48 protein-coding genes (2 of these 48 running past the window's edge) are annotated in these 57,494 nt (G+C 70.4%); 22 read left to right on the forward strand and 26 right to left on the reverse strand.

Features of this window, described 5'->3' with window-relative positions; translation table 11 throughout:
* The 7 genes from YWY_RS0111700 to YWY_RS21645 all read right to left on the reverse strand — a co-directional run.
* Positions 1–1,273: the 5' portion of an acetate--CoA ligase family protein gene (locus YWY_RS0111700; RefSeq protein WP_028847755.1), read on the reverse strand. It extends 851 nt beyond the left edge of the window; 1,273 of the gene's 2,124 nt are visible here — the first part of the coding sequence; the start codon lies at positions 1,271–1,273; its stop codon lies off the left edge, out of view.
* Positions 1,274–1,301: 28 nt separating this feature from the next.
* The gene (locus tag YWY_RS0111705; protein WP_028847756.1) at positions 1,302–2,060 is read right to left on the reverse strand and encodes an SDR family NAD(P)-dependent oxidoreductase; all 759 of its coding nucleotides are present in this window, start codon (positions 2,058–2,060) and stop codon (positions 1,302–1,304) included.
* A 45-nt stretch (positions 2,061–2,105) separates the two neighbouring features.
* Positions 2,106–2,888: an ABC transporter ATP-binding protein gene (locus YWY_RS0111710; RefSeq protein WP_245566646.1), complete on the reverse strand. Its 783-nt coding sequence runs from the start codon at positions 2,886–2,888 to the stop codon at positions 2,106–2,108.
* Between the two features lie 33 nt (positions 2,889–2,921).
* The gene (locus YWY_RS21635; protein WP_051310170.1) at positions 2,922–3,845 is read right to left on the reverse strand and encodes a cyclase family protein; all 924 of its coding nucleotides are present in this window, start codon (positions 3,843–3,845) and stop codon (positions 2,922–2,924) included.
* On the reverse strand, positions 3,832–5,763 hold the full coding sequence (locus YWY_RS21640) for a flavin-containing monooxygenase (protein ID WP_156899209.1): 1,932 nt from the start codon (positions 5,761–5,763) through the stop codon (positions 3,832–3,834). The genes YWY_RS21635 and YWY_RS21640 overlap by 14 nt, the downstream gene beginning before the upstream one ends.
* A gap of 52 nt (positions 5,764–5,815) precedes the next feature.
* Positions 5,816–6,901, reverse strand: a complete 1,086-nt coding sequence (locus tag YWY_RS0111725; RefSeq protein ID WP_156899210.1) for an ABC transporter substrate-binding protein — start codon at positions 6,899–6,901, stop codon at positions 5,816–5,818.
* 80 nt (positions 6,902–6,981) lie between these two features.
* Positions 6,982–7,854, reverse strand: coding sequence for an ABC transporter permease (locus tag YWY_RS21645; protein WP_038045031.1), 873 nt, complete (start codon positions 7,852–7,854; stop codon positions 6,982–6,984).
* 253 nt (positions 7,855–8,107) lie between these two features.
* Between YWY_RS21645 and YWY_RS21650 the strand changes: the two genes are divergently transcribed.
* From YWY_RS21650 to YWY_RS0111745, 3 genes are all read left to right on the forward strand, one after another.
* On the forward strand, positions 8,108–9,028 hold the full coding sequence (locus YWY_RS21650) for a LysR substrate-binding domain-containing protein (RefSeq protein ID WP_051310172.1): 921 nt from the start codon (positions 8,108–8,110) through the stop codon (positions 9,026–9,028).
* 82 nt (positions 9,029–9,110) lie between these two features.
* The gene (locus YWY_RS0111740; protein ID WP_028847759.1) at positions 9,111–10,262 is read left to right on the forward strand and encodes a CaiB/BaiF CoA transferase family protein; all 1,152 of its coding nucleotides are present in this window, start codon (positions 9,111–9,113) and stop codon (positions 10,260–10,262) included.
* Positions 10,262–11,458, forward strand: a complete 1,197-nt coding sequence (locus YWY_RS0111745) for an acyl-CoA dehydrogenase family protein (protein WP_028847760.1) — start codon at positions 10,262–10,264, stop codon at positions 11,456–11,458. Before YWY_RS0111740 ends, YWY_RS0111745 begins: the two co-directional genes overlap by 1 nt.
* Positions 11,459–11,951: 493 nt before the next feature.
* On the opposite strand, the gene YWY_RS0111750 is transcribed toward YWY_RS0111745, so the two are convergent.
* A complete protein-coding gene (locus YWY_RS0111750; protein ID WP_028847761.1) occupies positions 11,952–12,353 on the reverse strand; it encodes a VOC family protein in 402 nt (133 codons plus the stop codon).
* Between the two features lie 100 nt (positions 12,354–12,453).
* Positions 12,454–13,110, reverse strand: a complete 657-nt coding sequence (locus YWY_RS0111755; RefSeq protein ID WP_028847762.1) for a biliverdin-producing heme oxygenase — start codon at positions 13,108–13,110, stop codon at positions 12,454–12,456.
* A gap of 263 nt (positions 13,111–13,373) precedes the next feature.
* Here YWY_RS0111755 and YWY_RS0111760 point away from each other — a divergent pair, with 263 nt between their 5' ends.
* Positions 13,374–13,898 carry a hypothetical protein gene (locus tag YWY_RS0111760; RefSeq protein ID WP_028847763.1) on the forward strand — a complete coding sequence of 175 codons (525 nt, stop codon included), beginning with the start codon at positions 13,374–13,376 and terminating at the stop codon, positions 13,896–13,898.
* A 126-nt stretch (positions 13,899–14,024) separates the two neighbouring features.
* On the opposite strand, the gene YWY_RS0111765 is transcribed toward YWY_RS0111760, so the two are convergent.
* Positions 14,025–14,993 (reverse strand): glutamate ABC transporter substrate-binding protein, encoded by a 969-nt coding sequence (locus tag YWY_RS0111765; RefSeq protein ID WP_342665111.1) that lies wholly within the window; start codon positions 14,991–14,993, stop codon positions 14,025–14,027.
* Positions 14,990–16,210 carry a hypothetical protein gene (locus YWY_RS0111770; RefSeq protein WP_051310173.1) on the reverse strand — a complete coding sequence of 407 codons (1,221 nt, stop codon included), beginning with the start codon at positions 16,208–16,210 and terminating at the stop codon, positions 14,990–14,992. Before YWY_RS0111770 ends, YWY_RS0111765 begins: the two co-directional genes overlap by 4 nt.
* Before the next feature lie 443 nt (positions 16,211–16,653).
* Between YWY_RS0111770 and YWY_RS0111775 the strand changes: the two genes are divergently transcribed.
* Positions 16,654–18,087, forward strand: a complete 1,434-nt coding sequence (locus YWY_RS0111775; RefSeq protein WP_156899212.1) for a Gfo/Idh/MocA family protein — start codon at positions 16,654–16,656, stop codon at positions 18,085–18,087.
* An 867-nt stretch (positions 18,088–18,954) separates the two neighbouring features.
* Here YWY_RS0111775 and YWY_RS21660 read toward each other — a convergent pair.
* Positions 18,955–19,389, reverse strand: a complete 435-nt coding sequence (locus YWY_RS21660) for an ATP-binding protein (protein ID WP_051310174.1) — start codon at positions 19,387–19,389, stop codon at positions 18,955–18,957.
* A 218-nt stretch (positions 19,390–19,607) separates the two neighbouring features.
* Between YWY_RS21660 and YWY_RS21665 the strand changes: the two genes are divergently transcribed.
* Positions 19,608–19,985, forward strand: coding sequence for an STAS domain-containing protein (locus YWY_RS21665; protein ID WP_084609205.1), 378 nt, complete (start codon positions 19,608–19,610; stop codon positions 19,983–19,985).
* 26 nt (positions 19,986–20,011) lie between these two features.
* Here YWY_RS21665 and YWY_RS0111790 read toward each other — a convergent pair whose 3' ends face one another.
* Positions 20,012–20,398 carry an STAS domain-containing protein gene (locus tag YWY_RS0111790; protein ID WP_051310175.1) on the reverse strand — a complete coding sequence of 129 codons (387 nt, stop codon included), beginning with the start codon at positions 20,396–20,398 and terminating at the stop codon, positions 20,012–20,014.
* Between the two features lie 176 nt (positions 20,399–20,574).
* Here YWY_RS0111790 and YWY_RS23300 point away from each other — a divergent pair, with 176 nt between their 5' ends.
* Entirely contained in the window at positions 20,575–21,318 is a 744-nt protein-coding gene (locus tag YWY_RS23300) for an ATP-binding protein (RefSeq protein ID WP_051310176.1), read from the forward strand.
* A gap of 39 nt (positions 21,319–21,357) precedes the next feature.
* On the opposite strand, the gene paaK is transcribed toward YWY_RS23300, so the two are convergent.
* From paaK to YWY_RS0111815, 4 genes are all read right to left on the reverse strand, one after another.
* Positions 21,358–22,650 carry a phenylacetate--CoA ligase PaaK gene (gene paaK / locus YWY_RS0111800; RefSeq protein ID WP_028847768.1) on the reverse strand — a complete coding sequence of 431 codons (1,293 nt, stop codon included), beginning with the start codon at positions 22,648–22,650 and terminating at the stop codon, positions 21,358–21,360.
* Positions 22,651–22,742: 92 nt separating this feature from the next.
* A complete protein-coding gene (locus YWY_RS0111805) occupies positions 22,743–23,567 on the reverse strand; it encodes a SigB/SigF/SigG family RNA polymerase sigma factor (protein ID WP_051310256.1) in 825 nt (274 codons plus the stop codon).
* Between the two features lie 687 nt (positions 23,568–24,254).
* Positions 24,255–25,985, reverse strand: a complete 1,731-nt coding sequence (locus tag YWY_RS0111810; RefSeq protein WP_028847770.1) for a serine hydrolase domain-containing protein — start codon at positions 25,983–25,985, stop codon at positions 24,255–24,257.
* Positions 25,986–25,989: 4 nt separating this feature from the next.
* A complete protein-coding gene (locus YWY_RS0111815) occupies positions 25,990–27,279 on the reverse strand; it encodes an exo-beta-N-acetylmuramidase NamZ family protein (RefSeq protein WP_028847771.1) in 1,290 nt (429 codons plus the stop codon).
* Positions 27,280–27,463: 184 nt separating this feature from the next.
* Here YWY_RS0111815 and YWY_RS0111820 point away from each other — a divergent pair, with 184 nt between their 5' ends.
* Positions 27,464–28,639, forward strand: coding sequence for a winged helix DNA-binding domain-containing protein (locus YWY_RS0111820; RefSeq protein ID WP_038045035.1), 1,176 nt, complete (start codon positions 27,464–27,466; stop codon positions 28,637–28,639).
* A 192-nt stretch (positions 28,640–28,831) separates the two neighbouring features.
* Here the strand turns inward: YWY_RS0111820 and YWY_RS0111825 are convergent, their stop codons facing one another.
* Together YWY_RS0111825 and YWY_RS0111830 are read right to left on the reverse strand one after the other, a co-directional pair.
* Complete coding sequence (locus YWY_RS0111825; protein ID WP_156899213.1) at positions 28,832–29,818, reverse strand: 2-hydroxyacid dehydrogenase; 987 nt, start codon at positions 29,816–29,818, stop codon at positions 28,832–28,834.
* A gap of 32 nt (positions 29,819–29,850) precedes the next feature.
* Positions 29,851–31,191: an NCS2 family permease gene (locus tag YWY_RS0111830; protein WP_051310177.1), complete on the reverse strand. Its 1,341-nt coding sequence runs from the start codon at positions 31,189–31,191 to the stop codon at positions 29,851–29,853.
* Positions 31,192–31,510: 319 nt separating this feature from the next.
* On the opposite strand from YWY_RS0111830, the gene aceB reads away from it, so the two are divergent.
* A complete protein-coding gene (aceB, locus tag YWY_RS0111835; RefSeq protein ID WP_028847775.1) occupies positions 31,511–33,088 on the forward strand; it encodes a malate synthase A in 1,578 nt (525 codons plus the stop codon).
* A 6-nt stretch (positions 33,089–33,094) separates the two neighbouring features.
* On the opposite strand, the gene YWY_RS0111840 is transcribed toward aceB, so the two are convergent.
* The gene (locus YWY_RS0111840) at positions 33,095–33,502 is read right to left on the reverse strand and encodes a MarR family winged helix-turn-helix transcriptional regulator (protein ID WP_051310257.1); all 408 of its coding nucleotides are present in this window, start codon (positions 33,500–33,502) and stop codon (positions 33,095–33,097) included.
* 160 nt (positions 33,503–33,662) lie between these two features.
* Here YWY_RS0111840 and YWY_RS0111845 point away from each other — a divergent pair, with 160 nt between their 5' ends.
* Positions 33,663–34,223 (forward strand): YceI family protein, encoded by a 561-nt coding sequence (locus YWY_RS0111845; RefSeq protein WP_028847777.1) that lies wholly within the window; start codon positions 33,663–33,665, stop codon positions 34,221–34,223.
* A gap of 668 nt (positions 34,224–34,891) precedes the next feature.
* Here the strand turns inward: YWY_RS0111845 and YWY_RS0111855 are convergent.
* Positions 34,892–36,442, reverse strand: coding sequence for a fatty acyl-CoA synthetase (locus YWY_RS0111855; protein WP_028847778.1), 1,551 nt, complete (start codon positions 36,440–36,442; stop codon positions 34,892–34,894).
* 139 nt (positions 36,443–36,581) lie between these two features.
* On the opposite strand from YWY_RS0111855, the gene YWY_RS21675 reads away from it, so the two are divergent.
* Both YWY_RS21675 and YWY_RS0111865 read left to right on the forward strand, forming a co-directional pair.
* A complete protein-coding gene (locus tag YWY_RS21675; protein ID WP_084609207.1) occupies positions 36,582–37,409 on the forward strand; it encodes a DeoR/GlpR family DNA-binding transcription regulator in 828 nt (275 codons plus the stop codon).
* Positions 37,410–37,475: 66 nt separating this feature from the next.
* Entirely contained in the window at positions 37,476–39,971 is a 2,496-nt protein-coding gene (locus YWY_RS0111865; protein ID WP_051310178.1) for a LamG-like jellyroll fold domain-containing protein, read from the forward strand.
* Positions 39,972–40,054: 83 nt separating this feature from the next.
* On the opposite strand, the gene YWY_RS0111870 is transcribed toward YWY_RS0111865, so the two are convergent.
* On the reverse strand, positions 40,055–42,184 hold the full coding sequence (locus tag YWY_RS0111870; protein ID WP_028847780.1) for an MMPL family transporter: 2,130 nt from the start codon (positions 42,182–42,184) through the stop codon (positions 40,055–40,057).
* A gap of 149 nt (positions 42,185–42,333) precedes the next feature.
* Between YWY_RS0111870 and YWY_RS0111875 the strand changes: the two genes are divergently transcribed.
* Positions 42,334–42,852 carry a MarR family winged helix-turn-helix transcriptional regulator gene (locus YWY_RS0111875; protein WP_245566647.1) on the forward strand — a complete coding sequence of 173 codons (519 nt, stop codon included), beginning with the start codon at positions 42,334–42,336 and terminating at the stop codon, positions 42,850–42,852.
* 346 nt (positions 42,853–43,198) lie between these two features.
* On the opposite strand, the gene YWY_RS0111880 is transcribed toward YWY_RS0111875, so the two are convergent.
* On the reverse strand, positions 43,199–43,579 hold the full coding sequence (locus YWY_RS0111880) for a DUF5313 family protein (RefSeq protein ID WP_028847782.1): 381 nt from the start codon (positions 43,577–43,579) through the stop codon (positions 43,199–43,201).
* Positions 43,580–43,873: 294 nt separating this feature from the next.
* Between YWY_RS0111880 and YWY_RS0111885 the strand changes: the two genes are divergently transcribed.
* A complete protein-coding gene (locus YWY_RS0111885) occupies positions 43,874–44,977 on the forward strand; it encodes a S66 peptidase family protein (RefSeq protein WP_245566648.1) in 1,104 nt (367 codons plus the stop codon).
* Positions 44,978–45,087: 110 nt separating this feature from the next.
* Here the strand turns inward: YWY_RS0111885 and YWY_RS0111890 are convergent, their stop codons facing one another.
* On the reverse strand, positions 45,088–46,086 hold the full coding sequence (locus tag YWY_RS0111890) for a CobW family GTP-binding protein (protein ID WP_028847784.1): 999 nt from the start codon (positions 46,084–46,086) through the stop codon (positions 45,088–45,090).
* Positions 46,087–46,237: 151 nt separating this feature from the next.
* Here YWY_RS0111890 and YWY_RS0111895 point away from each other — a divergent pair, with 151 nt between their 5' ends.
* Positions 46,238–46,798: a dihydrofolate reductase family protein gene (locus YWY_RS0111895; protein ID WP_028847785.1), complete on the forward strand. Its 561-nt coding sequence runs from the start codon at positions 46,238–46,240 to the stop codon at positions 46,796–46,798.
* On the opposite strand, the gene YWY_RS0111900 is transcribed toward YWY_RS0111895, so the two are convergent.
* Positions 46,799–47,143: a GatB/YqeY domain-containing protein gene (locus YWY_RS0111900; RefSeq protein WP_028847786.1), complete on the reverse strand. Its 345-nt coding sequence runs from the start codon at positions 47,141–47,143 to the stop codon at positions 46,799–46,801. It lies immediately after the preceding gene.
* 149 nt (positions 47,144–47,292) lie between these two features.
* On the opposite strand from YWY_RS0111900, the gene YWY_RS0111905 reads away from it, so the two are divergent.
* The 7 genes from YWY_RS0111905 to YWY_RS0111935 all read left to right on the forward strand — a co-directional run bounded on the left by YWY_RS0111905 (position 47,293) and on the right by YWY_RS0111935 (position 56,423).
* The gene (locus YWY_RS0111905) at positions 47,293–47,835 is read left to right on the forward strand and encodes a dihydrofolate reductase family protein (protein WP_028847787.1); all 543 of its coding nucleotides are present in this window, start codon (positions 47,293–47,295) and stop codon (positions 47,833–47,835) included.
* A 108-nt stretch (positions 47,836–47,943) separates the two neighbouring features.
* Positions 47,944–49,086 carry a S66 peptidase family protein gene (locus tag YWY_RS0111910; RefSeq protein ID WP_245566649.1) on the forward strand — a complete coding sequence of 381 codons (1,143 nt, stop codon included), beginning with the start codon at positions 47,944–47,946 and terminating at the stop codon, positions 49,084–49,086.
* 103 nt (positions 49,087–49,189) lie between these two features.
* Positions 49,190–49,375 (forward strand): hypothetical protein, encoded by a 186-nt coding sequence (locus YWY_RS24125; protein ID WP_028847789.1) that lies wholly within the window; start codon positions 49,190–49,192, stop codon positions 49,373–49,375.
* A gap of 38 nt (positions 49,376–49,413) precedes the next feature.
* The gene (locus YWY_RS0111920; RefSeq protein ID WP_028847790.1) at positions 49,414–50,319 is read left to right on the forward strand and encodes a prenyltransferase/squalene oxidase repeat-containing protein; all 906 of its coding nucleotides are present in this window, start codon (positions 49,414–49,416) and stop codon (positions 50,317–50,319) included.
* A 61-nt stretch (positions 50,320–50,380) separates the two neighbouring features.
* Entirely contained in the window at positions 50,381–54,802 is a 4,422-nt protein-coding gene (locus YWY_RS21680; RefSeq protein ID WP_038045038.1) for an Lhr family helicase, read from the forward strand.
* Positions 54,789–55,604, forward strand: a complete 816-nt coding sequence (locus YWY_RS21685) for a DNA-formamidopyrimidine glycosylase family protein (protein WP_051310179.1) — start codon at positions 54,789–54,791, stop codon at positions 55,602–55,604. Before YWY_RS21680 ends, YWY_RS21685 begins: the two co-directional genes overlap by 14 nt.
* 237 nt (positions 55,605–55,841) lie before the next feature.
* Entirely contained in the window at positions 55,842–56,423 is a 582-nt protein-coding gene (locus YWY_RS0111935) for a DinB family protein (RefSeq protein ID WP_245566650.1), read from the forward strand.
* Between the two features lie 124 nt (positions 56,424–56,547).
* Here YWY_RS0111935 and YWY_RS0111940 read toward each other — a convergent pair whose 3' ends face one another.
* Positions 56,548–57,494, reverse strand: partial view of a DUF6454 family protein gene (locus tag YWY_RS0111940; RefSeq protein ID WP_028847792.1) — the 3' portion only. It continues 25 nt past the right edge of the window; the window shows 947 of its 972 coding nt (coding positions 26–972); its start codon lies beyond the right edge, outside the window — the gene reads right to left on this strand; the stop codon is at positions 56,548–56,550.

The raw sequence follows: 57,494 nt of genomic DNA on the forward strand, positions 1-57,494 counted from the left end.
TTCCGCCGACCCAGACCACCACGAGCGGCGTCTGCGATGCGGACGCCTTCTCCGCGATGATGTCGACGAGGGCGGCCTCGTTGTTCTCCAGGTTTCCGAGCATGAGCACGGCGACGTCGGTGTCCGGGTGCGTGAGCAGTGCGTCGAGCACCGGCGCGAGAACTTCCGGGCGGCCCCCGGCCCCCGTCATGTCGATCGGATTGCCCAGGGCCGAGTAGCTCGGCAGCGCCGCCGCGAGCTTGCTCCGCCATTCCGCGTCCCATTCGGCGAGCGTGAGCCCGAACCGCTCGCAGTAGTCCGCGGCCAGGATCCCGGCGCCTCCGGACGTCGTCGCGATGCTCAGGCGAGAGCCCCGGGTGACGTGCTCTACCGCCGCGAGCTCGACGTAGTCGGCCAGCTCGCGAATGGTGTCCAGCCGGTGCACGCCGTAGTGCTCGAAGACCGCGTCGTAGACCCGGTCGCTTCCGGCGAGCACCCCGGTGTGCGAGGCGATCGCGCGCTGACCCTTGTCGGAGCGCCCTGCCTTCATCATCGCGATGGGTTTGCCGGCGTCCTGCGCGCGCTCGAGCGTTTCGATGAAGCTCTTGCCGTCGCGGATGCCTTCGATGTACCCGACGATCGACGTGACCGCGGGGTCGTCGATGGACGCGTTGATCATGTCCGTCAGCGAGACGTCCATCTCGTTGCCGGTGCTGAGCATCGATCCGAGGCCGACGCCCTTCCCCTGGCACAGGTTGAAGATGAACGCACCCATCGCGCCGCTCTGCGAGATGAGGGCGACGCCGCTCTGCCGGAACCGGAACCGGTCCTGGTCGAGCCCGGTGTTGATGGTCGCGGCCAGGTTCACCCGCGTGGAGACGATCCCCACACAGTTGGGCCCGAGCACTCGCGTGCCGCTCCCCGCGACGCAGGCCCGCAGCTCGTCCTGCATGGCCCGCCCGGCTTCGCCCGTCTCCGCGAAGCCCGCCGAGACGATGATCACCGCGGGGATCTCGTGCTCCACGCAGTCCCGCAGGCCTTCCAGGACGTGGCGGGCGGGCGCCACGACGACGGCCAGGTCCACCCGTTCCGGCAGGTCCCGGACCGACGAGAACGACGGGAAACCCTGAACCTCCTGGTGAACCGGATTGACCGCGTACGCCCGCCCGTGGAACCCGTACTTGCGCAGGTACCTCAGCGTGCGGCCGGACGGCTTGCGCGGGTCGGTCGACGCGCCGATGACGGCGACCGACTCCGGCGCCATGAAAGCCGCGTACTCTCGCGCGTTCAGCATCTTGAGGCCATCTCCGCTCTCGTCGGGCTCAATAGACCGCCCGGCCACCGCTGAGGTCGAACACGGCGCCGGTGGAGAAGCTGCATCGGGACGAGACGAGGAACCCGATCATCTCCGCCGCTTCGTGCACCTCGCCGGGACGGCCGAGCGGGATCCGGGAGATGAGGAATTCGTGGTAGTCCGGGTTGACCTTCTTGTTGAGCGGTGTGGTGAACACCGTCGGGGCGACCGCGTTGACGAGTACCCCGGTGCGCGCGAGTTCCTTGCCGAGGCACTTCGTCATGCCGATGACGGCGGCCTTCGCCGACGAGTACGCGGACGAGCCGGCGTTGCCTTCCTTCCCGGCCATGCTCGCGATGTTGACGATGCGCCCGTACCCGTTCGAGGTCAGGTGAGGGATCACCGCCCGGCACATGAGGAAGGTGCCGTCGACGTTGATGCGATAGATCATCTTCCAGTAGTCGTACGACGTCTCCCACAGCGGCGCTTGCGGCCCGGTGGTGCCTGCGCTGTTGACGAGGATGCTCGGACTCCCGGCGGCGTCGACGATGCTCGACACCGTCCGCTCGACCTCGTCCTCGTTCGACACGTCGCAGCGCACCGCCTCGTAGCCGAACCCGTTTCCGGAGACGGGGACGACCTCGCCCGCGGGCGAGTCGTAGCTGAGGTCGACGCTGAACACCCGCCCACCGCGACGGGCGATGTGCTCGACGGTCGCGGCGCCGATGCCGCTCGCGCCGCCGGTCACGATCGCGGTCTGCCCACTGAAGATCTGCTCGGGCGTCATTACTGCTGCACTCTCCTCATTGCGTGGCACTGGCGACGGCTCGGCTCAGACGCGGTGGTCGGCGTGGTCCTTGAGGATCGTCCAGAGGCGTTCCTCCAGGTCGCGGAAGCCCGGCGAGGTGCGCAGCTCCGGATCGCGCGGGCGGGGGAAGGGGACGTCGACGGAGTCGACGATCCGTCCGGGACGTGCCGACATCACCAAGATCCGGTCGCCGAGGAGGATCGCCTCCTCCAAGCTGTGGGTCACGAACACGACCGTCCTGCCGGTGTTGCCGACGATCTCCAGCAGCTCCTCCTGCAGCCGGCGCCGCAGCTGGGCGTCGAGCGCAGCGAACGGCTCGTCCATGAGGAGGATCTCCGGCTCGGCGACGAGGGCGCGCGCGATGGCGACCCGCTGCAGCATGCCGCCGGACAGCTCCATCGGATAGGCCGACTCGAACTTGCCGAGATCCATCCGGTCGAGCCATTCCCGCACGCGCTCGGCCTTCTCCGCCTTGCTGAGCGTGCTGCGCGCGAGCCCGAGCGCGACGTTGTCGAAGACGCTCATCCACGGGTAGACGCTGTAGTCCTGGAACACCATGGACGTGAGCGGCCGATCGCTACTCGCCTTCGTGATCTCCACGGCGCCCTCGCTCGGCCGCTGGAGCCCGTCGAGCATCCGCAGCAGGGTGGACTTCCCGCAGCCGGAAGGCCCGACGATCGTCAGGAACTCACCCTCGTAGACGACGGCGTCGACGGTGTCGAGCGCGGGAACGTCGGTCCGTCCCCGGTAGACCTTGCTGACGTTGCGAATGACCGCCTTGACCGGCCTGGCTGCGTTCTCCACCACCTGGCTGTCCTCCGATCTCGGTGGGTTGGCTCGTCACTTGATCGCGATGGCGTTCGGGGGCGACCCGACACCTCCGACGATGCCGAGCGGGCTCGAGGTGACAAGGCAGTCGGCGAACCCGTCGGCCGAACACTCGGCGGCCAGGTCGTCCAGCCACCACAGCTCGCCCAGCGGCATCCCGAGGCGGGCCAGCAGACGGTGGTGGAGCGACCCCTCCCGCTTGCTGGGCAGCGCCTCGACGCCGGGAGCGTCCGAGGCGATCGCCAGGAATCCGTGGTCCCAGAGGTATTCGGCCACCGCCGCCGACGCTTCGAGCCCTGGCGCGACGCGCGCGTCGCGAACGGCCTGCCGCCGTTCGAGCGGTTGGCTGCGGTACCAGGAGATCCAGCCGGTACGCACCAGGAGGATGTCGCCGCGGCGGTACTCCACACCGGCTGCTTCGCGCGCCGCCTCCAGCGCGTCGATGCCGACGGCCGTCGACGCCGCGAATGCGTCCGTCCCGCCCGCTGCCCACAGGGCGTCGCTGATGTCCAGCACGACGCCGCGCCCCACGATGCCCCGAGCCGCCCAGTGATGCACCCCGTGCTCTTCTCGACCCAGGCCGTTGTAGAAGCCGAGCTCGGGATCCGGCACGTGCAGGAACCCGTCCCACTGGGACGAGGACTGCGGATAGAAGTTGTCCAGCACGTCGTCGAGGTTTCCCCTCGGCGTGGTGAACACGTCGTGCCGCGGCAGCTGGCGCTGGAACAGCGGCGGGGTCGGCTCGGTCAGCGGCAGGTTGAGGGAGAACACCTTGCCGCTGCGCACGGACCGCACCGCCCCGAGGACGGTTTCGGCCGACTGCCGGTTCAGCGTCCCGAACACGTCGTCGGCGCCGAAGACCCCGTGCGCGCTCCCGCCGGGGAGGTCGGCCCAGCGCTGCTCCCGCGTGCTCGGTGCACGGTCACGCGAAGACATGCGTGTCCTCCGACTTCCACAGGATCTGCGCGTAGTCGTGCAGGCGCCACGGCATGTTCACGTTCTGCCGACCGAACGAATTCACGTAGTAGTTGCGGTCCTTGGGCGCCTCACCTTCCCAGATGAGCCGCTCCATCTCGATGTCCATCAGCGCGTTGTACTTGTCGAACGCCTCGACGGTGACCTCGCACCGGCGGTGGCCGGACTCGATGGTCTGCACGATCAGGCCGGCTGCGAAGTCGATCCACAGCTCGAGCGCGGCCACGTAGCTGCCGCCGCGCGGCTGTCCGTTCGGCCCGTACATGATGAAGAAGTTGGGGAAGCCCGGCACCTCGACTCCGGCGTAGGCGCGCGGGCCGTCCTTGGCCCAGACGTCTTCCAGGGTCCGGCCGTCCGGCCCGTAGTACTTGGCAGGCAGCGTGTACTTCTCGACCTCGAATCCCGTGGCCAGCACGAGCGCGTCGCACTCGTAAGCGGTCCCGTCCGCCGCGATCACGCTGTTGCGTCCGAGCGCGGCCACTCCTCGGGGGATCAGGGTGACGTTCGGCTTGACGATCGCGTCGTACCAGCCGTTGTCGACCACCAGGCGCCGGGCCAGCGGCGCGTAGTCGGGTGTGCACGCCTCCCGCAGGTCCGGGCGGTCGGCGAGTTTCGTCGCGATGTAGGCCTTGAGGTTCTCCCGGAGGCCGTCGTTCCTGCGGCTCACCAGGCCCCCGGCCGCCTGCCATGCGCGGTCGTACTCCTGGGCGTCACCGAGCGAGCCGCGGATGAGGCGGGCGTTGAAGCACGACCACTTCCAGTAGAAGGGCACGTTGTCGTGCAGCCACTGAATCTGCTCGGAGACCTTCTCCTTGTATTTCTCCAGCGGCGAGATCCACTGCGGCGTGCGCTGGAAGACGGTCACGTGGTCCGCCTTGTTCGCCAGCCACGGCAGGATCTGCACGCCGGTCGACCCGTTGCCAGCGATCGCCACCCGCTTCCCGGTCGGATCGAAGCCCGGGTCCCACTGCGCGCTGTGCACGATCGGTCCCTCGAACTCCTCCAGGCCGGGGAACGCGGGGATCTTCGGCGTGGAGAACAGACCGGAACCGCTGACGACGAAGTTCGCCGTCTCCTTCCACTCCGCACCGGTCTTGTCGCGCAGCACGAGCTCCCACATCGAGGTCTCGGCGTTGAACCGGCCTTCGACCAGCTCGGTCTCGAGGCGAATGTGCGGCGTCACGCCGTACGAGCTCGCCACGTACTCGAGGTACTGCCGCACCTCCTCCTGCGACGCGTAGTGCTCCTTCCACGGGTACTTTTCGACGAAGCTGAACTGGTAGACGTAGCTCGTCGTGTCCACGCGCGCCTCGGGGAACTGGTTCCGCTCCCATGTCCCGCCGATGCGCGGCTGCTTGTCGACGACCAAGTAGGGGATGCCGAGCTCTTGCAGCCGCACCGCCATCCCGATGCCGCTGAAGCCGGCCCCGACGACGAGGACACGCCAGCCGGACGGGTCGACGTCGGTGGACCACCTCGCTCGCGTCGACACGCCGCACGCCTCCTCGAGGCCGAGCTCGCGGATCGCCAGCCGGAACTCCGCCTCCCGCGGTCGGGTTCCCAGCAGGAACCCGACCGCGTCGCGGATGCGGTCCTGGTCGAAGTCCGGAGCCATGGCCGACTCCGGACGCTGATCGAGGTCGGGCGAGGTCAGCAGCTCGAACGCCAACTCCCGCACCCTTTGCGCGTCGCTCTCGCTGAGCGTCTGCTCGATGAAGGCGCCGCCACGACGCTCCACTTCGATCGTGCGCATCACCAGCAGCTCGGGGTTGCCCGTCATCAGATACGTCACCGCTCGCAGCACGTTCGGATGGGCGTGCTGGAGGCTTTCCTTGACCTCGTGCGGGTCCAAGCGTCGGGTGTCTCCGATCGAGGGCACGGTGCATCCCGCCTCGTTCTTCACTGGATTTCGGTCCTCTCGTGCGCTCTGGTCAGTCGCGGGCGAGAAGCTTGTTGGCGAAGTCCATGAACCGCTGGTCGATGACCTTGTCCTCGGGCAGCGGCTCGTCGTACTGGAGCAGGTCGTCCCAGCTGCGCCAGGTCTGGTCGAAGGTCCGCGCGTAGTTCTCCGGGAACTCCATCGGCAGGCTGTAGATCGGCGTCGTCATCTTCTTCAGCGCGTCGACCGGCTGCCCGAGCAGTTCGGCGAAGTACTCCTCGCGGCCGCGCAGCCACTCGCCTTGCAGCTCGTCGCGGTAGAGCTCGGCCAGCGCAGCGACGAACGCGTACCCGCGCTCGGGGTGGTCGCGGAGGATCGACTTGCCGAAGGCGACCGATCCGTTGGGGAAGCCGAACTCCATCTGGCGCGCGACGAAGACGGCGTGGCCCGCCTCCTCCACCGTGGCCGTGATCGGCTCCTGGATGAGGCCGCAGAACAGGCCACCCTTTTCCAAGGCGGCGACCTGGTCGGCGGTGCTCATCTGCACCACCTCGACGTCGGTGACCGGGATGTCGTTCTCCTTGAGGTTCTTGACGATCTGGATCATCGACACGCCGCGGTTGGCCTGCGAGGAGCCGATCTTCTTGCCGCGGATCATGTCCCAGGAGAACGGCTTGCCGCCCATGTCGTCGACCCGGCAGTACAGGCCGTCCTTGGCGTCCTCGGCCTGGATCTGGGTCGGCGCGACGACGGCGAGGTCGGCGCCGTTGTGGATCGCGTTGAACATGCCGACGTCGGGTGCGCTGTAGTTCCCGTCGAGCTGCCCGGTGGACATGAGCGGATAGGAGTCCGTGCCGGGCATGTTCTCGATCTTCACGGTGAGGTTCCGGCGCTTGAACGCGTCGTGCCCGGCCGCGGCCATGTACAGCGGGATCGTGAAGGCGGTGGGAGCAGCCGTGGCGATGGTGATCGTCGCGGGCTCGGCGAGCACCCCTTCTTCGTCCATGACCCCGTCGGCGATCAGCTGCTCCGCCGAGCCGGCGGCGGAAGTGTCGTCGCCGTCACCCATCCCCGCGCATCCGGTGGTCAGCAGGAGCGCGCCGACGACGAGTCCTGCACTGAGTCTCTTGGCGTACACTCGCAGGTTCCTTTCTCTCCATTGAGACAAGGGATTCGCACGCTTGCGGCCTGGCCCGCTCGGCGGGAGCGGACGGGCGGCTAACGGCGGCGCTTCATCGACTTCGGACCCCAGGGCACGGCCACTCGCGCCGCGATCGTGACGAGCTTGGTCAGGACGTAACCCAGCAAGCCGACGCAGACGATCCCGGCGTACATCCGCTCAGTGGCGAAGATCTGCCACGACCGCCAGATCAGGCTGCCGATTCCTTCGCTGCTCATGACGAACTCGACGCCGACGATGAGCAGCACGGCGTTGCCGACCGCGATGCGCAGGCCGACGAAGTACTCGGGGAGCACCGCGGGAACGAGCACGCGGCGCAACCGCTGGCCTCGGGTGAGCTCGAGCGACTCGGCCGTCTCCAGGTAGCCGTGCGCGACGCCCATGGTCGCCTCGAGCATCGTGATCCACGCGATGAAGAAGGACCCGATCGCGACGACCACGATGCGCGGGGGTTCACCGAGGCCGAGCAGCAGCATGAACAGCGGCAGCACGGCAAGCTTCGGAACGGTGTAGAGCCCGGACAGCAGCGGGTCGAAGGCTGCGCGCAGCGGGCGGACCAGCCCCATGGCCATGCCGACGACCGTCCCGACGACATTGCCGACTACCAGGCCGATCAGCAGCGTCCGGATGGTGACCAGCAGCGCGGTCGGCAGCATGCCGTTCTCCACGAGCTCCCAGCCGGTGACGGCGATCGAGCTCGGCGGGGGGAAGAAGCGCACGTCGATGATCCCGCCCCGGGCCGCGAGCTCCCACAGCAGGATCAGCACAATGGGCGTCGCGACGGCCAGGATCGTGTTCTGCCTCTTCAGGCGCCGTTCGTACTTGTCGGGATCTCGGTCGGTGACCCGAGGCTCGATGACGACTTTGACCGGGTTCGGCGTCGCTGTCCGCGACTTCTGTATCACGTTCATGGCCCCTACTCGGTCTTCCATCCACGGAAGTCTGGGCGCCCTCTGGTCCGAAGTGAGCACCCCGCCCGCGGGTGCGACGACTCCGCTCGGCTACGTCTGATTGCTCATCCAGTGAGAGGAGGTCAGGGTCCGTCTGCCCCTCCGTACCACCACCCGACCGATTGGTCGGTCGCGTACACGATGCCTCATGGCGGGGGCCTCGTCAACAGTCGATTTCTCGGCTTTGCCGAATTCCGGTCGTACGCTCAAGCCGGTGGACGTGAACCAGGCACGTGCTTTTCTCGCGGTCGCAGAGGAGCTGCACTTCGGCCGGGCGGCGCTCCGCCTGCACATGGCCCAGCCGCCGCTGAGCCGCCTCATCCGCGCGCTCGAGGCGCAGCTCGGGGTCACCTTGTTCGAGCGCAGCCCGCGCAAAGTGAGCCTCACGCCTGCCGGCGAAGCGCTCATCGAACCGGCCCGTGAACTCCTCATGCAGTCCGAGCGCATCCGTCCCCTGCTCCAGCGCGTGCAGCGCGGCGAGATCGGCCGGGTGCGCCTGGGGTTCTCGGGCGCGTCGGTGAACTCGATCGTGAGCGCGATCGTGCGTGCGGTGCGTGCTCGGCGCCCGGGCATCGGGATCGAGCTGTACGGGTCCCAGCTGTCCTCGCCTGGCATGGAACGCCTGCGCTCGCACGCGCTGGATGCGATCGTCGGTCGCTGGGACGTGCTGCCTCGGGACGTCGCATCCCACGTCGTCGCTCACGAGGAGCTGGTCATCGCCCTTCCCGACAACCACCGGCTCGTCTCGGCCGAGCGCATCACCGCGGCGGACCTCGCCGACGAGTCCTGGATCGTCCTGCCCGGCGGCGGTGGTGCCACGCTCTCGACACGGCTGCACGAGCTGTCGATTCGTGGCCGGTTCGTGCCGAAGATCGTCGCGACCGCGCCGGACTCGGCGACCCAGCTGCTCATGGTCGACGCGGGCAACGGCATCGCGCTGACGTTCTCCGGCGTGCGCGAGAACATCCCCCTCCCGACGGTCGTCTACCGGCCGCTGGCGGCCGAACTCGCCGCGGTCGAGGTCCGGCTCGCGTGGCGGGCGTCGGATGCGAACCCCGCGCTCGCCGAGCTGGTGAGGATCGTCAAGGCCATGCCACCCGTCACCGGCCCGCGACGGCGGCGCGGCCGGGCGTGATCGATGAGCGATACCGAACAGGTATTGCTGGGGTACGAGAGAAGTAATTCACATCATCGTTCGGTTCGGCGACACTGATCACATGTCGCTCCCCCTGGACGGACTGCTCGTCGCGGACTTCAGCCGCGTGCTCGCGGGCCCGTATGCCGCGATGCTGCTCGGAGACCTGGGCGCACGCGTCGTCAAGGTCGAGCACCCGAAGGGCGGCGACGACACCCGTGCCTGGGGTCCGCCGTGGACGGACAACAGCGCCGCCTACTTCGAAAGCGTCAACCGGAACAAGGAGTCGGTCGTCCTCGACCTGGCCGACCCGGCCGATCTCGCGGTGGCCCGCCGGCTCGCCGAGCGCGCCGACGTCCTCATCGAGAACTTCCGGCCCGGAACGATGCGCCGGTACGGCCTGGGGTACGACGACGTGCGGGCGGCCAATCCGGGCGTCGTCTACTGCTCGATTACCGGCTTCGGCCGCACGCACGGAGCGACCCGTCCCGGCTACGACTTCATCGTGCAGGCCGTCGGCGGCCTGATGTCGATCACCGGCGAGCCTGCCGACCGCGGCGGGAAGCCGGTGAAGGTCGGTGTCGCCCTGGTGGACGTGCTCACGGCCAAGGACGCCGTCATCGGCATCCTTGCCGCGCTGCACGCCCGCCGGGCCACCGGGCAGGGCCAGCTCGTCGAGGTCAGCCTCCTCAGCTCGCTGCTCGGGTCGCTGGTGAACCAGGCGTCGAGCTACCTCACGACCGGGGTCGCACCGCGCCGGATGGGGAACGCCCACCCCTCCATCGCGCCGTACGAAGCGCTGCCGTGCGCGGACGGCGACGTCGTCATCGCTTGCGGGAACGACACGCAGTTCCGCCGGCTGGCGGCAGCTCTTGCCGACCCCGGTCTCGCCGACGACGAGCGCTTCGCTACCAACCCTGCGCGGCTGGCCCATCGTGCGGAACTCGCCGAGCGGCTGTCCGCGCTGCTCGCGGACGGAACTGCCGAGGAGTGGTCCGAACGGCTCAACGCCGCGGGGGTTCCCGCCGGGAAGGTGGGGACGGTGGCGGACGGGTTCGCGCTGGCGGAGCGTCTTGGCCTGGATCCCCTTGTCGACGTCGGACCGGGGCGGCCGGCGCAGGTCCGCCACCCGATCAGCTACTCCCAGACCCCGGTCGTGCGATACACCCCACCGCCTCGCCTCGGTGAGCACAGCTCCCAGGTTCGCGAGTGGCTACGAGAGGACGAGAAGTGATGAGCACTGTCGACCCCATGCAGCTGCCTGCCCCGGACCCCTCGGATCCAGCCGGGCTGGACGACCTGCTGACCGGGGACGAGAAGGCCGTGCGGGCGGCCGTGCGCCAGATGCTCGACCGGACCGCCGAGCCGTATGTCGCCGAGTGGTTCGAGCAGGGCGAGATCCCCAATGTTCGTGAGCTGGCCAAGGAGCTGGGCGCCCTGGGCGTGCTCGGCATGCACCTGGAGGGCTACGGATGCGCCGGGATGTCGGCGACCGAGTACGGCCTCGCGTGCCTGGAGATCGAGGCGACCGATTCGGGGCTGCGTTCGCTCGTGTCGGTGCAGGGCTCGCTGGCGATGTTCGCGATCTGGCGGTGGGGGTCGGAGGAGCAGAAGCAGGAGTGGCTGCCGCAGATGGCTGCCGGGGAGAAGATCGGCTGCTTCGGCCTCACCGAACCTGACGTCGGCTCGGATCCCGCCGCCCTGAAAACGCGTGCCCGCCGCGACGGCTCCGACTGGATCCTCGACGGGCGCAAGATGTGGATATCGAACGCGCCGTTCGCGGACGTCGCGATCGTGTGGGCGCGGACGGACGACGGGATCCGCGGATTCGTCGTGCCGGTCGGCACGCCGGGCTTCGCCGTGAACGAGATCAAGCACAAGCTGTCGCTGCGCGCCTCCGCCACGGGTGAGCTCGTGCTCGACAACGTGCGGCTGCCGGACTCGGCGATGCTGCCGGAAGCCAGGGGGCTGAAGGGCCCGCTGTCCTGTCTGAACGAAGCCCGGTTCGGCATCGTGTGGGGTGCGCTCGGCGCTGCGCGCACGTGCCTGGAGGCCGCGCGCACCTACGCGCGCGAGCGTGTGCAGTTCGACCGCCCGATCGGGGCTTTCCAGCTCACCCAGCACAAGCTCGCGACCATGTCGCTGGAGTACATCAAGGGCTATTTGCTCGCCGTGCACCTCGGACGCCGCAAGGACGCCGGCAAGTTGCGCCCCGAGCAGGTGAGCATCGGCAAGCTCAACAACGTGCGCGCCGCGCTGGACATTTGCCGGACGGCCCGCAGCATCCTCGGGGCGAACGGCATCTCGCTGGAGTACCCGGTCATCCGCCACATGAACAACCTCGAGTCCGTGCTCACCTACGAGGGCACCGAGGAGATGCACACGCTCGTGCTCGGCAAGGTGCTCACCGGGCACGAGGCGTTCCGCTGACCGAGCCCGCCGGTCGAGTCACCGACGCCGGGGCTGGGGCCGGAGTGCGCGCCGCCGGGCCGCGCTCCCCGGTTCTCCACCCGGTGATGCGGCCATGTCTTGCCGGACGGCATGGTGCACGCGAACTCGACCGGGCCGCCGTCCTGCGTGGCGAGGTAGTTGTCCGTCAGGCGCACCTGCCGCGCCTCCCGAGTGCCGGTCGGCGGCTTGCCTCAGCGAGGTCGAAGGCGATCGCCTCTTGATGAGCTGTGCGAACCGGGGCCACCGGGTCTCCTGGCAGGCGGCCCTGCGTCCAGAAACCCACCGGGCGGCGACGCGTGTCGTCCCCGAATCCGTGGCCGGTGGGGAAGCCGCGACCGCCGAGGACGAGACCGGGGGAGACGCGGCGCGACGCCTTGTTTCGCCTGTGCGGTGGTGCAGTGAGGCGGGTCCCGCCTGTGCGGTGGTGCAGTGAGCCGAGCGCCGCCCGGCCGGCACGGTTGTGTCAGGCCGTTCAGGAGCCGATGTTGACCATCCAGCCGACCCCGAACCGGTCCACCAGCTGGCCGAATTCGTCGCCCCACATCTGCTTCTCCAACGGGACCTCGATCGTGCCGCCGTAGGACAGCTTCTCCCAGTAGCCGCGCAGCTCGGCGGCGTCGTCACCGCTGAGCGAGATGGTGATCGCCGAGCCGGACCTGGGTTCGCCGCCGGGTGGGGTGTCCGACGCCATCAACGTCATGCCGCCCGGTGTGTTCAGGTGCGCGTGCATCATCTTGTCCGCGCCCGGTCCCTCCATCCCGAACTCGCCGAACGTGTTCATGGTCAGCTCGCCGCCGAAGATGTCCCGGTAGAACTCCATCGCCTGCTGCGCGGTGTCCTGGAAGCCGATGTAGGGGTTGAGCGTGGTCGTCATGGCCGCCTCCTCGCGTCCGCAAATGACAGGAGTCCGCCAGGGTAGACCCGAATCCCGGCGGCGGCGCGGTGCGAGGCCCGCGCCGCCGCGGCAACGACACTCACGCAGCGCGGTCGAGCTCGGCGAAGACGGCTTCGTTGTGCCGGAAGGCGACCCGGGCTTCGGCGATGATCCGCTCCCGCTCGGCCGGGTCCCACCCCGCGGTGTCGAGCAGTTCCCGGTAGCGGCGGCGGAACGCCGCAGGGCTGCCCAGGGCGCTGAAGTCGTAGAACCGTGCCCCGGCACCATCGATGTCGTATCTCGTCCGCAGCCGCGAACGGATGACCTGCCCGCCGGAGATGTCGCCCAGGTAGCGGGTGTAGTGATGGGCGACGAACCCGTCCGGCCAGGTCCTGGCCACCTCGGCGATCCGCTCGCAGTACGCGACGGTGGCCGGGCGGGCGACGGCCGCGTCCCGCCACCGCGGTCCGAGCAGGAACTCCAGATCGGCGGTGAGCGCGGGCACCCGATCCAGGCCGGTGATCAGAAAACGGCCCACCACCGGGTGATCGGCCAGCGACCGTCCCGCCTCCTCCAGCGCGGAGTAGATGTGGAAATGCTGCGCGGCCAGCGCCGCGTACCCGGACAACCCGGCCGACCCGTCCAGGAGCTTGGCCACGAAAGCGGACCGTTCGGCCCGCTCGTGCGCTTCCCTGGTGGCTTCCCGCAGCTGCTGCGAGAACGGCGCCTGGTCGATCTGGCGAAGGGCTGCGGTCATACTCGCGAGCGTACGAGGTTCAGTGAGCTTAGGCTAGCCTAAGCGCGCGGTGTGGAACGGTGGGGGAAGCATTACGTCACCTGCGGCCCGGGCCGAACGATCGTCCGCGCGCGGCATCGTGGTGCACGTGCTGGTCGGCCGACACGGTGATCACGGCGATCGTCCCGGCGCGGCATCTTGTTGCCACGGGCGTCGGGGCACCGGGATCCTGGCCAGGATCGACACGAGCGGCGCGCGGGCGTCGCAGGGAGTGAGGTGAGCCGATGCCGCGGGTCAACGGCCCCGAGGTCGTCGCGTTGATGGCCGAGATCATCCGCCGTTCGGTCGGCGTCGAGCTGAACGACGTGCAGCTGGCGACCGCCTTGGCCCTGCACAAGCAGATCCATCGCAGGCGCAGGCGCAGGTCGGTTGCCGAGATCGCCAGGCTGAGCCGGCTGCTGCCGACCCGGCGTGACCGGTCACTGGTGTCGGTCGTCCCGGTCTTCTACGGGGCCGACATGCTCGGGGTGGACGTGGTCGTCCTGGTCGGCGACGAGGCCGAGGCACGCGAGGACGCCACGCTGTACCGGCAGGTGGCCACCATGGCGCCCACAAAGGCCGACATCTACTGCAACGAGGAAGGCCTCACCGCCCCCACCAGTGGGAAGACACGTATCCACGTGGGCCCGCCGGAGCTGCTTCGCGACCTGCCCGGCAAGGCGATGATCATTTCACGGCTGCCGGCGCAGCGCACCGGGGAGCTCGCCGCCGCGATGAGCGGGATCGTCACGCTGCCTGAACCGGACTGAGCGCCGCCCGAGCGGCGCCGTCCGTCCGGGTCGCGCAACGGCAGACCGGCTCCCTTGAGTGCGGTCGGCGCGCGGCGCCGTCACTTCCGGGTCGCGCAACGGCAGACCGGCCTTCCCTGGGCGCCGTCACTTGTACTTGGCGGCCGGGGGAGTCGCCGGACCCAGTGCCGGTTCCAGCCACCGGTGGTAGATGTCGTCCCAGGAATCCTTGCGGATCTCCTCCAGCACGGCGTTGACGTAGCGGACCATGTCGGTGTTCTTCTTCGGGATGCCGATCGCGTACGGCTCCTTGCTGAACGGCTCGCCGACCACGTGCACGCTCGGGTCCTGCCGTGCCATGCCCGCCAGCACCGAGTCGTCCGTGGACACCGCTTCGACCTGCCGTTGCTGCAACAGCAGCAGGCAGTCCGCCAGGTCGTCCACCGCGACCAGATCCGGCGGGGGCGACATCTTGGCCAGGTTCACCAGCGACGTCGAGCCGGCGGGCACGCACACCGGCTTGTTCCCCAGGTCGGACACCTCGGTGTAGTCGGATCCCTTCGGGACCAGGATGCGCTGGCCGGACTCGAAGTAGACGCTGGAGAACTCCGCTTCCTTCCGCCGGTCGCAGGTGACCGTCATGGTGTAGGCGACCAGGTCCACCGACCCGTCCTTGAGCGCGTCCATCCGCTTGCTGGTGGGCAGCGCCTTGAACTGCACCTTGTTCCGGTCGCCGAGCAGTTTTTCGGCGATCTCCCGCACGATGTCGATGTCGAACCCTTCCAGCTCGCCGGTGGTCGGGTTGCGGAAGCCGAACAGGTAGGTGTTCTGGTCGACGCCGGCGATCAGGCGGCCGCGCTTGCGGATCTTCTCCATCGTCGATCCGGGCGGGATCGTCAGCCCCCGGGGCGCCAGGCTGGCCGTCGGGTCACCGCAGTCCGACCCGGATTCCGCCTCTGGCACCTCCGGATCGAGGTGCACACCGGCGGGCATCGGCCGGTCGGCGGGCCGCGGCTTGACCAGCGAACGCGGCGCCACGTCCCCGCCGCAGCCGGCCAGCACCGTCGCCACGGCGAGCAGAGCCGACAACAAACCCAGGAATCTGCTTCGCATCATCGGTACTCCCGCAGCCGCTCGCGCAAACCGTAGGCGATCCCGCCGGCGGCGACGACGCTGAGCACCGCCCAGCCGGGGGTGAGCAGGGTGAGCGAACGAGCCGCCGTCACGATGTCGTCGACGAACTGCTCCCGGCTGGCTTGCAGCGCGCGCTCCAGCCCGGCATCCAGCTGGGCGAACGCGGGAGCGCTTGCCCCGGCCGCGCCTTCGTTGATGGCCCGCTCGACGGCCTCGCCGTGCCTGCCGCCGTTGTCCAGCTTGCGGACCTCGCGGTAGCCCTCCAGCCAGCTACGGGTGGCCCCTGCGGTGTTGGCCAGCGCGGCCGCCACGTCGCCTTCGGCGTCCTGCCTGGCCTTGGCGAGCAGGCCGGACTTGCCGTCCTTGCCGACCAGCTCGTCGGCGAGCTCGTCGAACTGCTCCTCGTACTGGGCGCCGTTGCCGCGCGCGACCAGCGTCAGCAGCTCGTTGGCCCTGGCCTGCAGCGCGACGATCCTGGCCTGCCCGAGCGCGGTCACCCGGTCCGGCCGGGCATCGGCCGCGCTGGTGGCGTGCAGGGTCAGCGCCACCGAGCTCCACAGCAGCCCGACGATCAGCGCCGCCGTGGCGACCACCATGCCGAGGTTCAGCCGTCGTCCGAAGTGTCGCCACAGGTAGACCTGGGTGGCGACGAGTGCGATCAGGGTGACCAGCAGCAGACCGGCGGCCAAGTAGGGGAACCGCACCGCGTCGGCGCGCTCCTCGGCGACCCGGTCGGCCTGGATGGTGTACAGCCGCTCGGCGGCGGGCAGGATCTGGGTCCGCATCACGTGCGACGCCTCCCGCAGGTAGGCCGCACCGATGGGCAGGCCCTGCAGGTTGTTCGCCCTGGCGGCTTCCACCAGGCCCGCGTACACCGGCAGCTGCCTGCTGATCGTGTCGATCTCGCGCGCCACCCGCGGGTCGGTGCCGCGGTCCACCGCGGCAAGGCCGATCGTCTGCCCGGCCAGCGCGATGTCGTCCTCGTAGCGTTTCCGCAGCTCGAGCGAGGCGTTCTGGGCGGCGAGGAACGTGCTCGCCGCCGTCGCGTCCGCCTCGGACAGGGCGCGATACAGCCGCTGCACGTCGGCCGCCGTCGGCTCGTGCCGCTCGGCCAGCTCCCAGGTGGCGTCCGTCTTGGTGTTGGCCGTGGTCACCGTGACCCCGGCGAGCACCGCCACCAGGGCGAGCAGCCCCGCCATGATGAGCGCCAACCGGCCCGGCGTGCGCGACCATGCCCGAGTGAGCCTGTTCTGACGTCTCGCCCGAGGTGGCTGCAACGGCGACACCCGGGTTGCCGAAGCCGTCGGAGCGGACACGTCCTCTGCTGTCCGCTGCACCGTGATGGCCATCCTTTCCCGACTCTCGAAGGTCGTTGAACCTCGCCAAATATGTCGCACTGTACGGCCGAGCGGAAGAGGCAGGTGCAACGCGGTCCGGCTATGTCCGCCAAGCGTCAGCGCGCGATTACGCCATGCAATCGGTGATTGCGCAGCGTGCGCCAAATGATCAATCGAAATGCGTATTTTTGCGTATTTACGCGCCTTTTCGTGCAACTATTGACATTTCTGGCGTTCTGGGTGGACAGTCGGGCCCGGCTGTGAGCTACGTGTCCTGAGCTGGCGAACCAAGGAGTGGCGACACCATGCCTGACCTGCCTGATCTGCCAACCACTTCACGTCGTTCCGTGCTCGGCGGAGCACTGGCCGGCGGCCTGCTCGCCGCCACCAGCTCCGGTACCGCGGCCGCCGCGGACCGTGCCGACGAAGTCGTCCCGGCCCGCAAACCGGGGCAGAAGTCGATGATCGGGGTGCCGTTCGAAGAGCACGACGTGGTCCGCATCGGCCTCATCGGGCTCGGCAACCGCGGGATGGGAATGCTGCCCGGATGGGCTGCGGTGCCGGGCGCGCAGGTCACCGCGGTGTGCGACATCCGGGCCGATCGGGCCAAGCGGGCGGCCGATCGCCTGGTCGAGCTGGGCAAGGACCGGCCGATGGAGTTCGGCGGCTCCGCCGAGTCCTACAAGAAGCTGGTGGCCAGCAGCGACGTGGACTTTGTCTACGTGGCGACGCCGTGGGAGTTCCACTACGAGCACGGCCGGGCGGCGCTGTTGGCGGGCAAGCACGTCGGGGTCGAGCTGCCCATCGCCACCGAGCTGCACGAGCTGTGGAGCCTGGTGGACACCAGCGAGCGGACCCGCAAGCACTTGTTCCTGATGGAGAACTGCTGCTACGGGCGCAACGAGATGGCGATGCTGCGCATGGCGCACGAAGGCCTGTTCGGGGACATCACCAACGGTCACGGCGGCTACCTGCACGACCTGCGCGAGCTGCTGTTCTCCCCGACCTACTACACCGACGCCTGGCGGCGGAAGTGGCACATGCGCAGCATCGGCAGCCTGTACCCGATGCACGGCCTGGCCCCGATCGCGGCGTGCATGGACATCAACCGCGGCGACCGGTTCACCACGCTGCGCGCCACGTCGACCGAGCCGAAGGGGCTGTACGACTACCGGGAGCGGTTCATCCCGAAGGACGACCCGATCTGGGAGGAGACCTACGTCAACGGCGACCTGGTGACCTGCCTGCTGGAGACCGAGCAGGGCCGGATCGTGCGGGCCGAGCACGACGTCAGCTCGCCCCGCCCGTACAGCAGGATCAACTCGCTGGCGGGCAGTCGCGGCATCGTGGAGGACTACGTGGGCGGCGGCAACTCCAACGCCCGCGCCTACTTCGAGCCGGACCACAGCGGCCACACCTGGCGCAGCTTCGACAGCTACCGCGACCGGTTCGACCACTGGCTGTGGAAGAAGGTCGGAGACAACCCGGACAACCCCGGCGGCCACGGCGGCATGGACTACGTGCTGCAGTGGCGGATCGTGCAGCAGATGCGCGCGGGCCTGGTGCCGGACATCGACGTGTACGACTCGGCGGTGTGGTGCTCGCCGGTGCCGCTGAGCGTGATGTCGTTGCAGCGCGGCGGGCGCCCGGTGAAGGTGCCGGACTTCACCCGTGGCCAGTGGAAGAAGTCCCGGCCAGGGCTGGACTCGCCGGAAACCGACATGCCACCGGTGGGCTGACGCCGGACGGCACGGGTCAGCGTGACATGCGGCGGCCCCGGCACTCGCTCGTCGTGCGCGAGGGAGGCCGGGGCTGCCCCTTGCCGTCGGTGCGGAGCCGGTCCGCTGGGTGGTTGGCGCACGTGTGTCGGTGCGGGTGGGCCGCACGGACTCGGTCTAGGAGTCGCGGACCGAGGTCCCTGGCTGTGGTGTGCAGGGGTTGGCCAAAGCCGCTGATCCGAGGTGGCGGCTCGCGTGGGGCACCGGTGCTGGGGTTGGCCAATGCGGCTGCTACGAGGTGGGCGGCATGGGGTCCGGCACCGGTGCTGGGGCTGGCCGCGGCAGGTGGCCGACGGGTTGCCCGAAACCGGATTCGGTACCTGGTGGCTCGGCATCGGGTGGGTGTGTGCCGGCCGCGCCCCGAAGCGGCGTTCCCGGCCGGCCGGTCAGCGACCGTGAGGTGCGCCGGGGGCGGAGTGGTTCGGGAGCGCCGGTGGCTGCGGCCGGTGCGGCGGTGGTTCCGGGCGTGCGGGTGGCTCGGGCTTGGCTGGCGGTTGCGGCCTAGGGGTGGGCGGTGGTTCGCGATGCGGCAGGGGTGGCCGCGGACCGGGGCCCGGTGGCCGCGGTGCGGGATCCGGCCGGGGTGGCTCGGGATGCGGATCCGGCTCCGGCAGCGGCGGCTGCGGATCGGGGATCGGTGGTTCCGGTTGCGGCTCGGGGCCGGGTGGCACCGGGTCCGGCTCCGGCAACGGCGGGACCGGATCGGGATCGGGCCGCGGAATCGGGTCCGGAGGCGTCGGGTGGTTCACAGCCGACCGGGCCTCGTCGGCGGTCGCGCCTGCCCGCCCGTGCCGTCGCCGGGCGTGGTGCGGACACCCCGATGCGTGATCAATGAATCTCCTCGGCCCGGCCCTCCGGCGCGGACACCGGCTTGGCCTTGGCCAGCTCGATGTGCACCTGGCCCGCGCGCGCCCAGCCGCGGGCCCGGTCCGTCAGGGTGGTCAGCACCCGCCAGCCGAACGTCTGCGTGCTGGGTGGCTCCCGGTCGGAGGCGACCGATGCGCGGAACACGATCTCCTCGTCGCGCACGGTGAACCGGCAGATCAGCAGCGAATCCGGGCGGGCGAGCACGATGAGCGACGAGCAGGCCTCGTCGACCGCGAGCTCCAGATCCGAAATGGCGTCGAGATCGAGGTCGGCGCGCATGGCGATGGTGACCGCCACGGCGCGCACCACCGGCAGGTGCACCGCTTCGGCGCCCAAGCGGATCTCGACGTCGTCGCGGGCGGCGATCGCCGGTGCGTGATGGTCTGCTCCGTCCACCAGGTTCCTTTCCCTCGCGCATGGCTCTCGCGCAAGCCACCCTGCGGATGAGCCGGACGTGTTCACCACGATGTACCCCGTGTCCGCCGGAAGCAACCGAAGCGGGCCATCACCCTGGTGCGGCTGGTTGATTGCCTCGGCCCGGTCCCCGTCCGTAGGCTGACCGTGACGGCCGACGCGATTGCCGGGTCGGTGCTCGATGTTCGGAAAGGGCTACCATGTCGGTTTCCTCGTCCACGCCAGGGCCTGCGTCCTCGGCGGGCGATGTCACCGTGCGCGTCGACCGGCGGGATTCCGCCGCGGTGCTGCGGGTGACCGGCGAGATCGACATGAGCACCGCGGACCGGCTCACCGCCGGGCTCGACGACGCGTTGCGCGACCAGCCCAGCGTGGTGGTGGTGGACCTGCAGGGCGTGCGCTTCTTTGCGTCGGCAGGCGTCTCCGCGCTGGTCGCCGCCAGGGACACGGTCGGAGAGCGCACCCGGTTCGCGGTGGTGGTCAAGGGGAACGCGGTCCTGCGCTCGCTCAGGCTGAGCGGAGCCGATCTCGACTTGCCGCGCTACGACTCGGTGGACGCGGCGCTGGCGGACGCCTGAACTCGCCACCGCCTTGCCTGGATCGGTCAATCGAGCAGGGCCAGTGCGTCGTCCACCGTCGGGCGGATGGTGAAGCTGTCGCTGATCCCGGTGACCTCGAACGGGCGCAGGGTGGCGTGCTTGCTGGCGACCAGGATCAGCCGGATGCCGTTGGCCTTGGCTTCTTCCGCGCTCTTCAGCAGGGCGGACAGTGCCGCGGAGCCGAGGAAACGTACATCGGTCAGGTCCAGCACGACCGCCTCGGCCGGTGGCTGCAGCGCCTCGTCGAGCCGCTCGGTGAGGGCGTCCGTGCTGAGCATGTCGAGCTCGCCGGACACGGTGAGGACGACGACGCCGTCGCGGCCGCTGTCCGCCGGCGCGATGGACACCAGCCGGGCCACGTCGGCGTCGGCGTTCGGCTCGGGCTTGCTCATGCCACCTCCAGGGTTGCCGAAACCCGACACTAGCCGTGGTTCGCCGCACCGCTCAAGGCGACGTCCCGGCCAGGCGTCATGCGGGGCGCGAGTTTGAAACTCTCGCCGGCTGGGAAACGTCTCATCGACCTCTACAATCGCCGTGTCCGACGACCCATTGACTGGAGCCCCCGCCCATGGTCACAGCGCAGCGCGACCCGTTGGACGTCCGGGTCGTGGCCGATCCGAGGCGGTTGGGCGAGCTACGGAATCGGCTCAACGGGTGGCTGGCCGACCGGGGCATCCCCGAGGAACTGGCCGACCGGGTGGTGCTGGCCGCCAACGAGGCGGCGACCAACGCCATCGTGCACGCCTACCGGGACACCGAACCGGGGCCGGTGCGGCTGCGTGCGGAAGCCGACGGCCGGTCGGTCGTGGTGACGGTCTCGGACGAGGGCACGTGGAAGCCTGCCCGCCCGGGCGCGGGCCCCGGCGGCCGTGGCGTGCTGATCATGCAGGAGTCCATGGACGACGTACGGATCGACCGCGGCACGCACGGCACGACGGTGACCCTGCGCGCTTCCGCGCAGCACGTCCCCGAGATCACCGACACGGTGGAGCCGGACGCCGAGCGTCACCGGTTGGACGTCCGCACTGTCGGCCAGACCACGGTGGCCCGGCTGCACGGTTCGGCGCACCCGGTGGCCGCCACGCACCTGCGCAGGCAGCTGCTGGCCGCCACCTGCGGCGGTGTCGTCCCGCTCGTGGTCGATCTGGCCGAGCTGGAGTCGGTTGACGGCGGGATCACCGAGGCGCTGCAGGCCGTGGCACACGCCGCGGACGGCGCCGGGGAGCGAGTGGTGGTGGTCGCCCCGACCGAAGCCGTCGCGCGGCGCTTGACCGGACTCAACGAGGCCCTGCAGATCGTGCGGGCGTCCTAGGCCCGGTGTGCGAGCCGGTGGCCGGCCGCAGGGGCCACGTCACGACCGGTCGCGCTTGTCCACCACCCGCCGCGCCTTGCCGATCGACCGTTCCAGCGTGTCCGGGTCGATCACCTCGGCCTGGACCGTCACACCGACGGACTCCTTGATCCGGGTGCGCAGCGTCTCGGCCGCCGCGTCCCGCCTGCCGACAGGCACGTCCGGCCTGCTCTCCACCCTCACGGTGAGCTCGTCCAGGTGGTTCTTGCTGGTCAGGACCAGCTGGAACTGCGGGGCCAGCTCGTCGATGCCCAGGATGATCTCCTCGATCTGGGTGGGGAAGACGTTCACGCCGCGCACGATGATCATGTCGTCGCTGCGGCCGGTGACCTTCTCCATGCGGCGCATCGCGGGACGGGCCGTGCCCGGCAGCAGCCGGGTCAAGTCCCTGGTGCGGTACCGGATCAGCGGCATGGCTTCCTTGGTCAGCGACGTGAAGACCAGCTCGCCGTGCTCGCCGTCGGGCAGCACCTCCTCGGTGACCGGATCGATGATCTCGGGATAGAAGTGGTCCTCCCAGATGTGCAGGCCGTCCTTGGTCTCCACGCACTCCTGGGACACGCCGGGGCCGATCACCTCGGACAGGCCGTAGATGTCCACCGCGTCCAGTCCAGCGCGGTTCTCGATCTCGGCGCGCATCTGCTCGGTCCACGGCTCGGCGCCGAAGATGCCCACCCGCAACGAGCTGGTCCTCGGGTCGATGCCTTGCCGCTCGAACTCCTCCAGCAGCGTGAGCATGTAGGAGGGGGTCACCATGATCACGTCCGGCCGCAGGTCGGTGATCAGCTGCACCTGCCGCGCGGTCATCCCGCCGGAAGCCGGGATGACCAGGCAGCCCAGCCGCTCGGCGCCGTAGTGCGCGCCGAGGCCGCCGGTGAACAGGCCGTAGCCGTAGGCGACGTGCACCTTGTCGCCGGGCCTGCCGCCCGCGGCCCGGATCGACCGGGCGACGACCTCCGCCCACGTGTCGATGTCGCGCTTGGTGTATCCGACCACCGTCGGCTTGCCCGTGGTTCCGCTGGAGGCGTGCACGCGGGCGAGCTGGTCCTGCGGCACGGCGAACATGCCGAACGGGTAGTTCTCCCGCAGGTCCTGCTTGGTGGTGAACGGGAAGTGGCGCAGGTCCTCCAGCGATCGGCAGTCCTTGGGGTGGACTCCGGTGGCGTCGAACGACTTCCGGTAGAACGGCACGTTGTCGTAGGCGTGCTGCAGGGTCCACTGCAGCCGCCGCAGTTGCAGCGCCCGCAATTCGTCGAGGCTGAGGCGTTCCGCTTCGTCGGCCAGCTTGTTCATGGTCCGCTAGTGTGCTCCGTCGGAGCCCTTCGCGGCCAGTGTCGGTTTCGCTCGATTTCGGTCGTGGTCGGCCGTTTCGGCTCGGAGCGGGGTCAGCCGCCGGGCCGGCCGCCGAGCTCGTGCCGCAACGCGGCCAGTGACCGGGCCAGCAGCCGGGAGACGTGCATCTGGGAGATGCCGACGGCGCGAGCGATCTGGCTCTGGGTCATGTGCCGGAAGAACCGCAGTGCGATGATCCGACGCTCCCGTTCGGGCAGCTTGCGCAGCGCGGGCCGGAGATATTCCGCGTCGTCCACGATGTCGAGCGCGTCGTCGGTCTCGCCGAGCTGTTCGCCGTAGCCGTCGGAAGTGTCGTCGTCCTTGCGCAGCGGCCGGTCCAGCGAGGCGGGTCGGTAGGCGGCCGCGGCCGCCAAGCCGTCCAGCACCTCGTCGCGGCTGATGCCCAGGTGCTCGGCCAGCTCGCTGGGGCGCGGCGAGCGACCCAGCCGGTCGGCCAGGTCGCCGCTCGCCCGGACCAGCTGCAGGTGCAGTTCCTTCATCCGGCGCGGCACCCGCATCGCCCAGGTGGCGTCACGGAAATGGCGCTGGACCTCGCCCTTGATGGTGGGCACCGCGAACGGCAGGAATCCGCGCCCGTAGTGCGGGTCGTAGCGGTCCACCGCGTTGATCAAGCCGATCGTGGCGACCTGCACCAGGTCGCTTTCCGGCTCCCCGCGGCCGGAGAACCGGCGGGCGATGTGTCGTGCCACGGGCAAGTGCTCGGCGATCAGGCGCTCCCGCAGCCGGGTGTGCTCCGCCGATCCTGCTGCCAGCGTGGTCAGCCGCTCGAACAGCGGGTCGAACCGGTCGTACTCGCCTTCCCGCCGCCCGGGATGCCGGGCGCGCACGCGGGGTGGTGCTGTCGTCGTGGAGTTCATGCGCGGTTCCTCCACCTGCCGCCTTCTCGGGTGCAGTTGCGTGTCGCGTGGCGGCTGGGTACTCAACCGCGCGGTCCAGCGTTCCAGAGACAGACAGGTTTGTCCAATGGCGAGACAAATCTGTCTCTGGTGTGGTGGAGTGCCTGGTCGGGGCGGGTGGCCAGGCCTGTCGTGGGCACGAGCGCCACGAGCGAGATGGGGCGATGCGTCCGTGGGTGCGGGTCGATTGCGCGGGCTGGTGCGCGACGTGGATGCCGGTCGTTGCGTGGGCTCGTGCGGCAACGTGGATGTCGGCCGTTTGCGTGCGCGTGGCGGCGACCTGGGTGTCGGTCGTTTGTGTGCGCGTGGCAGCGACCTGGGTGCGGGTCGTGTGCGCGGGCTGGTGCGCGAGTGGGTGTCGGCCGTTGCGTGGGCGCGTCACGTGCGCTCGCGCACAACGAGGTAGCACGTCGTGCCGACACCGCGAAGCAGCACGCTGCGGCGAGGCCAGGCGTGTGCGGCACGTTCACGATTGTGCCCTTGAGCTCCACCTGGCCCCCACCGGGCCGACGTGCGGCTGCGGTGCCGGCGGACCTGGCTGGACCGGCGGGTGATGTGTCGTTGCTCGACGACCTGCCGCCGGATCACATGGCGGGCGCGTGTCAGCGCCCGGCGGTCTGCCGTCTCGTGGCGCGAGACCCGCCGGGATCAGCGCTCGACGGCCCGCCAGCCGTCCGCGGTGAGCACTTCGGGGTGGCGCTCCGCGTCGAGCAGGACCTTCGGCCCGGCGGTCACCCGGATCCCGTCCACGAAGACGCCTCGGCCCGCCTCCGTCGCATCGGTCACCGACCGCCAGCGAACGATCCGGTCGCCGCCCTCGAGCTGGGCGCGGACTCGCATCCACCGGCGCTTGCCGCTGTCGGTGTACGACCCGTCAGTGTGCGTGGCCGTGCCCCGGTCGTACACCGTGAACGGCACGGGCGACCACGTCCGGCCCGAGTCGGTGGACGTCTCCAGGAACAGCGACTCGGTGGATTCCAGGTCGATGAACAGGTCGAAACCCAGTCGGGCACCGGTGGCCGGGACGGTCACCGGTGCGTCCAACGTGGCCGTGGTGTCGGGAGCGACACCGGAGAACCACGCGTCGCGGCCGTGCCGGGGACGCACGGCCAGCGCCTCCGCCAGCCCTTGTGCGACGTCGCGCCGGACCTGGTTGATGCTGCCCCTGGTGCGGGTCGGGTGGACCCGGTTGGTCAGCAGGATGGCGAACGAGCGCGACGGGAAGTCGATCACCAGCGAGGTCCCGGTGAAGCCGGTGTGGCCCGCGGTGCGCGGGCTGGCCAGCCCGGACATGTACCAGCGCTGGTTCAGCTCGAAGCCGAGGCCGTGGTCGTCGCCGGGGAACTCCGGCGTGAAGTTGGTGATCATCAGCTCCACGCTGCGCCGGGACAGGATCCGCTTGCCGCCGTAGCTGCCCCCGTTGAGCAGCGCCTGGGCCAGCACCGCCATGTCCCCGGCGGTGGAGAAGATGCCGGCGTGTCCCGCGACACCGCCCAGCGACCAGGCGTTCTCGTCGTGGACCTCGCCGTGCACCATGCCGCGCGGCGGCGTCGACTGGTACTCGGTGGCGGCGATCCGGTCGCGCAGCGTGGGACTCGGGTTGTAGCCGGTGTCGCGCATGCCGAGCGGGCCGGTGATGCCGTCGGCGACCAGGTCGTCCAGCGGCTTGCCGCTGACCCGCTCGGCCAGCACGCCGAGCGCGATCAGGTTCAGATCCGAGTACTCGTAGGCGGTGCCCGGCTCGGCGACCGGCTCGGCGGTCAGCGCGGCCCGCAGCCGGGACGGGACGTCCGGGTACTGCGACCACAGCGGCAGCCACGCGGGCAGGCCGGAGGTGTGGGTCAGCAGTTGCCGGACGGTCACGGCTTCCTTGCCGTTCTCGGCGAACTCCGGCACGTAACGGGCCACCGGGGCGTCCAGCTCGACCTTGCCCGCCTCCACCAGCTGCATCACCACGATCGAGGTGAACAGCTTGGACACCGACGCCATGTCGAAGATCGTGTCCGTGCGCATCGGCAGCCGCTCGTCCGCCGGCAGCTCGGTGCCCTCGCCGTCGGCGTAACGCAGCGCCCAGCCGGTGGCCTCCTTGGCGACGATCCTTCCCTGGTGGCCGAGCACCGTCACCGCGCCGGGCAGCAGCGGGAGTTCGCCGCCGGGCGCTTCGGTGGCGGCCCGGACCGCGGCCAGTGCCTTCTCGATCGGCTCCGGATCCAGCCCGACGGCCTCCGGTGGCGCTTCGGTGAGCGTGGTGTGTGCGGGCGAGAAGCCCGGAAGTGGTCTGTCGTATCGGCCGGCGTTCCCAGGGGCGGGCCCGGCTTGCGCCGTCGTCACGCCCAAGGCCATCGCCGCCACCACCATCAGCGCGAGTGTCTTGCGCATCGTGTCATCCCCGGTACAGCAGATAGGGCCGGCGCCGACGATCGAACTCCGCTTGCTCGTCGCGCCAGGCCGCGATGATCTCCTCCGCAGTGGCTCCGCCGTCGACCATGGTGCGGAACCGGTCCGACCCGGTGAGCAGGTCGATCCACCGCCCGTGCGGGGTGTCGCCAGCTCGCCAGTCGAAGGCATCGTAGAGCCGCTTCGCAGTGACGATCATGTGCGTGGCCACCGCGATCGCCTCGACCCGCCTGGGGTCGACGATGTGCACCTGGACACCCGCGCACACCTCACCGGCGTACTTGCTGAACGTCGGCGCGAAATAGGCCTCGCGGAACCGGACGCCGGGCAGCCCGAGCCGGTCCAGCTCGTGCGCCCAGCGGTAGTCCGCGTACGGTGCGCCGATCAGCTCGAACGGCCGGGTCGTGCCGCGGCCCTCGGACAGGTTGGTCGCCTCGAACAGGCACGTTCCCGGGTACAGCAGCGCGGTGTCCGGCGTCGGCATGTTCGGGCTGGGCAGGATCCACGGCAACCCGGTGTCGGCGTATCGCATGCTGCGCCGCCACCCGCGGACGCGGACCACGTCGAGCCTGCCGAGGCGGCCACCGGCGGTGTCCGGCAGCAGCTCGGCGTCGAAGAATCGGGCGAGCTCGCCGACCGTCATGCCGTGCTGCTGGAGGATCGGCTGCTTGCCGACCCCGGACTGGAAGCCCTCGCGCAGCATCGGCCCGCGGACGTCTCCGCCGATCGGATTGGGGCGGTCCAGCACCACGAACCGGATGTCCGACCCGACCGCGCCGGCCATCGCCTCGTACATCAGCCAAATGTAGGTGTAGAAGCGCGCTCCCACGTCCTGGATGTCGAACACCACGGTCTCCACCCCGGACTTGCGGTACAGCTCGGTGAACTTCGCCGCGGAGGCGCCGTAGGCGTCGTAGACCATGATCCCGGTGCGTGGGTCGACGTGGTCGCCCTCGCCGTCACCTGCCTGGCCGGTGCCGCGGAATCCGTGTTCCGGGCCGAACACGGCCACCACGTCGATCGAACCCGAGTCGTGCATCTGGTCGACGATGCTGGTCAGCGTCCCGGTGACACCGGTCGGATTGGTGATCACCCCGACCTTCTGGCCACGCAGGTCCGCCCAATCCTCGGCGGCCAGCACGTCGGCACCGGGCAGCACCCGGTGCTGGGGGCGGCCTGGTGGGCCCGCCGGGGCAGCGGTCGCCGCGCTCGCACTGGTGACGAGCGGGGTGGCTGCCGCACCAGCGGCTCCGGCCAGGAAGCTTCGACGTCTCATCCTTCTCTCTCCTCGGACGTCTCGGGCGCGGCCTGGTGGGCCGGCGCTCGACCGGGTAGCTCGCGGTGCCGGGGTGATCCGGCACAAGGAAGCTCTGCCATAGCGTGCTCGGTACCCGGTTCGTCGTCCAGCGTGTGGGAATTTTTCGTCCACCGTGTCGGGGGTGGGCCGTACCCTCGGCCCCATGTCCGACACCGTCGCCGCCGAAGACACCGCCGAGGTCTCGGCGGAACAGCTGACCCGCGCTTCGCTGAGCCGCCAGGTCCTGCTCGAGCGCGTGCCGCTCGCGGTCGAGGAAGCCGTGCGCCGGATGGTCGCGGTGCAGGCGCAGCAGCCGGAGTCGGTGTACGTGGGATTGGCGAGCAGGCTCAGCGACTTCGACCCGGCGGCCGTCGACCGGGCGTTCCAGCAGCGCACGCTGGTGAAAGCCACGCTGGTGCGCATCACGTTGCACGCCGCGCACCGAGACGACCATGCCACGCTGCGTGTGGCGGCGCTGCCCACCCTGCGGGGCGCCGCATTCGACAAGCGGTACTTCGAGACGGGGCGCGACCCTGCGGAAACGGACGCGTTGGTGCCTGCGCTGCTGGAGTTCGCGTCGAGCCCGCGAACGAGCACGGAGCTGCAGAAATGGCTCGCCGAACAGCTGGACGGCGAAGGGCATTCGCGGGTGTGGCGGGCGCTGCGCGCGATCGCGCCGCTGGTGCACGAGCCGACCGGAGGAGGCTGGTCGTTCGGTCAGCGTCCGGCCTACCGCGCCGCGGCCGACACGGCAGGCCCGGTGCGGGCGACCGCGGAGCAGTGTGCGGCAGCCCTGCGGGAGGTCGTTCCCCGATATCTGGCCGCGTTCGGCCCGGCAAGCGTCGCCGACATCGCGCAGTTCGCCCTGGTGCAGCGCAGCCGGGTCAAGGACGCCGTGCGGGCGCTCGGGGACCGGCTGGTGACCCTGCGCGGGCCGGACGGTGTCGTGCTGTACGACGTGCCCGGCGGGCGGATTCCCGCGCCGGACGAGCCGGCGCCCCCGCGGCTGCTGCCGATGTGGGACAACCTCCTGCTGGCCTACGCCGACCGCAGCCGGGTGATCCCGCCGGAGTTTCGCCAGGTGGTGACCCGGGTCAACGGCGACGTGCTGCCGACCCTGCTGGTGGATGGCAAGGTCGCGGGCGTCTGGCGCGTGCTGGACGGAACGGTGGAGGCGACCGCTTTCCGGCCGTTGACCAGGTCGGCGTGGCGAGGGCTGGCTGCCGAGGCCGAGCGGCTGATGCAGCTGCTCGGTGACCGGGAGCCCGCCATGTTCCAGCGTTACCACCACTGGTGGCGGCGGCTTCCCGATGGTGAGGTGCGCATCCTGGCCGGGTGAGCATCCCGGCCGGCTCCATCCGGAGGGGCCTGTCGGGCGCGGATCCGTTCCGGATGACGGTCGGGCCACCCCGGGGCGGCGCAGGACCGGTTCGGCTCACCGGTGACCGCCCTGACCGGTTCGGCTCACCGGCGGCCGCCCTGACCGGTCCGGGCGGAGACCGGCACATCCGGTGTCGGCCGCCGCCCCGGATCAGTTCGTCTCTGCGGGCTCGACCACCGGGTTGAGCAGCGTGCCGTCCTTCAGGAACTGTTCGAGGTTGGCTGCGGCGATGTCGGACATCGCCTTGCGGGTCTCCACCGTCCCACTGCCGACGTGCGGCAGCAGCATGACGTTGTCCAGCTCGCGCAGGCGCTCCGGCACATGGGGCTCGTTGGTGTAGACGTCCAGCCCGGCGCCGGCCAGCCCGCCGGTGGCCAGCAACTCGACCAGTGCTTCCTCGTCGATGACGCTCCCGCGGGAGACGTTGACCAGGTAGCCGTCGGGGCCGAGCGCGGTGAGCACCGAACGGTCGACCAGTCGTGCGGTTTCCGGGCCTCCCGTGACCGCCACGACCAGCACGTCCACCGCCTCGGCCAGCGCAACAGGAGAGTCGTAGTACGGGTAGCCGACGTCGGCGACGCGGCGCCGGTTGTGGTAGGCGATCCGGCAGCCGAACGGCTCCAGCCGCGCCGCGACCGCGCGGCCGATCCGGCCCAGGCCGAGGATGCCGACGCGGGTCCCGCCGACCTTGCGGGTGAGGCGGAACGGGCCCTCGGTCTCCCAGCGGCCTTGCCGTACGTACCGGTCCGCCGCGGCGAAGCCGCGCAGCGCGTCGAGCAGCAGCGCCACCGCCGTGTCGGCGACGCAGTCGGTCAGCACGTCTGGTGTGTTGCTGACTCCGATGCCGCGGCGCTCGGCTTGGGCGAGGTCGGTGGAGTCGCAGCCGGTGCCGAAGTTGATCACTGCGCGCAGGTTCGGCAGCGCCGCCATCAGCTCGCTGCCGACGCCGGTGAACGACGTCGTCACAGCCACGTGCACGGAGGCGGCGTGCTCGGCGAGAAACGCCTCGCGTTCTGCTCCGCCGGGGAGCACCAGCGGGTCGTGCTTGTCGACCACCGCCTGCAGCCACGGCGGCAACGGACCGACGGCCAGCACGCGGTCGCCACTGGACGATGCGTGGTGATCACCCGAAGACATGAAGCTCATTGTGGCCCGTGCTCACCCACCGCTCAGGCAAGCCAGATGAAGAACGCCACGACCACGGCGAACAGCACGTAGCCGACGGGGTGCACCTCCCGCCAGCGTCCGCGCGCGACCATCGTCAGCGGGTAGAAGAACAGACCGACGGCGATGCCGGTGGCCACCGAGTAGGTCAGCGGCATGGTGATGACGGCGAGGAAGACCGGAATGGCGAACTCGATCCTGGTCCAGTCGACCTCGCCGAGCCCGCGCGCCATCAGCACCCCGACGACGATCAAAGCCGGGGCGGTCACCGCAGGCGTGACGACACCCAGCAGCGGGGAGAAGAACAACGCGAGCAGGAACAGCACCGCGGTGGCCACCGAGGTCAGCCCGGTCCGGCCGCCCGCGGCCACGCCCGCGGACGATTCGACGTAGGCGGTGGTGGTGGAGGTGCCCAGGACCGCGCCGCCCATCGCAGCGACCGAGTCCGACACGAACGCAGCCCGCGCACGCGGCAGCTTGCCGTCCCGCAGCAAGCCCGCCTGGTTGGCGATGGCGATCAGCGTCCCGGAGGTGTCGAAGAAGTCGACGAACATCATGGTGGCGATGGCCACCAGCATCTGGCCGACGAACAGGTCGGGCAGGCTGGTGACCGCCTGGCCGAAGGTCGGCGCCAGGCTGGGCACGCCGGACACGATGCCGGACGGCGGCTCGATCACGCCGAAGATCACGCCCACCGCGCCGGTGAGCAGCATGCCGTAGAACACCGCTCCGCGCACGCCCTTGACCAGCAGGGCGGCGGTGGCCACCAGGCCGAACAGGGCGAGCACGGTGCTCGGCTTGCCCAGGTCGCCCAGGGCGACGAACGTCGACTCGTCCGCCACCACGATCTCGGCGTTGCGCAGCCCGATGAAGGCGATGAATGCGCCGATCCCCGCGCCGGTGGCCAGCTTGAGCGGCATCGGGATGGCGTTGATGATCGCTTCGCGCAGCCCGGTCAGCACCAGCACGAAGATCAGGAACCCGCTGACCAGCGTCCCGGCCAGCGCGGTCTGCCAGGGGATGCCGAAGCCTTGCACGACGGTGAACGCGAAGAAGGCGTTGACGCCCATGCCCGGCGCCAGGGCGATCGGGTAGCGCGCCCACAGGCCCATCACCAGCGTGCTCAGCGCCGCCGCCAGCCCGGTGGCGACGAACACCGCCTCCCGGTCCATGCCCGCCTCGCCCAGGATCTGCGGGTTGACGAACAGGATGTACCCCATCGCCAGGAAGGTGGTCAGGCCGGCGAGCAGTTCGCGCCCCACCGTGGTGCCGTGCTCGGACAGCCGGAAATAGCGGTCCAGCAGCCCGCCCTCGGACGTCCTGGTCTTCTGGTCGTTCACCGCCATGCCCACCTCCGCGAAAAGAACGGTGTCACCCTGCCAAGTGACGGACCGCGCGACAACACCTGGGACCTGTTCTGCGCTGTGATTTCGGCAATGCCGCGCGCCGCGAGGACGCGCGTCGGGTTGCCGGTGGCACGACGGCCGTGCTGGCGAACGCCCGCCGGACACGCGGAGCCGATCGACTGCGCCCTTCTTGGTGCCCGGCTTGCGGAGAACGTCCGCCGGACACGCGGAGCCGATCGCCGCAGCGCACGGACGGCCGGGTGGATGCGGGGTCTTCCGGCGCTTGCTTGCACCGCCGAACTGGGGTGGAGTGGAGGCCATGGCGGAGATTCAGGTTGTGGGACCACCGGTCGAGCGTGGCGAGGAGATCCTCACCGAGGAAGCGCTGGGATTCGTCGGCCATTTGCACGAGCAGTTCGCCAAGCGGCGCGACGAGCTGCTGGCCGCTCGGGTGCAGCGACGGCTGGAGGCGTCCCGCACCGGGCGACTGGACTTCCTGCCGTCCACGGCCGACGTGCGCGACGGCGAATGGCGGGTGGCGGAGGCGCCCGAGGCGCTGCGCGACCGCCGGGTGGAGATCACCGGCCCCACCGAGCGCAAGATGACCATCAACGCCTTGAACTCCGGGGCCAAGGTGTGGCTGGCGGACCTGGAGGACGCCAACACGCCGCACTGGCGCAATGTGGTCAGCGGGCAGGTCAACCTATACGACGCGGCCCGCAGGACGATCTCGCTGGAGACGCCGCAGAAGCGATACGAGCTGCGCACCGACGCCGAGCTGCCGACGGTGGTGGTGCGCCCGCGTGGCTGGCACCTGCCGGAGCGGCACCTGCTCGTCGACGGCAAGCCGGCGGCCGGCGCGCTGGTCGACTTCGGCCTGCACTTCTTCCACAACGCCGTCCACCTGGCCGAACGCGGCGAGGGGCCGTTCTACTACCTGCCGAAGATGGAGTCGCATCTGGAGGCGCGGCTGTGGAACGACGTGTTCACGTTCGCCCAGCGTGAGCTCGGCATCCCGCACGGCACGGTGCGCGCCACGGTGCTGATCGAAACCATCCCGGCGGCGTTCGAGATGGAGGAGATCCTCTACGAGCTGCGCGAACACGCCTCCGGGCTGAACGCGGGCCGCTGGGACTACCTGTTCAGCGTGATCAAGTACTTCCGGGACGCGGGGGAGAAGTTCGTGCTGCCGGACCGCAATGCGGTGACCATGACGGCGCCGTTCATGCGTGCCTACACCGAGCTGCTGGTGCGCACCTGCCACAAGCGCGGCGCCTACGCGATCGGCGGCATGGCCGCGTTCATCCCGAACCGGCGGGATCCGGAGGTCACCGAGCGGGCGCTGGCAAAGGTCCGCGACGACAAGACGCGCGAGGCCAACGACGGCTTCGACGGATCGTGGGTGGCGCACCCCGACCTGGTTCCGGTGTGCGCGGAGGTGTTCGACAGCGTGCTGGGGGACCGGCCGAACCAGCTCGACCGGCTACGCGAGGACGTTGCGGTCACCGCCGAACAGCTGCTCGACGTGGCGTCGACGCCGGGGGCGGCGACCGCGGCAGGCCTGCGCGGCGCGGTCGACGTCGGTGTGCGCTACATCGCCTCGTGGCTCGGCGGGAACGGGGCGGCGGCCATCCACAACCTGATGGAGGACGCCGCCACGGCGGAGATCTCCCGCTCGCAGATCTGGCAGTGGGTGAACAACGGCGTGCGGCTGGAGGACGGTACCGAGGTCACCGCGAAGCTGGTGCGGGACGTGCTCGCCGATGTGCGTGCCGAGCTGGCGGACGAGGTGCCCGCCGAGCTGCTTGGCCCGGCCGCGGAGCTGTTCGAGCAGGTCGCGCTCGCGGACGAGTTCGTCGATTTCCTGACGCTGCCTGCCTACGAGCGCATCGACTGACCGGGCTCACTCCGGCAGTTCGCCGTCCAAGCCCTCCAGGATGCGGGCGGAGATGGTACGCAGCTGCGTGAGCTCGTCCTCGGTCAGCTTGTCGAACACCAGCCGGCGCACCGTCTCGACGTGCCGCGGCGCCGCCTGCTCGATCGCCCGCCTGCCGCGGTCGGTGATGACGACCAGGGCGCCGCGGCCGTCGGTCGGGCACGCCCGCTTGTCGACCAGGCCGCGCTTCTGCATCCGCGTGATGTGGTGCGACAGCCTGCTCTTCTCCCAGGCCAGGCAGCGGGCCAGCTCGGCACAGCGGACCGTGCCGTCCGGCGTGTCGGTCAGCGCCACCAGCACCTCGAAGTCGGCGATGGACAGGTCGGACTCGGCCTGCATCTGCCGCGCCAACGCCGAATTGAGCTGCTTGGTCATGGCCAGGAAGGTGCGCCAGATGCACTGCTCCTCGGCCGTCAGCCACCGTGTCTCCGCTGTGGTCTCCGCTGTCACACGATCCAGTCTACCCAGATAGTTGACGTATCACCATTATCGACTAAGGTAGATGATGTATCAACGATTTGGAGGAACCGAGTAGATGACTGCCACGCAGATCGACCGTGCCGCGTTGACCGGCACCTATCAGCTGGACCCGGCGCACACCCGGCTGGGCTTCGTCGCCCGGCACGCGATGGTGACCAAGGTGCGCGGTGCATTCAACGAGTTCAGCGGCACCGCGCAGATCGACGGCAGCGACCCGAGCAAGTCGAGCGTGTCGGTGACGATGAAGGCCGACAGCATCGACACCCGCAACGCCGATCGTGACGCGCATCTGCGCAGCGGTGACTTCCTGGAGACCGAGAAGTACCCGGAGATCACGTTCCGGTCCACCGAGATCAAGCAGACCGGCGAGGACACCTTCGAGGTCACCGGCGACCTGACGATCAAGGACGTCACCAAGCCCGTCACCATTCCGCTGACGTTCGAGGGTTCGGCCCTGGACCCGTTCGGCAACCAGCGGATCGGTTTCGAAGGCAGCACCACCATCAGCCGCAAGGAGTTCGGCATCACCTGGAACGCCGCCCTGGAGACCGGCGGCGTGCTGGTCAGCGACAAGGTGACGCTGGAGTTCGAGATCTCGGCGATCAAGCAGGCCTGATCGCGCGCGAAGCGAAGCCCGCCCGCCACACGGCGAGCGGGCTTTGTCGTGCCGGCCGCCGGTCGTGGGCGCCCCGGAGGGGTAGCGGTGTGCACTCGGAAGTGGCGGTGGGCACGCCGGGAGTGGCGGGGTGCTCCGGGGGTGGTGCGCACGTCGGGGGTGGTGCGCAGGGCGGGAGTGGTGGGGCGGACCGGGGGTGGTGCGCAGGCCGAAAGTGGTGAGGCGGACCGGGGGAGTGGCGCAGACCGGGGCGCGGTGGACCCGGGAGCGGTAACGCGGCGCGCTGCGGACGGCTGGCGGATCCGGCGCGGCGGAAAGTGCCGCCGCGTCAACGTACCGCTTCGGGGCGCCTCCGGTCGTGGCACTGCTGCCTTCTCGAGCGGGCGGTGCCGCAGCACTTCCTGGTCGTGGCCGGGCTGGCCGACCGTCCCCGGCACGCCGCCGGGACGAGCCCACGGCTCGTACCACGGCGCCGTGCCAGGACGACCTGCTCACGCCGACTTCTTCCGATGGACCTGTCGCGGGCCCGCGGTGTGCGGTAGCGCAGCGTGCTGCAGCGGGTGCTGGGAGCGAGGTGGCCGCGCTGCCCTGCCGCTTCCGGCCCGCCGGCGTCCTGGGCCTTTCCGCTCCCGGCCGCGGCCACCTGAGCTGCGCGTGGGAGGCCGGCGTCAGCCGACGGCGTCCGGCGAGCCGCCGTAGCGGGCCCGCAGCTCGCGCTTGAGCAGCTTGCCGGACGGGTTCTTGGGCAGCTCGTCGACCAGGTACACCTGCTTCGGCACCTTGTGCGCCGCCAGGTGCTCCTTGGCGTAGGCGATCAGCTCGTCGGGCGTGACCTCGGCCTTGGGCACCACCACCGCGGTGATGGCCTCGATCCACTTCTCGTGCGGCAGCCCGATCACCGCCACCTCGCCGACCGCCGGGTGGCCGTAGAGCGCTTCCTCCACTTCGCGCGAGGCCACCAGCACACCACCGGTGTTGACCACGTCCTTGATCCGGTCGACCACGTACAGATAGCCCTCTTCGTCGATCCGGACCAGGTCACCGGAGCGGAACCAGCCGTCGGGGGTGAACGCCTCCGCGGTCTCCTCCGGCTTGCCCCAGTAGCCCCGGCACAGCTGCGGCGACCGGTAGACGACCTCGCCCCGGCCGCCCGGCTCGACGTCGTTGCCGTTCTCGTCCAGCACCCGGACCTCGACGAACAGCACCGGCCTGCCGACCGAATCCGGCCGCTTGGCGTGCTCCTCCGGGCGCAGCACGGTGGCCAGCGGGCCGATCTCGGACTGGCCGAAGCAGTTGTAGAAGCCCACCTCGGGCAGCGCCTGCTGGAGTTTCTGCAGCACCGGCACCGGCATGATCGACGCGCCGTAGTAGGCCTTGCGCAGGCTGCTCAGGTTCGCGTCGGCCAAGCCCGGGTGGTTGGCCAGCCCGACCCACACCGTCGGCGGGAAGAACAGCGACGTGATCCCGTCCTGCGGCACCCGCTGCAGGATCTCGTCCAGGTTCGGCGCGGCCACCAGGTGGTTGGTGGCGCCGACGGCCAGGCCGGGGATCAGGAAGACGTGCATCTGCGCCGAGTGGTACAGCGGCATCGAATGCAGCGGCACGTCGTCCTGGCGCAGGTCGAGCGCGGCGATGCACGAGGCGTATTCGTGCACCAGGGCGCGATGGGTGAGCATCGCGCCTTTCGGTCGCGACGTCGTACCGGAGGTGTACAGCAGCTGGACCAGGTCCTCGTCGCCCACGCCGCTCTCTTCGTGCTCCGGGCCCTCGGGATCGAGCGCCCAGCGCAGCACGTCGATCTCGTTGTCGCTGTCCCGCAGCGAACCACGGCGCAGCGATCCGATCTGGTCGGCCACCTCGTCGACCAGCGGCTCCAGCTCCGGGTCCACCAAGGCCAGCGACGGCTCGGACTGGGTCAGCAAGTACGCCAGCTCTTCGCCCTTGGAGTTGAAGTTGACCGGCACGTGCACCAGTCCGGCGCGGGCACAGCCGAGGTAGGACAGCAAGTAGGCGTCGGAGTTCTTGCCGAAGGCGATCACCCGGTCCCCGGGTGACAGCCCCTGCGCGCGCAGGCCGGCCGCGACGCGGCTGACCGCGCGATCCAGCTCGGCGTAGGTCCAGTGGCGATCGGCGAAGGTGAGGGCCAGTTTGTCCGGCAGGCGCCGGGCGGTACGTTCCAGGATCCGGCCCACCGTGCTCGGGTACGTCGGTGCAGTCACGGCCCTATCGTGACACAGACCACTGTCCGATTGGTCACCTTCGTGGCCGGGATGGGCGGTCCGCTGCGCCGCGGTCCCGCAGGCCGCAGCAAGGTGCTCGACAGCCCACATCCCCGGTGTTCCGCGTTACTGTCGGTGCGTGTTCGCGGCACAACGACGGCAACGCATCCTCGAGCTGGTGCGCTCCAACGGAGCGATCTCGCTGCGTGAGCTGGCCCGTGAGGTGGGCTCGTCCGACGTCACGGTGCGGCGCGACCTGAAGGCGCTCGAGGCGGAAGGCATGCTGGACCGCAGGCACGGCGGGGCGGTCGTGCCGGGCGGTCTGGCGCACGAGCAGCCGTACGCGGAGAAGGCCCTGGTCGCCGCCGACGCCAAAGCCGCCATCGCCCGGCTGGCCACCGAGCTGGTCAGCGACGGCGACGCGATCGTGGTGGGCGCCGGGACCACCACCAGGGCGTTCGCCGCCCGGCTGACCCGGTTCACCGAACTGACCGTGGTGACCAATTCGCTGCGGGTCGCGGAGAGCCTGGCCGGGGCCAACGGCGTCGACGTCGTGCTCACCGGCGGGCTGCTGCGCGGCTCGATCTTCGCCACGGTGGGCAGCACCACCGAGGAAGCGCTCGGCCGGGTGCGCGGCACCCGGGCCTTCCTGTCCGGCAACGGGCTGACCGCCGAGCGGGGGCTGTCCACGCCGAACCTGGCGGTCGCCGAGGTCGACCGGGCCATCGCGGCCGCGGCGGAGGAAGTCGTCGTGCTGGCCGACCACACCAAGGTCGGCACCGACGCGCTGCTGCAGACCGTGGCCACGGAGAACATCACGCACCTGGTCACCGACGACAAGGCCGAGACCGGCGAGCTCGACGCGCTGCGCGAACATGGGGTCGAAGTGCACGTCGCTGCAGTGCACTCTGCCCGGAAGGGCCGTTCCGCCCGGACCGAGGACTCCGGTCGCCCCGACCGTCCTTGACAGTTTTCGTTCGAACGTGACTGAATTCGACCGATTTCGATCGCAGTGTCGCGAGGAGGTCGGGCCGTGGCTGGAGCAAGGAAAGTTCTCGGGGTGATCGGCGCGGCGGTGACCGTGGCGGCGTTGGCCGTGACGCCTGCCGGGGCCGATCCTGGGTGGCAACCGAAGGACCCGCCGCTGTCCACGCCATGGACCGACCAGGTCGGACCGGACAACGCGCTGCCGGAGTACCCGCGCCCCCAGCTGACGCGCAAGGACTGGCAGAACCTCAACGGCGTGTGGGAATTCGCTGCGGCCGACGACTTGTCCAAGCCGCCGACCGGCCGGACGCTCGAGGAGCGGATTCTCGTGCCGTTCCCGGTGGAGTCCGCGCTGTCCGGCATCCAGCGCAGCGAGGAGCGGATGTTCTACCGCCGCACGTTCCAGGTGCCCGCCAAGTGGCGGGTGGGCCGGGCAGGCCAGCGGCTGATGCTGAACTTCGGCGCGGTCGACTACGACGCCACGGTGTGGGTCAACGGCAAGAAGGTCACCACCCACCGCGGTGGCTACGACCGGTTCTCGGTGGACATCACCGACGCGCTGACCACGTCCGGGCCGCAGGAGCTGATCGTCGGGGTGGAGGACCGCGCGGACGCCACGTGGCAGCCGCTCGGCAAGCAGCGCCGGGTGCCCGACCGCGGCATCTTCTACACCGGTGCGTCCGGCATCTGGCAGACGGTGTGGCTGGAGCCGGTGGCGGCCAACCACGTCACCGAGCTGGACATGACGCCGGACCTGGCCGACGAAAGCCTGCGGCTGACCGTGCACACGCCGTCGAAGGCGACCGTGGAGGCTGTCGCCTTCGACGGCAAGAAGAAGGTCGGCAAGGTGCGCGGTTCGTCCAACGAGCCGCTGCGGCTGCCGGTGCCCGACCCCAAGCTGTGGTCGCCGGACTCGCCGTTCCTGTACGACCTGAAGATCCGGGTGCTGGACGGCAAGCGCACGGTCGACGAGGTCGGCTCCTACTTCGGCATGCGGGAGATCGGAACCAAGCGCGGCGCCGACGGCAAGCTGCGCATGACGCTCAACGGCAAGATCCTGTTCCACCTGGCCACGCTGGACCAGGGCTACTGGCCGGACGGCATCTACACCGCGCCGACCGACGAGGCGCTGGCGTTCGACCTGGTGCAGCACAAGAAGCTCGGCTTCAACACGGTGCGCAAGCACATCAAGGTCGAACCGGACCGCTGGTTCTACCACGCCGACCGGCTCGGCCTGCTGGTATGGCAGGACATGCCGTCGATGAAGGACACCGACCAGCTCCCGCCGCCCGAGGCGCGCGCGGAGTTCGAACGCCAGCTGCACCGGATCATCGACCAGCACGACGCGTGGACCTCGGTGGTCGTGTGGGTGCCGTTCAACGAGGGCTGGGGTGAATGGGACCGGGCCGAGACCGGGCGGATCGCCGACGAGGTCGCCGCACAGGACCCGAGCAGGCTGGTCGACGCGCACAGCGGGGTGAACTGCTGCCGGTCGAAGGGCGACTCCGGGCGGGGCCACATCATCGACCACCACGCCTATGTCGGCCCGGCCAGGGTGGCCCCGGAGGCGAACCGGGTGGCCGTCGACGGCGAGCACGGCGGCTTCGGGCTCGAGGTGGAAGGCCACATGTGGTTCGGCGAAGGGCACGCCTACGAGATGACGCCGGACTCGGCCACGCTCACCCGGCGCTACGTGGAGAACCAGCGCGACGTGCTCGCCGCGGCGCAGCAGTGCGGCATCTCCGGTGCTGTGTACACGCAGATCACCGACGTCGAACACGAGGTGAACGGCTTCTTCACCTACGACCGTCAGGTGGAGAAGATGGACTTCGCGCAGGTGCGCGCGGTCAACAAGGAGATCATCGACGGCGCGGACGGTACCGGCGACCCCGGCCAGCAGCCGGGGCCGGGCACGCCCGGCCTGACCGGCATCCACTACTACCCGTTCAGCGAGGGCTCGGGCACGACCACGGCCGACCGCGCGGGCGGTGACGACCCGGCGGACGCCACGCTGGTGGGCAGCCCGACGTGGACCACCGGCAAGGAAGGCAGCGGCCTGCAGTTCGACGGCGCCTCGTACGTGGACACCGGCCGGGCGCTGCTGAACACTGCGGGCAACTACTCGGTGTCGGCCTGGGTGAAGCTGGACAGCCTGGACGGCTTCCAGACCGCGGTCAGCCAGGACGGCGAGCGGGACAGCGCCTTCTTCCTGCAGTACTCCGGGGAGGACCGCCGGTTCGCGTTCAGTTTCGTCGGGGTGCGCGCGCTGGCCGGGGAGCAGCCGGAGGCCGGGCGCTGGTACCACCTGGTCGGCGTCCGTGACACCGTCTCGGACGAGTTGAAGCTGTACGTCGACGGCCAACTGGTCGGCACCGCGACCTCGTGCGCCGACATCGACGCCAAGGGCAACACGGTGATCGGCCGGGCGAAGTTCGGCGGCAACCAGGTCGACCACTGGCGTGGCGCGATCGACGAGGTGCGGGTCTTCGACCGCGCGCTGTCCGGCAGCGAAGTGGCCGAGTTGTTCCGGACCGGACGCTGAGCCGGGATCCTTCTCCTGTCGCAGGTGAGGCCGGGCTTCCCGCACCGGGAGGCCCGGCCTCGAGGCCGGAAACAGGGTTGAAGTCAGCGGGAGCCCGTGGTCAGGTCTTCCGCCGTGGCGGGCGGCCGGGCGGGCTGTCCGGCCTTGGCCAGCCGGGACGGCCACCAGATGCGTGGTCCGATGTCCAGCGCCAGGGCCGGGACCAGCAGCGAACGCACCAGGAAGGTGTCCAGCAGCACGCCGAACGCCACGATGAAGGCGATCTGCGCCAAGAACAGCAGCGGGATCACCGACAGCGCGGCGAACGTGGCGGCCAGCACCACACCCGCGGAGGTGATGACGCCGCCGGTGATGGTGAGGCCGCGCCGCACGCCTTCCCGGTTGCCCGAGCGCAGCGCTTCCTCGCGCACCCTGGTCATCAGGAAGATGTTGTAGTCGATGCCCAGCGCCACCAGGAACACGAAGCCGAACAGCGGCACCACCGGGTCGGCGCCGGGGAAGCCGAGGATCTCGTTGAACACGATGGCGGAGATCCCCATGGTCGCGGCGAACGACAGCACCACCGTGGCGATCAGCAGCAACGGCGCCAGCAGCGCCCGCAGCAGGGCCGCCAGCAGCACGAAGATCACCAGCAGGACCAGCGGGATGATCACGGTCCGGTCGTGGCTGCTGATGTTCTGGGTGTCCAGCAGCACCGCGGTCCGCCCGCCGACCTTGGCGTCCGCGCCGTCCACGGCGTGCACGGCCGCCCGCAGTCGCTCCACGGTGTCGACGGCCCGGGTGGAGTCCGGCGGGTCGGAGAGGGTGGCTTCGAGCATCACCATGCCCTGTTCCACCCGCGGCCGGCCGCCTTGCTGCACCGGTTCGACCTCGGCGACCCCGTCGACCTGCGCGGCGTCGGCGACCTCGTCGAGGTAGCCGGCCTTGGCGATGATCACCGTCGGGTTGCCCGCCCCGGCGACGAAGTGCTCGTTCAGCACTTCCTGGCCGGCCACCGAGTCGACCTCGCCGAGGAAGTAGTCGGTCTCGGCGGTGCCGGACGCCTTCAGCTGGGGCAGGAACGCGGCGGCGGCCACCAGGATCAGCGTGCTGACCACCCACACCAGCCGTGGCCGCTTGTCCACGCCCGTGGCCACCCGGCCCCACAGGCTGCCCGTCTCCGGGTGCGGAGAGCCGAGCGTCGGCCGGAACGGCCAGAAGGCCACCCGGCCGAAGACGGCCAGCAGGGCGGGCAGGAACGTGGTGGACGCCAGCAGCGAGGCGGCGATGCCGATGGCCGCCACCGGCCCCAGGCCGGAGTTGGAGCGCAGGTCGCTGATCAGCAGGCACAGCACGCCCGCGATGACCGTGCCCGCGGACGCGGCGATCGGTTCGATGGTGGCCCGCAGTGCGGTGCGCATGGCGGTGAGCCGGTCCGGGGTGTCGCGCAGTTCTTCCCGGTAGCGGGAGACCAGCAGCAGCGCGTAGTCGGTGGCCGCGCCGAACACCAGGATGAACAGGATGCCCTGGCTCTGGCCGTTCAGGTCGATGACGTCGGCGTCGGTGAGCAGGTAGACCGCGAGGCTGGACAGGCTGAGCGCGAACACGCCGGACAGCAGCACCAGGAACGGCAGCAGCGGGCTGCGGTAGACGAGGATGAGGATCAGCGCGACCACCCCGCCTGCCACGAGCAGCAGCAGACCGTCGATGCCGGCGAAGGCCTCACCGAGGTCGGCCCCGAGCGCTGCGGGGCCGGTGACCAGCACGGTCAACCCGGCCGGCTTGTCCCGCTCGGTCAGCTCCCGCAGCTCGTCGACGGCGACGCCGATGTCCGCGTCCGCTTCGATCGGGACGATGAGCTGCAGCGCTTCGCCGTCCTCCGACGGCAGCGGCGGCGAGGTCCGCCCGACGCCCTCGACACCGGCCGCCCGCTCGCCGAACTCGGCCAGGTAGGCGCGATCGGCGGCGGTCACCTTGCCGTCGCGTTCGGCGACCACGATGGCGGGCACGGCGTCGCTGTCGGAGAACTGCCTGGCCAGCGCGTTGGCGTCGGTGGACTCCGCCGATTCCGGCAGGAACGCTTCGTTGCCGTTCTCCGCGACCTCGCTCAGCTTGCCCGCGTACGGCCCACCGAATCCGCCGACGAGCAACCAGCCGATGATCAGCAGGGCGGGGATCAGCCACCGTGCCGTGCTCGTCCGCTTCTTCTGCCGTTCACCTACGGTTCCACCCACGGTTCCACCCACAGTGTTCGATGACTTTGCCGACGACCACCGGCCTCGCCTGCCGGTGTGTTGGGGATGACGCGCTGTGGCGACTGCCCAGAAACTTCGATGTTCAAACTACCTGTCGTCGGTAGGCTCGGCACATGGTGGTGTCGCGGGTGTCTGACCGGTCCGGGCGCGGGCGTGCTCGCCCGGCCGCACCGGAGGCCTCCGACGAGCTGCTGGTGCAGTTGATCCGGCAGCTCAACGTCGAGCTCGACCGGTTCGCCGAGATGTTCGGCCAGGCGCACGGCCTGTATCGCACCGACCTGAGCGCGCTGGTCGTGATCATGGACGCCAATCGCCGCGGTGAGACGATGACCCCGACCCGGCTGGCCAAGGCGCTGAACCTGAGCGCATCGGCGACGACCGCGGTGTTGGACCGGCTGGAAAAGGCCGGTCACCTGCGCCGGGATCGCAGTGCGGACGATCGTCGCCGGGTGCACCTGGTCATGCCGGAACGCACACTGCGGCTCGGCGCGCAACTGTTCGGTCCGCTCGGCGAGGCTTACGCGCGGGCGTGGGCGGGATTCGACGCCGCCGAGCGAGCCACCATTGTGCGCTTCCTGCAAGCCACCATCGACACCACCGTTGCGGTGCGCACGGAGTCACCGAAGAGCGACAACGGCCAGGCGTAACCGACCACGAAGCGTGCGCGGCAGTGGGTGCCGAGGGAGAAGGGGCTGAACGCCTGTGGCTCGGCGCGGCGGCGCGCCTGACGCGGCCGGAACGGGGCTGCCGGGCGCGGTCACAGTAGGCGTGGGTGCTCGGTGTCGCCGGTTGGTTGTGGGGGCGGGGTTGTCTGTGTGTGGGGTGATGGGGTGGCGGGTTTCTCGGGCGTGAGCGCTCGGCGTCGCCCGTTGGTCGCGGGGCATGAGCTGGGATACCCGCGTGCCGGGTGACCGAGCGGCGGGTCCCTTCTCAGGCCGGGGAATCCGATGACACTCGCTTGCACCCGCGGCAGGCGTGCGGTCGCCCGTCGGGTCAGCGTCGGTACACCGCGTCGTAGCGTGCTCGCGCCTCGGCGAACTTCTGCTGGTTGAGCCGATCCCGGACGCTGCGGAACGTGCCCGGCGGGAACCCGTGCTTGGCCAGCCGGTTCTCCGCGCTCTCGGTCATGTAGGCGCCCGAGTAGAAGTAGCTGATCAGCAGCGCCAGCACCGACATCCCGGCATGGACCAGCGTGTCCGCGGGCAGGAGCCACCACACCGCCGCCAGCGGCCAGATGATCACGCTGGCCCTGGCGAAGTGCCGCCACATCCAGCCCGGTCCGGTGACGTCCTTGAGCACCCATTCGCGGTAGCGGTCCGGCAATCGCCCGCCGGCCGCGTACCACAGCCAGCGCAACGGCCCTGGTCGCGTCATGGTGTCCTCCCGATCGATCGAGAACGACCGTACGCAACACGGCAGCCGCCGGCTGCCGATCATGGGCTCGATCACGTCGGCCGCAGGCGTGTCCGCCCTGGCTGCGGCGGGCTACCGGCACGGTCCGCTGCCTTGCCGCCGCCGGGGCCAGGGGCGTCGGCCAGGGCTGCTCGATCCGTCGCCGCAGGCCGCAGTGGGAACGTGCCACCCCGAAAGGCGGTGTCGCCACCGGATCACGCCGACTAGGGTCAGCCGACTCGAGGGCAGGCACCACGCGGCGAGGGAGGCCACACGATGGCACGACCGGACGTCGGAACACTCAACCGGAGAGCACTGCTCGGCGCTTCGGCGGCAGCCGCGGCCATGACCGTGGCGGCCACCGGGACGGCCGCGGCGTCGGAGCAGGCGCGCGGCACGGAGGTCGCGGGCATGGCACCGCTGCCGGGGCGGCTGGAGCGATTGCGCCGAGGGCAGACCGTGCGGCCGCCGAAACTGCGACCCGGAGACACCGTCCGCGTGGTCTCACCGGCGGGCAGCCCGGATCCGCGGCTGGTGGAGCGCGGGATCGAGATCCTGGAGAGCTGGGGGCTGAAGGTCGAGCTCGGCAAGCACGTGTTCGACAAGTACGGCTACCTGGCGGGCAAGGACGAGGATCGGCTGGCCGACCTCAACGCAGCGCTCGCCGACCCGAAGGCCCGCGGCGTGTTCGCCTCGCGCGGCGGCTACGGCTGCCAGCGCATCGCCGACCGGATCGACCTGCGCGCCGTGCGGCGGGACCCGAAGGTGCTGGTCGGCTTCAGCGACCTGACGTGCCTGCAGGCGATGCTGTGGCAGTCCGCCCGGCTGGCCACCGTGCACGGCCCGATGGTGAGCTGGAACGACGGCCGCACCGGCCCGGAGTCGATCGAGTCGCTGCGCAGGGCGGTGATGACCACCGAGCCGATCGTGCTCGAGCGCGACCCGGCGGAGAGCACCGCGGCGGTGATGGTGCCGGGCAAGGCGCGCGGGGTGCTGCTCGGCGGGAACCTGACGTTGGTGACCACCTCGATCGGCGCCCGGGACCAGCTCGACCTGCGCGGCGCGATCTTCTTCTTCGAGGACGTCGGCGAGGCGAACTACCGCATCGACCGCATGCTCACCCAGCTGCGGCGCAGCGGCGCGTTGTCGCGGGTGGCGGGCGTGGTGATCGGGCAGATCACGGACAGCTCGCACGGCTCCGGTGAGTGGGACACGGTCGGTGTGCTCACCGACCGGCTCAGTGATCTCGGGGTGCCCGTCCTTGGCGGGCTGAAGCTGGGACACGGCGACGGGCAGCTCACGGTGCCGCTGGGGTCCATGGCGACGATGGACGCCGCGGCAGGAACGCTGACCGTTGAGCCCGCGGTCAGCGACGGCTAGCTGGCGCGGCTGGTGCTCTCCGGGAGCGGGCGCGGCGGCTCGGCGCAGCAGTGCCCGACCGGGTTGCGCGGTGTCCGGCGGTGCGGGTGTGGTGACACCGCCGGGTGCTGTCACAGAAAGCGCAGGATGCCCAGCATTGCTTGTTCGTCCACGGCGCATGTGCCGAGGTGTTCGCACGCTCGGAGGCGCTGCTGGATCTCGCTCGTGTCCATGCCTGCACCGATCAGCACCAACGAGGAGTGCGGCCGTTCGTCGCACCGCCAGCGTCGGCGTTCCACGCGCACGAACCCGCCGACGGTGTGCAGGACGAACTTCTGCTCGTGCCCCGGCACCGCGAAGTGCACGAAGCCCTTGATCCGGTAGATCCCGGCGGGCTGGTTCTCCAGGAAGGCCAGCAGGGCGCGGGGATCCAGCGGGGTGTCCGTGGTGAAGTCGATCGCCTCGTACGCGGCGTGCAGGTGGTCGTGCTCGTCGGTCTCGTCGTCCAGCAGGTCGGCGAACGACAGCTGCCGTTCCGCGGGTTCCTGCCTGCGCGGCAGGTCGACGAGCATCTGCGGATCGATCCGCCCGTACTCCACGGCCAGCACCGGGGTGCCGGAGGCCAGCTCGCGCACCAGGGAGGTGATCCGCTCCGGGTCGCCTGCGCGGTCGATCTTGTTGAGCACCACCAGATCCGCTGCCTTGAGGTGTTCGTCCAGCTGCGGATGCCGCTCGCGGGTGGCAGTGAACTCCGCTGCGTCGACCACCTCGATCAGGCCCTGGTAGGCCACGCCGTCGTGCCGGCTGCCCGCCATCAACCGGATGAGGTCCTTCGGCTCGGCCAGGCCGCTGGCCTCGATCACGATCATGTCCACCGCTTGGCTGTCGGCCAGCTTGCCGAGCATGGCGTCCAGCCCGCTGGCGTCGACCGCGCAGCACAGGCAGCCGTTGGCGAACGAGACCATGGCGTCGACCTGGCCGGAGACCAGCATGGCGTCGATCCCGACGGCGCCGAAGTCGTTGACGATCGCGCCGATGCGCATGCCTTGCCGGTTGCGCAGCAGGTGATTGAGCAGTGTGGTCTTCCCCGAACCGAGGAAGCCGGTCACGATCACCGTGGGGATGGCCATGCCCGCAGCCTGCCACACCGTCGGCCGGGCTCCGTCGGCGCGCCTCGAGAGCCGCTCATGTGATCTGTCTCACATTGGGTCGTCGTGGCGATGAGCTCGCAGATCGCGCCCGGTCCGCATGGGCGAGTCCGGCGATCACGGAGGTTCGGTGATGGGTGAGATCCACGTGCACGAGTTCGTCAGCCTGGACGGCGTGATCGACGCGCCGACCTGGACGTTCGACTACCCCTGGGACCCGCGCATGGCGGACGCGCTGCGCGAGGTGACCAGCAACTGCAAGGGCATCTTGCTCGGGCGGAAGACCTGGGAGATGTTCGCGCCCGCGTGGTCGGTCAGGACGGTCGAGGACGACGAGGGTGCCCCGTTCTTCAACGACACCCAGAAGTACGTCGTCACCAGCACGCTGACCGACACCAGCGCGTGGCAGAACAGCACGGTGCTCGGGCCGTACGACCCGGAGCGCATCCGCAAGCTCAAGGAAGAGATCGGCGACCTGTATGTGAGCGGCTCGGCGACCTTGGTGCGCACCATGCTGGCCGACGGGTTGGTCGACGAACTGAACTTGTGCGTCTACCCGGTCACCCGGGGCGGAGGGCCCCGGCTGTGGCCGGAAGGCATGGCTCCGGCCACGTGGGATCGAAAGGATGCCCAGGTCTACGACAACGGCGTGATGTACCTGGCGTACCGGCCGAAGAACGATCAGCAGGGCTGATCAGAGGTAACGGGCCAGGACGTCCGCCTCGGCCCGGGCCCGGCCGGCGTCCTGGTTCCTGCCGAGTTCCGCGTAGGTCATGGCAGCGGCGACCCGCTCCCGATGTTCGCGAGCCACGACCGCTCGCATTTCCTCCTCCGTCAGCTGCTTGCGCGCCACGTCGGCCGCGCCGATCCCGGCGGCGGCACCTGCCACGTGCTCACTGGCCTCGACGCCGGGCTGCGGCGCGGCGGGCACCGTTTCGGCGTCGTCGATCGCGGCAAGCGCCGAACGCAACGCCGACACTGCGATCCGGTCCTTGGCCTTCATGGCGGCGGTGAGATCCGCACGGAGAGCGGCACGCATGGCAGTCACGGTAAGCACCGGGTGCGGCAACCGGCCAACGAATTACCGGCACGGCAGCGCTGCGACGCGGCCGGCCGGGCCACCGGTCGAGGACACCGCCGAAATCTCGTCAGCAACCAGCAATCGACACCGGCAATCGAGGAGAAGCCATGGGTTCCATCAAGTCAGGACTGTTCGTGTCGGTCGACGGTGTGGTCGAAGCGCCGGAGGAATGGCACATGTCCTACATCGACGACCAGATGGGGGCGGCGGTCGGCAGGCTGATGAGCGAGGCGGATGCCACGCTGCTGGGCCGCGTCACCTACGAGGGATTCGCCGAGTACTGGCCCAAGGCCGATCCGGACGACCCGATGACGCAGCAGATGAACAACGCACGCAAGTTCGTCGTGTCGTCCACGCTGACCGAGGCGACCTGGCAGAACACCACGTTGATCAGCACCGACGTGGCCGGCCACCTGCGCAAGCTCAAGCAGGAAATGAACCTGGGCGTCACCGGCAGCGTGGTGTTGGTGCGGTGGTTGCTGGAACAGCGATTGCTGGACGAGCTGCACCTGCTGGTGCACCCGATCGTGGTGGGCAGGGGGCAGCGACTGTTCGACGACGGGCCGACCGTCCCGTTGCAGCTGCTGTCGTCGGCCACGTTCGACACCGGTGTGGTGCACCTGGTCTACGCGCCGTCGGACGACGAATAGCGTGCAGGCCGGGAGCGCACGTTCCGACGAACCAGGGTGACGTGCCGGCCTGGGCCGACGATAGAGTGCAGCTGTCTTCGGGGTGGTGGGCCGTTAGAGAGGCCCGACATGACCAGTTCGCGAGACGGCACGTTCGACCGAAGGCGCTTGCTCGGCACATCGCTGGCGGCAGCTGCAGCCATGGCGACCTCGTGTGCGACCGCGGTGACCGCACGGCCGGAAGCGGGGCCCCGCACGCCACCGCCCGCCCAGGACGTGTCGAGCAGCATGGCCGACGAGCACACCGCGCGCAGGCCGGTGGGAAAGAATCGCAAGCCAGTGGTGAAGAGCTTGCGGCCGCGCAAGCTGCGGCCGGGTGACAAGGTACGGGTGGTGGCGCCGGGCAGCACCCCGGACAAGGACGCGCTCGAGCGCGGAATTGCCATCCTGCGCAGCTGGGGGCTGACCGTCGAGCTGGGCAAGCACGTCTTCGACAAGTACGGCTACCTGGCAGGCAAGGACGAGGACCGGCTGGCCGACCTCAATGCGGCGTTGGGCGACCCCGAGGTTCGCGGGGTGTTCACCGCGCGTGGTGGCTACGGGTGCCAGCGCATCGCCGACGGAATCGACGTCTCCGCGCTGCGGCACGATCCGAAGGTCCTGGTCGGTTTCAGTGACATCACCAGCCTGCAGGCTTCACTGTGGGCCTCCACCCGGCTGGCCACCATCCACGGGCCGATGGTCACCTGGAACGCCGACCGCGTCGGCCAGGAGTCGGCCGATGCGCTGCGCGCGGCGGTGATGACCAGCGAGAAAGTGCGGTTGCGGCGGGACCCGAACGAGCCGACCGCGCAGGTGATGGTGCCGGGCAAGGCGTCCGGGGTGGTGCTCGGCGGCAACCTCACGCTGGTCGCGTCCTCCATCGGCACGCGGGACGAGCTCGACCTGGAGGGCGCGATCTTCTTCTTCGAGGAGGTCGGCGAGGAGAACTACCGCATCGACCGCATGCTCACCCAGCTGATGCGCTCCGGCGGGCTGCGCAAAGTGGCCGGGGTGGTCGTCGGGCAGGTCACCGACAGCAAGCACGATGCGGGCGAGTGGGACGCGGTGGGGGTGCTCAAGGACCGCCTCGGCGCACTCGGGGTGCCGGTGCTCGGCGGGCTGAAGCTCGGGCACGGCACCGGCCAGCTCACCATCCCGCTGGGCGTGCGGGCGACCATGGACGCCGAAGCGGGCACGCTGGTCGTCGACTCCGCGGTCAGTGACGACTGACCGGCGGCCGGTGTGCGCACGGCCGAAGGCCACGGTGGCGCCGGGTGCCGGATGGGGGACGGCCGCACGTGTGGACCGTGGTGGGGTTGGGTAGCCGAGCGGCATGACTGCGACCAAGGCACGCCTCCCCGCTGCGGTGATGCGCGCCGAGGAAGCGATGACAGCCGAGCAGCGGCGCCGCGCCACCCGTGCGGTGGCCTCTCTGTCGGCCGACGCGCAGGAATGCGCGATGCTGCTGGAGATGCTCGGGCTGGACGCTTCGGAAGGCCGAGCACAGCGGCAGCAGTGAGCACCGGCATGCCGGAGGCCGGTGGCATACTCCGCGGGGTGAGCGTCGATCTCGCCGCCGCCGCGTCGTTTCTGGCTGCCCATGCCCGGTTGCTCGACCGGCGCCGGTTCGACCTGCTGACCGGTCGCGGCAGCCCGGAAGCCGTCCTTGCCGCGCTCGAGGCGTATCGCAACCCGGACGGTGGATACGGCTGGGGTCTCGAACCCGATCTGCGCGCGGCGGAAAGCCAGCCGGGTGGGGCCCTACACGCCTTCGAGGTCTTCGAGGACATCGCGCCGCACACCTCGCCGCGGGCCGCCGAACTGTGCGACTGGCTGGCCTCGGTCACGATGCCCGACGGTGGGCTGCCGTTCGCGCTCCCGATGCGTGACCCGTCCGCTTCCGCCACGTTCTGGGTCGACGCCGACCCGGAAGTGCCTGCGCTGCAAAGCACCGCCTTCGCCGCAGGGGCCGCGCTGCGGGTCGCCGCCCATGATCCCGTGGTGGCCGAGCACCCGTGGCTGGATCGTGCCTGCCGCTACTGCTTCGCGGCGGTGGAAGCGATCGACGAAGCGCCGCATGCCATCGAGCTGGCGTTCGCCGTGCGCTTCCTCGACGCCGCCGTTCCGCGTTACCCGCAAGCCGAGCGGCTGCTGGATCGTCTCGGCCGCTTCGTGCCGGGCGACGGCCGGGTCCCCGTCGCCGGGGGAGCGGAAGGCGAGACGATGCGTGCGCTGGACTTCGCACCGGTCCCGGGCTCGCCGGCGAGCCGGTTGCTGGACGACGGCGTGATCGAAGCCGAACTGGACGCCCTGGCCGCCCGGCAGCTTCCCGACGGCGGGTGGGCGGTGGACTTCGCCAGCTTCTCGCCCGCCGCCGCGCTGGAGTGGCGCGGCCATGCCACGGTGCAGGCGCTGCTCATCCTGCACCGTGCGGGCCGGCTGGACCTCGGGACGGCCCCGTAGCGTCGGCCGGCCGTCCTCGAGCGGCCGTGCGGTGTCGGAGTGCTGCCGTAGGCTCGGGTCGGTGGACGTCCTCGAGCACTTCACTGCCCCGACCGCGGCTTGGTTCCGGTCGTCGTTCGACGCACCCACCAAGGCGCAGACCGAAGGCTGGGCGGCCATCGGCTCCGGCGTCGACACGCTCATTCACGCGCCTACCGGATCGGGCAAGACCCTGGCCGCGTTCCTGTGGGCGATCGACCGCCTCTACACCGAACCGTCCGTGCCCGACGAGCAACGGTGCCGGGTGCTCTACGTGTCGCCGTTGAAGGCGCTGGCGCACGACATCGACCGCAACCTCCGCGCCCCGCTGCACGGCATCCGGCACGCCGCGGAGCGCATGGGCGCGGGCCCCCTGCCCGAGCTGCGTACCTTCGTGCGCACCGGGGACACCCCGGCCGCGGATCGCGGGCGGATGCGCAGGCAGCCGCCGGACATCCTGATCACCACGCCGGAGTCGCTGCACCTGCTGTTGACGTCCCAGGCCGCGGAGGTGCTGGCGTCGGTGCGGTGGGTGATCGTCGACGAGGTGCACGCCGTCGCGGGCACCAAGCGCGGCGCTCACCTGGCGCTCTGCCTGGAACGGCTGGAGGAGCGCCGCCGCCGGGACACCGGCCGCCCCGTCGAGCCATTGCAGCGCATCGGCCTGTCCGCGACCCAGCGGCCGATCGAGACGATCGCCGAGTTCCTGGCCGGTGGCGAGCCGGGCGGGCCGGGCGGGGCATGGCGGCCGCGTCCGGTCACCGTGGTGGACGCCGGTGGCGCGCCGTCGCTGGAGCTGGAGCTGACCGTGCCGGTGGCGGACATGACCGCACCGGTGGACCCCGCCGCGCCCGCGGAAGAGGATCAGCAGGCGGCACGGCCGCTGCCGCGCACCACCATCTGGACCGCGATCCGTCCCCGGATCCTGGAGCTGATCGACGAGCATCGGTCCACGATCGTCTTCGTCAACTCGCGGCGGCAGGCCGAGCGGCTGTCCAACGAGCTCAACGAGCTGGCGGGGGAGGAGATCAGCCGTGCCCACCACGGCTCGATCGCGCGCGAGCAGCGCATCCAGATCGAGGAGGCCCTCAAGCGGGGCGCGCTGAAGGCCGTGGTGGCGACGTCGTCGCTGGAGCTGGGCATCGACATGGGCGCCGTCGACCTGGTGGTGCAGGTGGAGGCGCCGACGTCGGTGGCGTCCGGGCTGCAGCGTGTCGGCCGCGCCGGGCACCAGGTCGCCGAGGTCTCGCGGGCCAAGATCCTGCCCAAGCACCGCGGCGACCTGCTGGTGGCGACCGTGGTCGGCAAGCTCATGGCCGAGGGACAGGTGGAGCGCACGGTCGTGCCCCGGCACCCGCTGGACGTACTGGCCCAGCAGCTGGTGGCCATCGTGTGCACCGGTGAGTTCACCGCCGACGAGCTCTACGACCTGGTGCGTGGTGCCGCCCCGTACGCACAGCTGCCGCGCTCGGCGTTCGACGCCACGCTGGACATGCTGGCCGGCCGTTACCCGTCCGACGCGTTCGCCGAGCTCCGGCCGCGCGTGGTGTGGGACAGGATCACCGGGGTCGTCACCGCCCGGCCCGGCGCCCGGGTGCTGGCCAGCACCAACGCGGGCACCATCCCCGATCGCGGCATGTACCGGGTGGCCCTGCCGGACGGGGCTCGTGTCGGCGAGCTCGACGAGGAAATGGTGTACGAGTCGCGCGAGGGCGACGTGTTCGTCCTCGGCTCCACCAGCTGGCGGATCGTCGACATCACGCCGGACACCGTCGTGGTCACCCCGGCGCCCGGTGAACCCGCCGCCCAGCTGCCGTACTGGCACGGCGACCAGCCGGGCAGGCCGATCGAGGCCGGGCGCGCGGTGGGCCGGTTCGTCCGGCGGCTCTCCTCGCTGCCCGCCGAGCAGGCCGCCCGGCTGCTGCGCGAGGAGTACCACCTCGACGAGTTCGCCGCCGCCAACTTGCTGACCTACCTGGCCGAGGAGAAAGCGGCCACCGGGGTGCTGCCGGACGACCGCACGATCGTGGTGCAGCGGTTCCGGGACGAGATCGGCGACTGGCGCGTGGTCATCCTGTCCCCGCTGGGGGCCAAGGTGCACGCGCCGTGGGCGATGGCGCTGACCCAGCGGCTGCGCGCCCGGCTCGGCTACGACGTCGACATGATCTACTCCGACGACGGCATCGCGTTCCGCTTCCCGGATGCCGACGAGGTGCCGTCGCTTGCGGACCTGCAGCTGGACCCGGAGGAGGTCGAGCAGCTGGTCGTCGACCACCTCGCCGGCACGGCGTTGTTCGCCGCCCGGTTCCGGGAGGCCGCCGGGCGGTCGCTGCTGCTGCCCCGGCGCAGGCCCGGCTCACGTACCCCGTTGTGGTTGCAGCGGCGGCGCGCCGCGGATCTGCTGTCCGTCGCCCGTCAGTTCGGCTCGTTCCCGATCGTGCTGGAGTGCTACCGGGAGATCCTGCAGGACGACTTCGACCTGCCCGCCCTGCTGGACGTGCTCGGCGAGATCCAGCGCCGCGGCATCCGGCTGGTCGACGTGGAGCTGCCGTCGGCCAGCCCGTTCGCCTCGTCGCTGCTGTTCGCCTTCGTGGCCGCCTACCTGTACGAGGCGGACGCGCCGCTGGCCGAGCGGCGCGCCATGGCGTTGACGTTGGATCGTGAGCTGCTGGCGGAACTGCTCGGCGAGTCCGAACTGCGGGAAATGCTGTCGGCGGAGGTCATCGCCGCCGTCGAGCGCGATCTGCAACGGCTGACCGAGGACCGGCAGGCCCGCTCGGCCGAGGACGTCGCGGACATGCTCCGCCACCTCGGGCCGCTGACTCCTGCGGCGATCGCGGTGCGTTGTGTCGAGCCCTCGGCGGCGGAGGGGTACGTCGCCGAGCTGCTGGACGCGCGACGGGCTTGTCAGGTGCGCATCCGCGGAGAGGTGCACGTCGCCGCGGCCGAGGACATCGCGCGCCTGCGCGATGCACTGGGGATCCAGCCCCCACAAGGAGTACCGGACGCTTTCTTGGAGCCGGTGGCAGATCCGCTGGGAGATGTCGTCGCTCGGTATGCGCGCACGCACGGCCCCTTCGCGGTGGCCGATGCGGCGGAAGCGCTCGGGCTGCCCGTCGCGGTGGTGGAGTCGACCCTGGAGCGGCTGGCGGCAGGCGGTTCGGTGGTTCACGGCGCGTTCGACCCGCGTGGCGAGGGAACGGAATGGGCCGGAGCCGACGTGCTGCGGCGCATCAAGCGCGGATCGCTGGCCGAGCTGCGTGGTGAGATCGAGCCGGTGCCTGCGGAACGGCTCGGGACGTTCCTGCCTGCATGGCACGGCGTGAGCGACGATCCCCCGTCCGGCCGCGATGCACTGCTGGCGGCCGTCGAGAAGCTGCAGGGCGTGCCGATCCCGGCCACGGTGCTCGAGTCGGACGTGCTGGCCGCCCGGGTCGCCGATCCCGCGCCGATGCTGGACGCGCTCATGGCGGAAGGTGCCGTGGTCTGGGTGGGTGCGGGCGCGCTGGGGTCCCGGGACGGCAAGGTGGCCTTGTACCTGCGGGACCAGGCCGAGCTGCTGCTCCGGTCGGGCGGCGAGCCGCCGGAGGGCGAACCGCACGCGGCGATCGTGCAGCACCTCGGCGAGCGAGGCGCGAGCTTCTTCCCCCAGCTGCAGCGGGCCGCCGGGTGCGACCAGGAGGAGGCGCTGAGCGCGCTGTGGGACCTGGTGTGGGCGGGCGTGGTCAGCAACGACACGTTCGCGCCGGTGCGTGCCTTCGTCGGCCGAGGGCGGACGGTGCGTGGGCGCAGCGCCGTGCCCCCGCGTGCCGCCGGGCGGTGGACGCTCGTGGCCGACCTGCTGAACCCGCAGCTGTCCCCGACGCAGTTCGCCGCGGCGTGGACCGAGCAGTTGCTGGAGCGGCACGGCGTGGTCACGCGCGCCGCGGTGGCCGCGGAAGGAATCCCCGGCGGCTTCAGCGGCCTGTATCCGGTGCTGGCCCAGCTGGAGGAAACCGGCCGGGCCCGGCGAGGCTACTTCGTCGAAGGGCTCGGCGGTGCCCAGTTCGCGTTGCCCGGCGCGATCGGGCGGCTGCGGGCGGCCGACGGCGGCGACCAAAGCGTCGTGCAGGTCCTGGCGGCCACCGACCCGGCCAACCCGTACGGCGCGACGCTGGAATGGCCTTCGGTGTCCATGGGCAGGCTGGCCAGGGTCGCCGGAGCGTCGGTGGTGCTGGTTGACGGCCGCCTGGTGGCCTACGTCGAAGGCGGTGGCCGCGCACTGCGTCGGCTCGATCCGAGCCCTGACCTGGACGGCAAGGTCGCGGCGGCGCTGGCAGGCCTGGCGCGGCGGACCCGCCGGTTCGTCGTGGCGACGGTGGACGGCGAGCCGGTGCACCGTTCCGGCTTCGCGGCCGTGCTCGGCGAGCACGGTTTCGTCCCCACCGCCCGAGGGATGCGCTGGAGCCCCCGTGCCGGAGGGTGATTCCTACGTGCACGCCGCGCATGCGGCGCGGCCCGTGCTCCTCGGCGAGCAAGTCCTCACCGTGGCCGGCTCGGCGCCGTCGGTGCGCCGGTATTCGGCCCGCATCCTGGGCAGCACGGTGACCGCCGTGCGCACCCACGGCAAGCACCTGGTGATCGATCTGGAATCCGGATACAGCGTGCACGTCCACCTGGCCATGAACGGCACGCTGCGCGTCCGGCCTGCCGGCCCGGTGCGGCCCGGTCCGGCGCGGCTGCTGCTCGCCACCGCCCAGGGTGTGGTCACGGTCAGCGGCACCCGCGACGTCGAGGCGGATCGAACCCCCGCGATCGAGGCGCGGGTACTCGGCCCGCTGGGGCCGGACCTGATCGCCGACGAGTTCGACTGGGACGACTTCGCCAAGCGGGCACGGGGCGCCGACCCGGCCACGACCGTGGCGGATTTCCTGCTCGACCAGCGCGTCATGGCGGGTGTGGGGAATGTCTACAAGTGCGAGGTCGCGTTCCTCGAGCGGCTGCATCCGGCGCAGCCGATCGCCACGCTTGACTTCGCGAGGCTGCACGATCTGGCCGAACGGTCGCGGACGCTGCTGCGTGCCAATCGGCGGCCGGGCAGGAGGATCACCACGGGGGACTACCGGCGTCCGTTGTGGGTCTACGGGCGTGACGGGCGTGCTTGTCGCCGTTGTGGTACGGCCGTCCGGCGGGCTTGGTTCGGTTCGGCGGAGCCGCGGGTGACGTATTGGTGTCCGGGCTGCCAGCCGGATGACCGCGCGTCCGTTGTGGGTCTGCGCAGCCCGTAGCGCGGCACGGACGGCTCGTTGGTGTGGCGGGCGTGCTTGCTGCCGTTGTGGTACGGCCGTCCGGCGGGCTTGGTTCGGTTCGGCGGAGCCGCAGGTGAGGTACTGGTGCCCGGGCTGTCAGCATGACGGGATGACCGCGCGACCGCACGCCGCCGGGTGCGACGGCGGCCGGCGCGGGCGGCGTGCTTCCCGGCGCTTCCGGTGGCCGGTCGTCGGAGTTGTGTCGACAATGACCAGGTGGGCACACGCCGCCGAGCCGACATGTTCACCGAAGACGGCAGGCCGTCGGACGACGATCCGCGCGAGCACGGGCCGAGATTGGCCGACGAACGCACCACACTCAGCGAGTCCCTGCGCAAGTGCCGGCTGACGCTGGAGATGAAGTGCGCGGGGCTGACCGCGGAGCAGATGGCGCGGCGGGCGGTTCCCCCGTCCACCATGTCGCTGCTCGGGCTGGTCCGCCATCTGGCCGATGTCGAGCGCGCGACGTTCCGCGAGCTCATGGCGGGGCAGCGGGCCCCGCGCTGGTTCGGCGGGCCGGGCGATCCGGACGGCGACTTCGACGGCGCGGTCGCCGATCAGTCGCTGGTGGACCAGGCGTGGGCGGTGTGGCGGTCCGAGGTGGACTTCGCCACCCGGTTCGTCGCCCAGGTGCCGAGCTTGGACGTCACCGCGGCCGACCCGGGCAACAAACACGGCAGCGGCGGTGGTGCGATCTCGCTGCGGGAAGTGCTGGTGGGGATGATCGAGGAGTACTCACGGCACCTTGGGCACGTCGACTTGTTGCGCGAGTGCATAGACGGCCGGGTAGGGCAGTAGCGGGCTGGCCCGCGACCAGGGCGGCGCTCAGCGCGTCTCGCCGGCGGCGCGTGCGTCGGGTGTCCGCCGTACGGGTGGAGTCCGGGCGAGGTACCGGCCGGGCCGCCCTGGTCCGGGTCTGCCGCTACGACAGATCCGTCTCGTAGACCAACAGCTCGGTCCCGGCGCCTTCCTCGCCGTCGTCCGGCGCCGCGATCATCCGGAGCGTGTCGCCGTCGACCTCGAACAGCACGGGGTTGCGGGTGATCGTGTGGCCGGCGGTGGAGAAGCCGGGCAGTGGCACCTCGTGCAGGATCGCGTTGTCACGCAGGTCGAGCAGCGCCGCACCGCCCAGCTCGAAGCGGCCGCCGTCCGCGGTCGCCAGCTCGGTGATCCCGGTGCACAGCTGCTTGCGGCTGCCGACGTACGCACAGTCCTGGTAGTCGATGAAGTGGCTGACGTTCTGCTCGACCTTGCGCAGGTGGCCGTGCCGGTTCCAATGCACCATCCGCCGCGATCCCCAGGTCACCCCGTGCACGTCACCGGTGACCCGGTCCACGACGACACCGCCGACGTGGTCGCGGTAGCCGAATTCCTCGGTGACGCGGTAGGTGCGTGGGTCGATCCGGTAGATGATCGCGCTGCTGTTCGGCCGGTACTCGGCGACCGGCACCCACACGTGGCGGCCGTCGTAGTCGATGCCGCCCGGGTGGTAGATCGTGCCCTCGGGCCCTTCGCCCACCTCGATGTCGCGGATCAGCTTGCCGTCGCGGGTGAGCACGAAGACATGCCCCACGCCCTTGCCCGGCGAACGGTCGTAGCCGTCCTCGTCCGGCTCGGGGTACGGTGTCGGCCGCTCGATGATCTCCACGCTGGACAGGAACAGCTTGTCGCCGACCGCGGCCAGCCCCTGCGGGTGATGGGTCTCGAAGGCCAGCGGGATCCGGTCCACCAGCCGCCATGCGGTCGACCGATCGACCTGCCGGATGGCCTCGGCCAGGGGCTCGTCGCGGTGCGCCTTCCCCTTGCCGCCGCCCGGGGCGGCCGAACTGCTGCCCACCACGCCGATCATCGCCACCGGGACGGCGAGCA

The sequence above is a fragment of the Thermocrispum agreste DSM 44070 genome (assembly GCF_000427905.1).
GTDB lineage: Bacteria > Actinomycetota > Actinomycetes > Mycobacteriales > Pseudonocardiaceae > Thermocrispum > Thermocrispum agreste.

Excerpts from the sequence above, each read along its gene's own strand:
- YWY_RS0111820 (WP_038045035.1), top strand. The coding sequence starts at position 27,464 with ATGTCCGACACCGTCGCCGCCGAAGACACCGCCGAGGTCTCGGCGGAA.
- YWY_RS0111845 (WP_028847777.1), top strand. The coding sequence starts at position 33,663 with ATGACTGCCACGCAGATCGACCGTGCCGCGTTGACCGGCACCTATCAG.
- YWY_RS0111775 (WP_156899212.1), top strand. The coding sequence starts at position 16,654 with ATGCCTGACCTGCCTGATCTGCCAACCACTTCACGTCGTTCCGTGCTC.
- YWY_RS0111805 (WP_051310256.1), bottom strand. The coding sequence starts at position 23,567 with ATGAACTCCACGACGACAGCACCACCCCGCGTGCGCGCCCGGCATCCC.
- YWY_RS0111900 (WP_028847786.1), bottom strand. The coding sequence starts at position 47,143 with ATGCGTGCCGCTCTCCGTGCGGATCTCACCGCCGCCATGAAGGCCAAG.
- YWY_RS0111745 (WP_028847760.1), top strand. The coding sequence starts at position 10,262 with ATGAGCACTGTCGACCCCATGCAGCTGCCTGCCCCGGACCCCTCGGAT.
- YWY_RS0111790 (WP_051310175.1), bottom strand. The coding sequence starts at position 20,398 with ATGAGCAAGCCCGAGCCGAACGCCGACGCCGACGTGGCCCGGCTGGTG.
- YWY_RS0111840 (WP_051310257.1), bottom strand. The coding sequence starts at position 33,502 with ATGACCAAGCAGCTCAATTCGGCGTTGGCGCGGCAGATGCAGGCCGAG.
- YWY_RS0111815 (WP_028847771.1), bottom strand. The coding sequence starts at position 27,279 with ATGAGACGTCGAAGCTTCCTGGCCGGAGCCGCTGGTGCGGCAGCCACC.
- YWY_RS0111905 (WP_028847787.1), top strand. The coding sequence starts at position 47,293 with ATGGGTTCCATCAAGTCAGGACTGTTCGTGTCGGTCGACGGTGTGGTC.
- YWY_RS0111740 (WP_028847759.1), top strand. The coding sequence starts at position 9,111 with ATGTCGCTCCCCCTGGACGGACTGCTCGTCGCGGACTTCAGCCGCGTG.
- YWY_RS21665 (WP_084609205.1), top strand. The coding sequence starts at position 19,608 with ATGTCGGTTTCCTCGTCCACGCCAGGGCCTGCGTCCTCGGCGGGCGAT.
- YWY_RS0111750 (WP_028847761.1), bottom strand. The coding sequence starts at position 12,353 with ATGACGACCACGCTCAACCCCTACATCGGCTTCCAGGACACCGCGCAG.
- YWY_RS0111910 (WP_245566649.1), top strand. The coding sequence starts at position 47,944 with ATGACCAGTTCGCGAGACGGCACGTTCGACCGAAGGCGCTTGCTCGGC.
- YWY_RS0111810 (WP_028847770.1), bottom strand. The coding sequence starts at position 25,985 with ATGCGCAAGACACTCGCGCTGATGGTGGTGGCGGCGATGGCCTTGGGC.
- YWY_RS23300 (WP_051310176.1), top strand. The coding sequence starts at position 20,575 with ATGGTCACAGCGCAGCGCGACCCGTTGGACGTCCGGGTCGTGGCCGAT.
- aceB (WP_028847775.1), top strand. The coding sequence starts at position 31,511 with ATGGCGGAGATTCAGGTTGTGGGACCACCGGTCGAGCGTGGCGAGGAG.
- YWY_RS0111705 (WP_028847756.1), bottom strand. The coding sequence starts at position 2,060 with ATGACGCCCGAGCAGATCTTCAGTGGGCAGACCGCGATCGTGACCGGC.
- YWY_RS0111890 (WP_028847784.1), bottom strand. The coding sequence starts at position 46,086 with ATGGCCATCCCCACGGTGATCGTGACCGGCTTCCTCGGTTCGGGGAAG.
- YWY_RS0111765 (WP_342665111.1), bottom strand. The coding sequence starts at position 14,993 with ATGATGCGAAGCAGATTCCTGGGTTTGTTGTCGGCTCTGCTCGCCGTG.
- YWY_RS0111880 (WP_028847782.1), bottom strand. The coding sequence starts at position 43,579 with ATGACGCGACCAGGGCCGTTGCGCTGGCTGTGGTACGCGGCCGGCGGG.
- YWY_RS0111830 (WP_051310177.1), bottom strand. The coding sequence starts at position 31,191 with ATGGCGGTGAACGACCAGAAGACCAGGACGTCCGAGGGCGGGCTGCTG.
- YWY_RS0111885 (WP_245566648.1), top strand. The coding sequence starts at position 43,874 with ATGGCACGACCGGACGTCGGAACACTCAACCGGAGAGCACTGCTCGGC.
- YWY_RS0111755 (WP_028847762.1), bottom strand. The coding sequence starts at position 13,110 with ATGACCGCAGCCCTTCGCCAGATCGACCAGGCGCCGTTCTCGCAGCAG.
- YWY_RS0111770 (WP_051310173.1), bottom strand. The coding sequence starts at position 16,210 with ATGGCGGGGCTGCTCGCCCTGGTGGCGGTGCTCGCCGGGGTCACGGTG.
- YWY_RS0111825 (WP_156899213.1), bottom strand. The coding sequence starts at position 29,818 with ATGTCTTCGGGTGATCACCACGCATCGTCCAGTGGCGACCGCGTGCTG.
- YWY_RS24125 (WP_028847789.1), top strand. The coding sequence starts at position 49,190 with ATGACTGCGACCAAGGCACGCCTCCCCGCTGCGGTGATGCGCGCCGAG.
- YWY_RS0111895 (WP_028847785.1), top strand. The coding sequence starts at position 46,238 with ATGGGTGAGATCCACGTGCACGAGTTCGTCAGCCTGGACGGCGTGATC.
- YWY_RS21635 (WP_051310170.1), bottom strand. The coding sequence starts at position 3,845 with ATGTCTTCGCGTGACCGTGCACCGAGCACGCGGGAGCAGCGCTGGGCC.
- paaK (WP_028847768.1), bottom strand. The coding sequence starts at position 22,650 with ATGAACAAGCTGGCCGACGAAGCGGAACGCCTCAGCCTCGACGAATTG.
- YWY_RS0111760 (WP_028847763.1), top strand. The coding sequence starts at position 13,374 with ATGCCGCGGGTCAACGGCCCCGAGGTCGTCGCGTTGATGGCCGAGATC.
- YWY_RS21645 (WP_038045031.1), bottom strand. The coding sequence starts at position 7,854 with ATGAACGTGATACAGAAGTCGCGGACAGCGACGCCGAACCCGGTCAAA.